Annotated in this window: 53 protein-coding genes (2 of these 53 only partly in view); 23 read left to right on the top strand and 30 right to left on the bottom strand. The window is 60.2% G+C overall.

The genetic code is table 11. The annotated features are described in order from the left end of the window. The 5 genes from BK662_RS32835 to BK662_RS32815 all read left to right on the top strand — a co-directional run. A protein-coding gene (locus BK662_RS32835; RefSeq protein ID WP_123361034.1) for a coniferyl aldehyde dehydrogenase crosses the window boundary here: on the top strand, positions 1-839 show its 3' portion. Its footprint begins 592 nt before the window's first position; the window shows 839 of its 1431 coding nt (coding positions 593-1431); its start codon lies beyond the left edge, outside the window; it ends in the stop codon at positions 837-839. Positions 840-867: 28 nt separating this feature from the next. Beyond that, positions 868-1413: a twin-arginine translocation pathway signal protein gene (locus tag BK662_RS32830; RefSeq protein ID WP_123361033.1), complete on the top strand. Its 546-nt coding sequence runs from the start codon at positions 868-870 to the stop codon at positions 1411-1413. A 129-nt stretch (positions 1414-1542) separates the two neighbouring features. After that, positions 1543-3138: a GMC family oxidoreductase gene (locus BK662_RS32825; RefSeq protein ID WP_123361032.1), complete on the top strand. Its 1596-nt coding sequence runs from the start codon at positions 1543-1545 to the stop codon at positions 3136-3138. Positions 3139-3253: 115 nt separating this feature from the next. Then, positions 3254-3733, top strand: coding sequence for a pantetheine-phosphate adenylyltransferase (gene coaD / locus BK662_RS32820; protein ID WP_007897855.1), 480 nt, complete (start codon positions 3254-3256; stop codon positions 3731-3733). Positions 3734-3881: 148 nt separating this feature from the next. After that, positions 3882-4133, top strand: a complete 252-nt coding sequence (locus tag BK662_RS32815) for a YfhL family 4Fe-4S dicluster ferredoxin (protein ID WP_008150569.1) — start codon at positions 3882-3884, stop codon at positions 4131-4133. Positions 4134-4273: 140 nt separating this feature from the next. Here the strand turns inward: BK662_RS32815 and BK662_RS32810 are convergent, their stop codons facing one another. From BK662_RS32810 to BK662_RS32800, 3 genes are read right to left on the bottom strand one after another with little or no spacing between them, the layout of a single operon-like run. After that, entirely contained in the window at positions 4274-4597 is a 324-nt protein-coding gene (locus tag BK662_RS32810) for a multidrug transporter (protein WP_123361031.1), read from the bottom strand. A 54-nt stretch (positions 4598-4651) separates the two neighbouring features. Then, complete coding sequence (mutM, locus tag BK662_RS32805) at positions 4652-5464, bottom strand: bifunctional DNA-formamidopyrimidine glycosylase/DNA-(apurinic or apyrimidinic site) lyase (RefSeq protein WP_123361030.1); 813 nt, start codon at positions 5462-5464, stop codon at positions 4652-4654. A 31-nt stretch (positions 5465-5495) separates the two neighbouring features. Continuing rightward, a complete protein-coding gene (locus BK662_RS32800) occupies positions 5496-6308 on the bottom strand; it encodes an HDOD domain-containing protein (protein ID WP_185047220.1) in 813 nt (270 codons plus the stop codon). Positions 6309-6653: 345 nt separating this feature from the next. On the opposite strand from BK662_RS32800, the gene BK662_RS32795 reads away from it, so the two are divergent. The 5 genes from BK662_RS32795 to ilvD all read left to right on the top strand — a co-directional run bounded on the left by BK662_RS32795 (position 6654) and on the right by ilvD (position 13654). After that, complete coding sequence (locus BK662_RS32795; RefSeq protein ID WP_123361028.1) at positions 6654-7850, top strand: class I SAM-dependent rRNA methyltransferase; 1197 nt, start codon at positions 6654-6656, stop codon at positions 7848-7850. 438 nt (positions 7851-8288) lie between these two features. Further along, positions 8289-9368: a SagB family peptide dehydrogenase gene (locus BK662_RS32790; protein WP_123361027.1), complete on the top strand. Its 1080-nt coding sequence runs from the start codon at positions 8289-8291 to the stop codon at positions 9366-9368. After that, a complete protein-coding gene (locus BK662_RS32785; RefSeq protein WP_123361026.1) occupies positions 9365-10342 on the top strand; it encodes a diiron oxygenase in 978 nt (325 codons plus the stop codon). Before BK662_RS32790 ends, BK662_RS32785 begins: the two co-directional genes overlap by 4 nt. Then, positions 10335-11555 (top strand): MFS transporter, encoded by a 1221-nt coding sequence (locus tag BK662_RS32780; RefSeq protein WP_123361025.1) that lies wholly within the window; start codon positions 10335-10337, stop codon positions 11553-11555. The genes BK662_RS32785 and BK662_RS32780 overlap by 8 nt, the downstream gene beginning before the upstream one ends. Before the next feature lie 257 nt (positions 11556-11812). Next, positions 11813-13654: a dihydroxy-acid dehydratase gene (gene ilvD / locus BK662_RS32775; protein ID WP_052964965.1), complete on the top strand. Its 1842-nt coding sequence runs from the start codon at positions 11813-11815 to the stop codon at positions 13652-13654. Positions 13655-13894: 240 nt separating this feature from the next. Here the strand turns inward: ilvD and BK662_RS32770 are convergent, their stop codons facing one another. After that, the gene (locus BK662_RS32770; protein WP_123361024.1) at positions 13895-14950 is read right to left on the bottom strand and encodes an HAD family hydrolase; all 1056 of its coding nucleotides are present in this window, start codon (positions 14948-14950) and stop codon (positions 13895-13897) included. Between the two features lie 237 nt (positions 14951-15187). Between BK662_RS32770 and BK662_RS32765 the strand changes: the two genes are divergently transcribed. Further along, positions 15188-16579 (top strand): L-cystine transporter, encoded by a 1392-nt coding sequence (locus tag BK662_RS32765; RefSeq protein WP_123361023.1) that lies wholly within the window; start codon positions 15188-15190, stop codon positions 16577-16579. A gap of 123 nt (positions 16580-16702) precedes the next feature. Here BK662_RS32765 and BK662_RS32760 read toward each other — a convergent pair whose 3' ends face one another. Further along, positions 16703-17215 (bottom strand): dihydrofolate reductase, encoded by a 513-nt coding sequence (locus tag BK662_RS32760; protein WP_123361022.1) that lies wholly within the window; start codon positions 17213-17215, stop codon positions 16703-16705. Between the two features lie 85 nt (positions 17216-17300). Here BK662_RS32760 and BK662_RS32755 point away from each other — a divergent pair, with 85 nt between their 5' ends. Together BK662_RS32755 and BK662_RS32750 are read left to right on the top strand one after the other, a co-directional pair. Next, the gene (locus tag BK662_RS32755; protein ID WP_123361021.1) at positions 17301-18680 is read left to right on the top strand and encodes a DUF2868 domain-containing protein; all 1380 of its coding nucleotides are present in this window, start codon (positions 17301-17303) and stop codon (positions 18678-18680) included. A 4-nt stretch (positions 18681-18684) separates the two neighbouring features. Then, positions 18685-20049, top strand: coding sequence for a GTPase/DUF3482 domain-containing protein (locus BK662_RS32750; RefSeq protein WP_375539019.1), 1365 nt, complete (start codon positions 18685-18687; stop codon positions 20047-20049). Between the two features lie 132 nt (positions 20050-20181). Here BK662_RS32750 and BK662_RS32740 read toward each other — a convergent pair whose 3' ends face one another. The 7 genes from BK662_RS32740 to BK662_RS32705 all read right to left on the bottom strand — a co-directional run bounded on the left by BK662_RS32740 (position 20182) and on the right by BK662_RS32705 (position 29236). Next, positions 20182-20739, bottom strand: a complete 558-nt coding sequence (locus tag BK662_RS32740; protein ID WP_123361018.1) for a phosphonate degradation HD-domain oxygenase — start codon at positions 20737-20739, stop codon at positions 20182-20184. Further along, entirely contained in the window at positions 20739-21872 is a 1134-nt protein-coding gene (locus BK662_RS32735) for a TIGR03364 family FAD-dependent oxidoreductase (protein WP_123361017.1), read from the bottom strand. Before BK662_RS32735 ends, BK662_RS32740 begins: the two co-directional genes overlap by 1 nt. A 116-nt stretch (positions 21873-21988) precedes the next feature. After that, positions 21989-23014, bottom strand: a complete 1026-nt coding sequence (locus tag BK662_RS32730) for a putative 2-aminoethylphosphonate ABC transporter substrate-binding protein (protein WP_038980913.1) — start codon at positions 23012-23014, stop codon at positions 21989-21991. Positions 23015-23054: 40 nt separating this feature from the next. Beyond that, a complete protein-coding gene (locus tag BK662_RS32725; RefSeq protein WP_123361016.1) occupies positions 23055-24779 on the bottom strand; it encodes a putative 2-aminoethylphosphonate ABC transporter permease subunit in 1725 nt (574 codons plus the stop codon). Then, complete coding sequence (locus BK662_RS32720) at positions 24779-25855, bottom strand: putative 2-aminoethylphosphonate ABC transporter ATP-binding protein (protein WP_123361015.1); 1077 nt, start codon at positions 25853-25855, stop codon at positions 24779-24781. Before BK662_RS32720 ends, BK662_RS32725 begins: the two co-directional genes overlap by 1 nt. Positions 25856-26076: 221 nt before the next feature. Then, on the bottom strand, positions 26077-26940 hold the full coding sequence (locus BK662_RS32710) for a LysR family transcriptional regulator (RefSeq protein ID WP_123361013.1): 864 nt from the start codon (positions 26938-26940) through the stop codon (positions 26077-26079). A 16-nt stretch (positions 26941-26956) separates the two neighbouring features. Beyond that, entirely contained in the window at positions 26957-29236 is a 2280-nt protein-coding gene (locus tag BK662_RS32705; protein ID WP_123361012.1) for a heavy metal translocating P-type ATPase, read from the bottom strand. A gap of 84 nt (positions 29237-29320) precedes the next feature. Here BK662_RS32705 and cadR point away from each other — a divergent pair, with 84 nt between their 5' ends. Beyond that, a complete protein-coding gene (cadR, locus tag BK662_RS32700; RefSeq protein WP_123361011.1) occupies positions 29321-29770 on the top strand; it encodes a Cd(II)/Pb(II)-responsive transcriptional regulator in 450 nt (149 codons plus the stop codon). Between the two features lie 123 nt (positions 29771-29893). Here cadR and BK662_RS32695 read toward each other — a convergent pair whose 3' ends face one another. The 3 genes from BK662_RS32695 to BK662_RS32685 form a co-directional block, all read right to left on the bottom strand. After that, entirely contained in the window at positions 29894-30865 is a 972-nt protein-coding gene (locus BK662_RS32695; RefSeq protein ID WP_123361010.1) for a thymidylate synthase, read from the bottom strand. Positions 30866-30930: 65 nt separating this feature from the next. Further along, positions 30931-31737, bottom strand: coding sequence for a prolipoprotein diacylglyceryl transferase (lgt, locus tag BK662_RS32690; RefSeq protein ID WP_008007345.1), 807 nt, complete (start codon positions 31735-31737; stop codon positions 30931-30933). An 82-nt stretch (positions 31738-31819) separates the two neighbouring features. Next, the gene (locus BK662_RS32685; RefSeq protein ID WP_123361009.1) at positions 31820-32602 is read right to left on the bottom strand and encodes a sulfite exporter TauE/SafE family protein; all 783 of its coding nucleotides are present in this window, start codon (positions 32600-32602) and stop codon (positions 31820-31822) included. A 134-nt stretch (positions 32603-32736) separates the two neighbouring features. Here BK662_RS32685 and BK662_RS32680 point away from each other — a divergent pair, with 134 nt between their 5' ends. Further along, complete coding sequence (locus BK662_RS32680) at positions 32737-33483, top strand: NRDE family protein (RefSeq protein ID WP_123361008.1); 747 nt, start codon at positions 32737-32739, stop codon at positions 33481-33483. A gap of 160 nt (positions 33484-33643) precedes the next feature. Here the strand turns inward: BK662_RS32680 and ptsP are convergent, their stop codons facing one another. Further along, complete coding sequence (gene ptsP, locus BK662_RS32675; protein WP_123361007.1) at positions 33644-35923, bottom strand: phosphoenolpyruvate--protein phosphotransferase; 2280 nt, start codon at positions 35921-35923, stop codon at positions 33644-33646. A 22-nt stretch (positions 35924-35945) separates the two neighbouring features. Then, the gene (locus BK662_RS32670; protein WP_007897732.1) at positions 35946-36425 is read right to left on the bottom strand and encodes an RNA pyrophosphohydrolase; all 480 of its coding nucleotides are present in this window, start codon (positions 36423-36425) and stop codon (positions 35946-35948) included. A gap of 143 nt (positions 36426-36568) precedes the next feature. On the opposite strand from BK662_RS32670, the gene BK662_RS32665 reads away from it, so the two are divergent. Beyond that, a complete protein-coding gene (locus tag BK662_RS32665; protein ID WP_123361006.1) occupies positions 36569-37225 on the top strand; it encodes a histidinol-phosphatase in 657 nt (218 codons plus the stop codon). 105 nt (positions 37226-37330) lie between these two features. Here the strand turns inward: BK662_RS32665 and BK662_RS32660 are convergent, their stop codons facing one another. Together BK662_RS32660 and ilvA are read right to left on the bottom strand one after the other, a co-directional pair. Beyond that, the gene (locus BK662_RS32660; protein WP_123361005.1) at positions 37331-37759 is read right to left on the bottom strand and encodes a DUF2269 domain-containing protein; all 429 of its coding nucleotides are present in this window, start codon (positions 37757-37759) and stop codon (positions 37331-37333) included. Between the two features lie 39 nt (positions 37760-37798). Next, on the bottom strand, positions 37799-39313 hold the full coding sequence (ilvA, locus tag BK662_RS32655; RefSeq protein WP_095052484.1) for a threonine ammonia-lyase, biosynthetic: 1515 nt from the start codon (positions 39311-39313) through the stop codon (positions 37799-37801). Between the two features lie 349 nt (positions 39314-39662). Between ilvA and rpiA the strand changes: the two genes are divergently transcribed. Continuing rightward, entirely contained in the window at positions 39663-40337 is a 675-nt protein-coding gene (rpiA, locus tag BK662_RS32650) for a ribose-5-phosphate isomerase RpiA (protein ID WP_123361004.1), read from the top strand. A 114-nt stretch (positions 40338-40451) separates the two neighbouring features. On the opposite strand, the gene BK662_RS32645 is transcribed toward rpiA, so the two are convergent. The 4 genes from BK662_RS32645 to BK662_RS32625 all read right to left on the bottom strand — a co-directional run bounded on the left by BK662_RS32645 (position 40452) and on the right by BK662_RS32625 (position 44799). Then, positions 40452-41369, bottom strand: coding sequence for an SdiA-regulated domain-containing protein (locus BK662_RS32645; RefSeq protein WP_123361003.1), 918 nt, complete (start codon positions 41367-41369; stop codon positions 40452-40454). 154 nt (positions 41370-41523) lie between these two features. After that, the gene (locus BK662_RS32640) at positions 41524-42453 is read right to left on the bottom strand and encodes an SdiA-regulated domain-containing protein (protein ID WP_123361002.1); all 930 of its coding nucleotides are present in this window, start codon (positions 42451-42453) and stop codon (positions 41524-41526) included. Between the two features lie 261 nt (positions 42454-42714). Next, on the bottom strand, positions 42715-43380 hold the full coding sequence (locus tag BK662_RS32630) for a fumarylacetoacetate hydrolase family protein (RefSeq protein ID WP_123361000.1): 666 nt from the start codon (positions 43378-43380) through the stop codon (positions 42715-42717). A 24-nt stretch (positions 43381-43404) separates the two neighbouring features. Then, positions 43405-44799, bottom strand: a complete 1395-nt coding sequence (locus BK662_RS32625; RefSeq protein ID WP_123360999.1) for a D-2-hydroxyglutarate dehydrogenase — start codon at positions 44797-44799, stop codon at positions 43405-43407. 207 nt (positions 44800-45006) lie between these two features. Between BK662_RS32625 and serA the strand changes: the two genes are divergently transcribed. Then, on the top strand, positions 45007-46236 hold the full coding sequence (gene serA, locus BK662_RS32615; RefSeq protein ID WP_007897715.1) for a phosphoglycerate dehydrogenase: 1230 nt from the start codon (positions 45007-45009) through the stop codon (positions 46234-46236). Positions 46237-46299: 63 nt separating this feature from the next. Here serA and BK662_RS32610 read toward each other — a convergent pair whose 3' ends face one another. Further along, a complete protein-coding gene (locus BK662_RS32610; RefSeq protein ID WP_123360997.1) occupies positions 46300-46725 on the bottom strand; it encodes a DUF4399 domain-containing protein in 426 nt (141 codons plus the stop codon). Positions 46726-46860: 135 nt separating this feature from the next. Between BK662_RS32610 and BK662_RS32605 the strand changes: the two genes are divergently transcribed. Next, positions 46861-47448, top strand: coding sequence for a transporter substrate-binding domain-containing protein (locus tag BK662_RS32605; RefSeq protein ID WP_123360996.1), 588 nt, complete (start codon positions 46861-46863; stop codon positions 47446-47448). 125 nt (positions 47449-47573) lie between these two features. On the opposite strand, the gene BK662_RS32600 is transcribed toward BK662_RS32605, so the two are convergent. Both BK662_RS32600 and BK662_RS32595 read right to left on the bottom strand, forming a co-directional pair. Continuing rightward, entirely contained in the window at positions 47574-48059 is a 486-nt protein-coding gene (locus BK662_RS32600; protein ID WP_123360995.1) for a 2-thiouracil desulfurase family protein, read from the bottom strand. 2 nt (positions 48060-48061) lie between these two features. After that, complete coding sequence (locus BK662_RS32595) at positions 48062-48694, bottom strand: 2OG-Fe(II) oxygenase (protein WP_123360994.1); 633 nt, start codon at positions 48692-48694, stop codon at positions 48062-48064. A gap of 133 nt (positions 48695-48827) precedes the next feature. Here BK662_RS32595 and BK662_RS32590 point away from each other — a divergent pair, with 133 nt between their 5' ends. Then, complete coding sequence (locus BK662_RS32590) at positions 48828-49580, top strand: DUF2059 domain-containing protein (protein WP_123360993.1); 753 nt, start codon at positions 48828-48830, stop codon at positions 49578-49580. A 120-nt stretch (positions 49581-49700) separates the two neighbouring features. On the opposite strand, the gene bipL is transcribed toward BK662_RS32590, so the two are convergent. Then, entirely contained in the window at positions 49701-50648 is a 948-nt protein-coding gene (bipL, locus tag BK662_RS32585) for a phospholipase BipL (protein WP_123360992.1), read from the bottom strand. A 97-nt stretch (positions 50649-50745) separates the two neighbouring features. Between bipL and BK662_RS32580 the strand changes: the two genes are divergently transcribed. Beyond that, entirely contained in the window at positions 50746-51324 is a 579-nt protein-coding gene (locus BK662_RS32580; protein WP_123360991.1) for a DUF6436 domain-containing protein, read from the top strand. Between the two features lie 103 nt (positions 51325-51427). After that, positions 51428-53839: a penicillin acylase family protein gene (locus tag BK662_RS32575; RefSeq protein WP_123360990.1), complete on the top strand. Its 2412-nt coding sequence runs from the start codon at positions 51428-51430 to the stop codon at positions 53837-53839. Between the two features lie 146 nt (positions 53840-53985). Here BK662_RS32575 and BK662_RS32570 read toward each other — a convergent pair whose 3' ends face one another. Next, entirely contained in the window at positions 53986-54951 is a 966-nt protein-coding gene (locus tag BK662_RS32570) for a GlxA family transcriptional regulator (protein ID WP_123360989.1), read from the bottom strand. A 269-nt stretch (positions 54952-55220) separates the two neighbouring features. On the opposite strand from BK662_RS32570, the gene BK662_RS32565 reads away from it, so the two are divergent. Next, on the top strand, positions 55221-55862 hold the full coding sequence (locus tag BK662_RS32565) for an HD domain-containing protein (protein ID WP_123360988.1): 642 nt from the start codon (positions 55221-55223) through the stop codon (positions 55860-55862). 139 nt (positions 55863-56001) lie between these two features. Here the strand turns inward: BK662_RS32565 and BK662_RS32560 are convergent, their stop codons facing one another. Together BK662_RS32560 and BK662_RS32555 are read right to left on the bottom strand one after the other, a co-directional pair. Then, entirely contained in the window at positions 56002-56892 is an 891-nt protein-coding gene (locus BK662_RS32560) for an ABC transporter permease subunit (RefSeq protein ID WP_123360987.1), read from the bottom strand. Next, positions 56889-57302, bottom strand: partial view of an ABC transporter permease subunit gene (locus BK662_RS32555; RefSeq protein WP_177319477.1) — the 3' end only. 468 nt of this gene lie beyond the right edge of the window; 414 of the gene's 882 nt are visible here — the last part of the coding sequence; its start codon lies off the right edge, out of view; it ends in the stop codon at positions 56889-56891. The genes BK662_RS32560 and BK662_RS32555 overlap by 4 nt, the downstream gene beginning before the upstream one ends.

Genomic DNA, 57302 nt, shown 5'->3' with positions numbered 1-57302 from the left:
ATTTATTGTTCACCGGTGCCACCAGCATCGGCAAACACGTGATGCGCGCGGCGGCCGAGAACCTGACGCCGGTGACCCTCGAACTGGGTGGCAAGTCCCCGGCCATCGTTTCCCGCGATGTGCCGCTCAAGGACGCCGCCGAACGCATCGCTTTCGGCAAGACCCTCAATGCCGGGCAAACCTGTGTCGCCCCGGACTATGTGCTGGTGCCGGAAGACCGCATCGGCTCTTTCGTCGAAGCCTATCGTCAGGCGGTTCGCGGGTTTTATCCGACCCTGGCCGACAACAAGGACTACACCGCCATCATCAACGACCGGCAGTTGGCGCGGCTCAACGGCTACCTCAGCGACGCCACCAGCAAGGGCGCGTTGCTGATTCCGCTGTTCGATCAAGGCCAGGGTCGGCGCATGAGTCATAGCCTGCTGCTCAACGTCAGCGACGACATGACGGTGATGCAGGACGAAATCTTCGGCCCGTTGCTGCCGATCGTGCCGTACAAGGACCTCGACGAAGCATTTGCCTACATCAACCAACGCCCTCGCCCGCTGGCGCTGTATTACTTCGGCTACGACAAGCGCGAGCAAAACCGCGTCCTCCACGAAACCCATTCCGGCGGTGTTTGCCTCAATGACACCTTGCTGCACGTTGCTCAGGACGATATGCCGTTCGGCGGCATCGGTGCCTCGGGCATGGGCCACTACCACGGCCACGAGGGTTTCCTGACCTTCAGCAAGGCCAAAGGCGTGCTGATCAAACAGCGTTTCAATGCGGCGAAACTGATCTATCCGCCGTACGGTAAATCCATTCAGAAACTGATCCAGAAGCTGTTTATCCGCTAACGATCATCACCACCGGGTAATAACAATAATGAGCCCAAGCCTGTCCGACACACCCGCGCTGTCACGGCGCGGCCTGCTTAAATTCAGCCTCGGCGCCAGCGCCTTGCTGGCCACGGCCGGATTAGGCGCGAGCCTCAGCGGCTGCTCGTCGAGCAACCCGGCCAGCGGTTTCGCGATTCTGCGCAGCGGTGACCTGCTGTTTCTGCGGGCAGTGATTCCGGTGATGCTTAACGGTGCCGTGGCAGTCGAAAAAATGCCGGCCGCTGTCGCCGAGACCCTGCACTGCCTGGATAACGGCCTGAATCACTTGTCGCCGGAAATGCTCAAACTGACCCGGCAATTGTTCGATGTGTTGGGGATGAGCATTACCCGCGGCCCATTGACCGGGATCTGGGGCAGTTGGGAAAGCGCCAGCAGCGAACAGATCCGCCACTTTCTCGACCGTTGGGAAAACAGCTCGTTGAGCCTGCTGCGCATGGGCCATAGCTCGTTGCTGCAAATGGTGATGATGGCGTGGTACAGCCGGGCGGAATCGTGGGCGCATTGCGGGTATCCCGGGCCGCCTACCGTTTGAAATCGTAGCGACCCTATCGCGAGCAGGCTCGCTCCCACAGGGGTTACGCGATCCATGTGGGAGCGAGCCTGCTCGCGATAGGGTCTGCCGCCTCACCACCAAATCCAAAATAATAAGAGACCCCCAAACATGCCCGTACCCGATCCGTTCCGCGAAGGCCTGGCCCGTGGCTGGAAAACCTACAACGGCGCCCGACTGCCCCAGGACCTGACCCTCGAAGCGGACGTGGCGATCATCGGCAGCGGTGCCGGCGGCGGGACCACCGCCGAAATCCTCAGCGCCGCCGGCTACAAGGTGTTGCTGATCGAAGAAGGCCCGCTCAAGACCAGCAGCGACTTCAAGATGCTCGAAGACCAGGCCTACACCAGCCTCTATCAGGAAGGCATCGGGCGCATGAGCAAGGACGGCGCGATCACCATCCTCCAGGGTCGGGCGGTGGGCGGCACCACGCTGATCAACTGGACCTCGAGCTTTCGCACCCCGGACCCGACGCTGGAACACTGGGCCAAAGAGCACGACGTCATAGGTCACGCACCGGCCGAGATGGCGCCCTGGTTCGAGAAAATGGAACAACGCCTGGGTGTCGCCCCGTGGAGGGTGCCGCCCAACGCCAACAACGACGTCATCCGCAAAGGCTGCGAACAACTTGGCTACGCCTGGCATGTGATTCCGCGCAACGTGCGCGGCTGCTGGAACATCGGCTACTGCGGCATGGGTTGCCCGACCAACGCCAAGCAGTCGATGCTGGTCACGACCATTCCGGCGACCCTGGAGAAAGGTGGCGAGCTGCTCTACCTGGCCCGCGCCGAAAAGCTGTCGATCAAAGACGGCAGGGTTACGGGGCTGCAATGTGTGGCGATGGATGAGCGTTGCGTTGCGCCCACAGGACGCACGATTACGGTCAAGGCGCGGCATTACGTGTTGGCCGGTGGCGGGATCAACAGCCCGGCGCTGCTGTTGCGCTCCGAAGCGCCGGATCCTCACGAGCGGCTGGGTAAACGGACCTTCCTACACTTGGTAAACATGTCCGCCGGGCTGTTTGATGAGGTGATCAACCCGTTCTACGGCGCGCCGCAGTCGATCTACTCCGACCATTTCCAGTGGCAGGATGGCACCACTGGCAAGATATCTTACAAACTGGAAGTTCCACCGCTTCACCCGGCGCTGGCCAGCACCTTACTCGGCGGTTTTGGCACGGAAAGCGCCCGGCATATGGAAAACCTGCCGCACACCCACGCCATGCTGGCGTTACTGCGGGACGGTTTTCACCCGGAAAGCCCTGGCGGCAGCGTTGAATTGCGCGGTGACGGTACACCTGTGCTCGACTATCAGGTTTCACCGTATGCCTGGGACGGGGTGCGCCGGGCGTTCCACAGCATGGCCGAGATCCAGTTCGCCGGGGGCGCCAACGCCGTGATGCCGATGCACGCCGACGCGCGCTACGTGAAAACCCTCGCCGAAGCGCGCGCATTGATCGACGATTTGAGCCTTGAGTTGTACCGCACGCGCCTGGGCAGTGCTCATGTGATGGGCGGTTGTGCTATGGGTGAAGACCCGAAAAACGCGGTGACCGATAGCCTCGGCCGACATCACCAACTCACCAATCTGTCGATTCATGACGGCTCGCTTTTCCCCACCAGCATTGGCGCAAACCCTCAATTGTCGGTTTACGGACTGACGGCGCAATTGGCCACTTCGCTGGCCGAACGTTTGAAAAACCCATGAAAACGCGGAATATTCCCATCGTCTATAGTGCTTTCTTACCCAACAGGCGACTTGGCCGACCGGGAAGGCTGCGATACCATCCGACTCCCCAACGGACTCCCGCCAGGACGACGCGATGAACCGAGTGTTGTACCCAGGTACCTTCGACCCTATTACCAAGGGCCATGGCGATCTGGTCGAACGCGCCTCGCGCCTGTTCGATCATGTGATCATCGCCGTCGCCGCCAGCCCGAAGAAAAACCCGCTGTTTCCCCTGGAACAACGTGTGGAGCTGGCCCGCGAGGTCACCAAACATTTGCCGAACGTTGAAGTCGTCGGTTTCTCGACGCTGCTCGCGCACTTCGCCAAAGAGAAGAACGCCAACGTATTCCTGCGTGGTTTGCGCGCGGTATCGGACTTCGAATACGAATTCCAGCTGGCCAACATGAACCGCCAACTGGCGCCGGATGTGGAAAGCCTGTTTCTTACCCCGTCCGAGCGTTATTCGTTCATTTCCTCGACGCTGGTTCGTGAAATCGCAGCCCTGGGCGGCGATATCACCAAGTTCGTCCACCCGGCGGTGGCCGACGCCCTCACCCTACGCTTTAAAAAGTAGGAGCTGCCGAAGGCTGCGATCTTTTACGGCTATCGCAATCTTCGATCGCTGCACTTGATCGCGCCCGCGTGCACTGCGGGCGCCAATGCGGCACAATTGTGCGCATTGATTTATTGCGCCCGGGCCTGCCGCCCCGGCTGGAGTTAGCATGTCCCTGATCATCACCGACGATTGCATCAACTGCGACGTCTGCGAACCTGAGTGCCCGAACGCCGCCATTTCCCAGGGCGAAGAGATCTACGTGATCGACCCGAACCTGTGCACACAATGTGTCGGCCACTACGACGAACCGCAGTGCCAGCAGGTCTGCCCGGTGGATTGCATCCCGCTGGACGAGGCTCATCCGGAAACTGAAGAACAGTTGATGGAGAAGTACCGCAAGCTTACCGGCAAGGCTTGAGCCTGACCGTTTTGTGTTGTCTTTCCGGGCCTCTTGCGAGCAAGCCCGCTCCCACATTGAATCTGCGTCGTTCACAGATCCCATGTGGGAGCGGGCTTGCTCGCGAAGGCATCATCAACAGCACCGAATACTTAACCACCTCACTCCCGCTGCTCAAACCCCTCCCCGATACACCCCAGGCACCGCACAAATGCGGCTTTCGCCGGATCGACCACCAACGCCTGCCCCGCATCGCCAATACCACCACCCAGTGCGGTAAACGGCAACGACACCACAAACGCCCCGGCGCCGATCACCGTCGCCACCACCAATAACGGTCGGGCAATCAGTAAATCGCCAAGCATGGCGTAGGCCGGTGGGTTCTGGATGGTGTAACGCGGATCGCCGCTGCCGTTCTCAGCCGCCAGCGCGGACGCACCGACGCTTAGCAGCAGCGCAACGACAAGGGTTCGAAACAGATTCATGGCACGGTCCTTCGGCTAGGCAGTGAGAATACTGACTATAGACCGTAGCCGATATCAGCTCTGGCAGCGCGGACAAAAGACGCTGGCGCGCTGCCCAAGCTTGACTTCCCGCAGCCCTGTGCCACAGACCTTGCAGTGCTCACCGCCACGGCCGTACACGTACAGTTCCTGCTGGAAGTAGCCTGGTTGGCCGTCGCCGCCGATAAAGTCCCGCAACGTGGTGCCGCCGCGCTCGATGGCGAGGGCCAGGATGCGCTTGATTTCGATCGCCAGCTTCAAATAGCGCGCCCGGGAAATGCTCTTGGCTTCGCGGCGCGGGTCGATGCCGGCCGCAAACAACGCTTCGGTTGCGTAGATATTGCCGACGCCGACCACCACTGCGTTATCCATGATGAACGGCTTGACTGCCATGGAACGCCCGCGGGATTGCTGGAACAGCCGCTCGCCGTCAAACAGATCGGTCAACGGCTCCGGCCCGAGGCGAATCAGCAGTTCATGATTGAGCGGGTCCAGGCTCCAGAGCATCGCCCCAAACCGCCGCGGATCGGTGTAGCGCAGGGCCAGGCCCGATTCCAGTTCAATGTCCACATGCTCATGCTTGGCCGCCGGCATGCCGACTTCCACCAGCCGCAGATTTCCCGACATCCCCAAATGACTGATCAGCGTGCCGACTTCGGCGTTGATCAGCAGGTACTTGGCGCGCCGCTCCACCAGCACGATGCGCTGGCCGGACAGCCGCACATCCAGGTCTTCGGGGATCGGCCAGCGCAGACGGCGCTCACGCACGATCACCCGGCTGACGCGCTGGCCTTCCAGGTGCGGTGCAATCCCGCGGCGGGTGGTTTCGACTTCCGGCAGTTCAGGCATGGGGCTCTCGAATCAGGCGAGGGTTCGACACTCAACGAGTGGCGAGGTCGCGAATCTCTTGTTTCTGGGTTTCAAAATCGTATTCCGACAGACCGATGTAATCGAGCACAAGAGGCCCGACACTGTTCCATTCATGGTCTTCGGACTGGTTGCCCAGTACCCGGAAGGACGCGCAAATGTGCTCGGCCATCTTCAGGATCGCCAACAAGTTTTTCAGCGGCGTGTTGCGCGACGATTCATCGCTGAAAATGGCCAGGGCATTGTGATGGTTGGCAATGGCCTGGGTGACGTGTTCCGGCAGGCGCCAGGACTTGGCGGTGTAATACCCGACCACGGCGTGGTTGGTGTTGTATTGCTTGTTCTCGGTATCCACCACGCGGCATTCGGCGCTGGCGTTGCCATAGGCCTGCTCCAGCACTTTCATGTAATCGGGGAATTTCTTGAGCATCAACGGGATGCCGCAATCGTGGAACAGGCCCAGCGCATAGGCTTCATCACCGGCCTGGACACCGACACGTTTGGCCAGGGTCAGGCACGTCATCGCCACGTCCTGCGCCGTGTCCCAGAAACGGTTGAGGGTGACGATGGCGTCGTCGTGCAGTTCACCCTTGATCGACTGCGCATTGATCAGGTTGATGATCGAACGGCTGCCCAACAGGTTCACTGCCCGCTGGATCGCGGTGATTTTGTTACTCAAGCCGTAGTACGGCGAGTTGACGATTTTCAGCAAGGCGCCGGAAAGACCTGGGTCCTGGGAGATCAGCTTCGCGATCACTTCCAGGTCCGGGTCGGGCATGTACTGCTCCATCTGCAGATCCACCATGATCTGCGGCTGGGGCGGCACACTGATACCTTGCAGGGACTGTTGAATCTGTTCGGCCGTCAGCTCTTGGGACATAAGTACACACTCCGGGTCAGGCGGGGATTCTAACCCTTAAGAAGATGGATCTGACATATCCGCGGCTATGTCGCCGGAATTTCATTTATTGCCCAGAATAAATGCACTCCCTGTGGGAGCGAGCCTGCTCGCGATAGCGTCGGATTAGCCAACATTGATGCTGAATGTACCGCCGTCATCGCGAGCAGGCTCGCTCCCACAAGTTGCAGGCCCCCTCACCGCATGTCCATCCGCCAAGCCGAGCCCTTGCGCAACACGCTATACTCCCGCTCTTTTTTCCGGAGCGACGTCATGTCCCTGCCTAGCCTGCGCCTCAAAGCCAACGCCGACCGTCGCCTGCGAAACGGCCACTTGTGGGTCTACAGCAACGAAATCGATGTAGCCGCTACGCCTTTGCACGGTTTCAAGGCCGGCGACCAGGCGATCCTCGAAGCCGCCAGCGGCAAGCCGCTGGGCATCGTTGCCATGAGCCCGAATAACCTGATCTGCGCCCGTTTGCTGTCGCGCGACATCAAGTTGCCGCTGGACAAATCGCTGCTGGTGCATCGCCTGAACGTTGCCCTGTCCCTGCGCGATCGCTTGTTCGACAAGCCGTTCTATCGCCTGGTCTACGGCGACTCCGACCTGCTGCCAGGCCTGGTGGTCGACCGTTTCGGCGACATTCTGGTGGTACAGATCGCCTCGGCGACCATGGAAGCTCACAAAGACGACGTGATCGCGGCATTGACCCAAGTGCTCAAGCCAAGCGGCATTCTGTTCAAGAACGACTCCGCCGCCCGTGATGCCGAAGGCCTCAACCGCTACGTCGAAACCGTGTTCGGCCTGGTGCCGGAATGGGTCGCGCTGGAAGAGAACGGCGTGAAATTCGAAGCACCAGTCATCCAGGGACAGAAAACCGGCTGGTTCTACGACCACCGTATGAACCGCGCGCGTCTGGCCCCTTACGCCAAAGGCAAACGCGTACTGGACTTGTACAGCTACATCGGCGGCTGGGGCGTTCAAGCGGCTGCCTTCGGTGCCAGTGAAGTGTTCTGCGTCGACGCTTCGGCCTTCGCCCTCGACGGCGTCGAGCGCAATGCCGCACTGAACGGCGTCGCCGAAAAAATGACCTGCATCGAAGGCGACGTGTTCGAAGCCCTGAAGGAACTGAAAGCCAGCGAAGAGCGTTTCGACGTCATCGTGGCCGACCCTCCTGCCTTCATCAAACGCAAGAAAGACATGAAAAACGGTGAAGGCGCCTATCGTCGCCTGAACGAGCAAGCGATGCGCCTGCTCAGCAAGGACGGCATTCTGGTCAGCGCTTCGTGCTCGATGCACCTGCCGGAAGACGATCTGCAGAACATTCTGCTGATCAGCGCCCGTCACCTGGATCGCAACATCCAGATGCTGGAGCGCGGCGGTCAGGGCCCGGATCACCCGGTACACCCGGCCATTGCCGAGACTCGCTACATCAAGAGCATCACCTGCCGTCTGCTGCCAAACAGCTGAGTACGCTGGTTTGACGGGGAGCCGCCAGGCTCTCCGTCAGCCGTTCTAACGTCACAACACCCACTCTTCAGCCTCAGCTTCCTACGCTTGCGGTCCTACTGACTTGCAGGACGTTTCCCTGCATCTTTTATTTAAAAGAATATAACTTACAAACTTACTCCAACCTCCAGATCGCTCCGACAAAACTACTAGAACATTCCTACTCAACATCCCCTTGATAAGAACTCATTACAGCCTATGATTGAGTTGTCACCGCGAAGTGACACTCACTATCAATGACAAGGAGTCAAAAAACATGAAAGCAATTACTCTGGAAACAAACAAAATCGCTAACCTGGCTTTTCTGGTTGCGCCAAAAACCCGCTAAGTAAATGAAACGCTGGGGAGTGCCGGCTACCCAGCGTTCTCTATGGCACTGCCCAGAGCGAACCGTCCGTCATGCAAATAAATCCATACTTGTTCATACTTCCTCGTACGCCCGGCCAAATAGTCTGGGATTACAAAAGCCACAAACAATTTGAACTTGATCTTGAATATTCAACCCGGCTTGCACAACTTATCAACAACCCAGAACTGTATAACGACAGCAATATAGTAGACACGCTACTTCTAAATTCCGGAATACTGACCACCTCAGCTCAAGACACTATTGAATGGGGCTGGGATGAACTGTCGAAAATATTCCATATCGGCACCAAGAACATTCCCTGCGAACATGTTCCTCAAAATATTCACGAATGGTCGAGACACTATCTGGACCATTGCACCGAAGTACTGGACGCACCCGCGCCGGACACCAGGTTCACAGAATGCCAGGGACGCGAGCTGATTGCCCTGCCAAAACCTTCCTGCCTGCCGGAGGGTTCTCTTGCCAACGTCCTGATTGCCCGAAAAACCTGCCGCACCTTCACGGCTGAAGTGGTTTCACTGGAAGATGTCGGCACGCTGCTTTACCTGTCCCTGGGCTACTTGCATGAGCGCGAAAATGACGTCGACGAAACCATTGTCGAAGGTCTCGGCGCCCGACGCAGCAGCCCGTCCGGCGGTGGATTGAATGCCTGCGAAGGCTTTCTTCATGTACAAAACGTCAGCGGCCTGAAACCCGGACTCTACGCCTACCATCCCACCAACCATGCATTGAGCTTCGTCAACCCGGTACCTGACTCGCTCCTGGGGCAGTTGCTGTGTGGGCAACATTTCATCAATCACCTGCCCGTGGGCCTGTTCATTACCGCTCGGTTCGACAAGTTGTGGTGGAAATATGAACACTCACGAGCCTACCGAATGGCCTTCGTGGAGGCAGGGCATATTTCCCAGACCTTTCAACTGGTGGCCACTTCACTGGGTCTGAACACGTGGCTGACCGGAGCACTGACAGACGATCAGGTCGAAACATTGCTGGGGCTCGAGAACAACGCAGAACAACCCCTGTTTTTTGTAGGCTGTGGCCACAGCGACGGACAGGTGATGTGCAAGGAGTTGAAGGACCTGCTGAGCAGTCGGGAGCAGCAACAATGACCGCCCCCATCATTGCCCCGTCAGACCACCCCGTTTCCTGGGCCCTGCGTTTCACCCTCGGCGACTGGAATACTCGTGCGTCGGTGCGAACCAGCGAGCATGACTATCTATTACCGCCAGACCTGGAACAGCAACTGGAAACACGCCACTGGTTTCCCCCAGGCTTCCTGGCTTACCTGAATCACCCCGCTATCAAAGCGCTAGGGCCAACCGTTTTCCATCGGCTGTCGGCCAATCATCTGGTGTACTTCCTCGACTACACCACCGTGCTCGAACACCGCATCGTCAACCGTTCCGTGGAGACCATCATCCACGGTGAATTGAAGGTCAACATTCCCCCACGGATGAAGACCGCCGCGCTTCAGCTTTATACCGATGAGGGTTATCACGCCCTGTTCTCCAATAGCCTTGCCGAGCAGATTGCCGGGTTCTACGGGTTCAGCCTGCGCCCGGTCGTGCCGCACCGCATCACGCGATTGAGCACCCTGCTCGAGCGCACAGCTGACAAGCACCGGGCGCTGGCCTGGTTTCTCGTCGGGTTTGTGTCGGAGACGATCATTGCCAGGGAACTGCTCGACGCCTGCCGTGACGACTTGGTGTCCAGTGTCCAGGCAATGCTCAGGGATCATCTTGCGGACGAGGCGCGCCACAGTCGCTATTTCTCTGAAGTGTTCCATTACCTGTGGCTGACGCTGAACAACCGTCAACGCCTATTCGCCACCAGGCTACTGCTGGACAGCATCCGGATTTTCTTCGAGATCGATGAGCGATGGCTGCGGGAAAGTCTGCACAGCGCGGGTATCGGCGAGACCACCGTCACGCAAGTTCTTGGCGAACTGACCAGCCCCCAAGCCACCCTTCTGCGTGCGCGATCCGGCGCCGGGGCGACGCTTCAGGCTTTGAAAAAAGCCGGTTTCTTCGACCTGCCTTACAACCAGCAACTGTTCATGAAGGCAGGACTTATCGATGGATGAAGGACACCCCGCGGCAACCTCCAGACACCGTCGAGGGAAGGTCAGCCTGTTGTTGGCAATGGTGCTGCTTGGCGTGTTCCCACTGGATGTCCTGCTTCCCTCGTTCCCTGCGCTCGCTGAACACTTTCGCAACACGCGCACCGATATCGCGCTGTCGGTCAGTCTCTTTGCCATCGGTATTGCAGCCTCTCAACTGCTGATCGGGCCGCTGTCGGATGTGATCGGGCGCAAAGGACTGTTGCTCGCCGGAATAACCGTTTCGATGCTGGGTGCAGTGGGCTGCATATTGACCACGGACTACGCCTACTTCCTGCTGTTTCGTGTCATTCAAGCCTTGGGCTGCGGGTGTTTCGTGCTGTCACAAGCGCTGGTTCAGGATCTGTTCGAGGGTGAGGAACGTACCCGGTTGCGGGTCCTGATGGTCACCGCCAGCGGCATTTTCATCTCGGTCTCGCCGTTGGCCGGGACATTCCTGCAAGCCACGCTGGGCTGGCAGGGCAGCTTTTGGATGTTTATCGCAGTGGCTGGCGTGGTACTGCTCAAAGCCTGTCTGTTTCTCGAAAACACCCGTCCGGTGGCAACCGGAGCCCGGCCGAGTATCCTCCAGTCCTATGGTCGGGTCCTGCGTGATGCCGACTTCCTGCCCTACTGGTTGATTTCAGCCTTTGCTTTCGCCTGCCATTTTTCGTTCATCGTCATTTCACCGCTGATTTTCATGGATCAACTCCAGCTATCGGCCTATGACTTCTCGCTGATTCTGTTGATATACGGTGGCGCCTACATTGTCGGTGGCATGGTGGCGACTCTCTTGGGTAAACGCATCAGTCCCGGTCATCAAATCATCAGCGGGCTGAGCCTGATCCTGCTGTCCGGTCTCATCATGCTTTACTTCGCGAGCCACTTTGCGCTGTCCCCGATCACAGTCCTGGTACCGATGCTTATCTGTACCGCGGGCACCACCATCACTCGACCGGCCGCCAGTTCCAAAGCCATGAGTCTATTCCCTGAAAATGCGGGAACCTCGGCGTCGGCCGGCAGCACGGTGACTTTCATCTGCGGCGGATTGATCAGTGCGCTCATCAGTCTGAGCCCGGCCAATCTGCAATCCACCCTTGGATACAGCTTCATCATTTTGAGCAGCGCGGCGCTGGCACTGAACAGTTGTATCAATCGTCGAGCCAAAAGCCCAAGAGCCAGCCCAAGCGTCGAATAACCCCGCCGATCGTCACTCCACATGCGCCATCAGCGCCGGTTCGACACTTTCCGGCATTCCCTCCTGACGCCAGCGGTGTAGAATCGCGAGATTCATCGCCATTCATCCCCCGGCGGGTTTATGAGCTCAAGCTGAAGCGCGCGGCGATCCCGCAAAGTTATCGGCAACTTCCGGACACACGGCCATTTCTGAGTGTTCCAGACGTCAATAGAAGCTCACTTCCCTTTTGATACCTGATTAGCCGCCCGGAGTGCTTCATGCCTGATTACCGCTCGAAAACATCCACCCACGGCCGCAACATGGCCGGTGCCCGCGCACTGTGGCGCGCCACGGGGATGAAAGATGACGACTTCAAGAAGCCGATCATCGCCATTGCCAACTCCTTTACCCAGTTCGTACCGGGCCATGTGCATCTCAAGGATCTGGGGCAACTGGTCGCTCGCGAGATCGAACGGGCCGGCGGCGTCGCCAAAGAATTCAACACTATCGCCGTGGATGACGGCATCGCCATGGGCCACGACGGCATGCTCTATTCGCTGCCGAGCCGCGAGATCATCGCCGACTCCGTCGAATACATGGTCAACGCCCACTGCGCCGACGCCATCGTCTGCATCTCCAACTGCGACAAGATCACCCCTGGCATGCTGATGGCCGCCCTGCGCCTGAACATCCCGGTGATCTTCGTGTCCGGCGGCCCGATGGAAGCCGGCAAGACCAAACTGGCCAGCCACGGTCTCGATCTGGTCGATGCCATGGTGATCGCCGCCGACTCCAGCGCATCCGACGAGAAAGTCGCCGAGTACGAGCGTAGCGCCTGCCCGACGTGCGGCTCCTGCTCCGGCATGTTCACCGCCAACTCGATGAACTGCCTGGTTGAAGCCCTGGGCCTGGCATTGCCGGGCAACGGTTCGACCCTGGCCACCCACAGCGACCGCGAACAACTGTTCCTGCAAGCTGGCCGCACCATCGTCGAGCTGTGCAAGCGTTACTACGGCGAGAACGATGAGTCGGTGTTGCCGCGCAACATCGCCAACTTCAAGGCGTTCGAAAACGCCATGACCCTGGACATCGCCATGGGCGGTTCCACCAACACCATCCTGCACTTGCTGGCCGCGGCCCAGGAAGCCGAGATCGATTTCGACCTGCGCGACATCGACCGCCTCTCCCGTCACGTACCGCAACTGTGCAAGGTCGCGCCGAATATCCAGAAGTACCACATGGAAGACGTGCACCGTGCCGGCGGGATCTTCAGCATCCTCGGTTCCCTGGCTCGTGGCGGTCTGTTGCACACCGACCTGCCGACCGTGCACAGCAAGTCCCTGGCTGAAGGCATCGCCAAGTGGGACATCACCCAGACCACCGACGAAGCCGTGCATCACTTCTTCAAGGCCGGCCCGGCGGGCATCCCGACGCAAACCGCGTTCAGCCAGTCGACCCGTTGGGAAACCCTGGATGACGACCGTGAAAACGGCTGCATCCGCAGTGTCGAACACGCTTACTCGAAAGAAGGCGGCCTGGCCGTTCTGTACGGCAACATCGCCCTGGACGGCTGCGTGGTGAAAACCGCCGGCGTCGATGAGTCGATCCACGTCTTCGAAGGCAACGCGAAGATCTTCGAAAGCCAGGACAGCGCCGTACGCGGCATCCTCGCCGACGAAGTGAAGGCCGGCGACATCGTGATCATTCGTTACGAAGGCCCGAAAGGCGGCCCGGGCATGCAGGAAATGCTGTACCCGACGTCTTACCTGAAATCCAAAGGCCTGGGCAAAGCCTGCGCCCTGCTCACCGACGGCCGCTTCTCTGGCGGTACTTCGGGCCTGTCCATCGGCCACGCTTCGCCAGAAGCTGCTGCTGGCGGCGCGATCGGTCTGGTGCAGGATGGCGACAAGGTTCTGATCGACATTCCGAACCGCTCGATCAATCTGTTGATCAGCGATGAAGAAATGGCCGCGCGCCGTGTCGAGCAGGACAAGAAAGGCTGGAAACCGGTGGAAGTGCGTCCACGTAAAGTGACCACTGCGCTGAAAGCCTATGCCCTGTTGGCCACCAGCGCCGACAAGGGTGCGGTACGTAACAAGGCGATGCTCGACGGGCTGTAAGCGTCAGTCGCAGACACAAAAATGCCCCGCCAAATGCGGGGCATTTTTTTGAGAACAACTCGGGCATGTGCCGATCACAAACATTTCAGGCAACCCGAAACAACTGTGGGAGCGGGCTTGCTCGCGAAGAGGCCATAACATTCAACATCGATGTTGACTGTCAGACCGCCTTCGCGAGCAAGCCCGCTCCCACATTTGTTCTATGTTGCCTTTGAGAGTGAGCTTGGCCGGGACGCGGTCTTACTGAATCTCTTCCGGTTTAACGATCACCCAGTTCTTGTCCGCCGTCACCGCCAACCCTTCTTTCGCCTGGGCTGCTGCGTTCTTGGCCATCATGCCGTTAATCTGGGTCATGTATTTGTCTTTGCGGTTGACCCACAAATGGATGCCGCCCTTGGACACGTCGACGCTGTGGAACAGCATGTAGCCATCGCTGGTCGGGGTATCGCCGCCCACCAGAACCGGTTTTTTCCATTCATCGATGTAGGTCAGGATCGCCGCCTGCTTGCCGGCCATCCAGGTTGCCGGAGTCCACAGATACGGGGTCAACTCGAGGCCAAGGTTGGCCTTCTCGTCATACTTGCCGGCAGTGATCTGCTTACGCGCCGTGGTCAGTTCGCCAGTCTTGCGATCCTTGAGCATCGTGGTCACGCCGATCACATTCTGCGGTTTGACGTTGTAGCCATATTTCGGATCGGAAGCGACCATGCGCACCAGCTCTTCGGAGGCGGCGGTCATCACATAGACCTCGATACCGTTCTCCATCAGCTTGTTGTAGAGCTCTTTCTGACCGGTGAAGATTTTCGGCGGGTTGACGTCGATGGTCTTGACCACGTCGCCTTCGTAATAAGTGCTCGGCACCGGTTTGCCAGACGCCATCAGCTCATCGACGTTGCCCTTGAGTTCCTGAAGCGTGAAGCCGGAAAACACTTGGGCGACCCATGGATAGCAAACCATGTCGTCGATTTCACAGAGACGATAGTAATAGCTGAACAGGCTTTCCTTATGGTCAGCGGTGTCCTTGAACGGGATCAGTTTCAGGGAGGGATCGAGGCTCTCGCGGGTGATCAGGCCCTTGTTTTCCATGAATGGCAACAAGGACTCTTCGAGATCGTAGCGGTAACTGGTGTTGTCCATGTCGAACACCGCGAAGTTACCTTTGTTGGCATTGGCCGCGATCATCGCGTCCAGCGCCTTGGCCTGATCGGCTGGCCAGTGTTTCAGGTCAGTAGCGAACGCTTGGCCGGCAAGGCCCAAGCAGAATACGGCAGCCAGAAATTTCGGTGCGAGCTTCATCGGCGTTTCTCCCTGATTCAAAGATATCGACGCTAACAAATCTGTATGACAGTCCCCGCCTGCCCGCGACCGCTTGCATCCTGATTCCGTCAGCGGCATTCCCCACAGCGTCAGCGGCTTATTCCAAAAACGACAGTTAACCGCTGTTTTTGATATTAAATCATTACATATCAAGCTGTTAGGCTTGCCGGTTCGCAGCTGCGCCGGAATGCAGCTGGCAAAGTTATTGGAGCTTCTATGAATCTGCCGCTGATCCTCAATCTGCTGGTATTCCTCGCCTTGCTCTTTGGCCTGGCGCAAACCCGTCACACCACCTGGAGCCTGGCCAAAAAGGTTCTGCTGGCTCTGGTATTGGGCGTGGTATTTGGCGTCGCTCTGCACACGATTTACGGTGCGGGCAACCCGGTACTCAAAGCCTCGATCGGTTGGTTCGATCTGGTGGGCAACGGTTACGTGCAGTTGCTGCAAATGATCGTGATCCCGCTGGTGTTCGCCTCGATCCTCAGCGCCGTGGCGCGCCTGCACAACGCTTCGTCGCTGGGCACGATCAGCTTCCTGACCATCGGCACGCTGCTGTTCACCACCGCTATCGCGGCGCTGATCGGCATCGGCCTGACCAACCTGTTCGGCCTCACCGCCGAAGGCCTGGTCGCTGGTACCCAGGAAATGGCTCGCCTGCAAACCATTCAGAGCGACTACGCGGGCAAGGTTGCGGACCTGAATGTGCCGCAGCTGCTGCTGTCGTTCATCCCGCAGAATCCGTTCGCCGACCTGGCTCGCGCCAAGCCGACATCGATTATCAGCGTGGTTATCTTTGCTGCATTTCTTGGGGTCGCCGCACTGCAACTGCTCAAGGACGATGTCGAGAAAGGTCAGAAAGTGATCAACGCCATCGACACCCTGCAAGCCTGGGTGATGCGCCTGGTGCGCTTGGTGATGAAGCTGACCCCGTACGGCGTATTGGCGCTGATGACCAAAGTGGTTGCCGGCTCCAACCTGCAAGACATCATCAAGCTCGGCAGTTTCGTGGTGGTGTCCTACATCGGCCTGGGCTTGATGTTTGTGGTGCATGGCCTGCTGGTGTCGGCTGCCGGGATCAACCCACTACGGTTCTTCCGCAAGATCTGGCCGGTGCTGACGTTTGCCTTCACCAGCCGCTCCAGCGCCGCCACCATTCCACTGAGCATCGAAGCCCAGACCAGCCGTTTGGGTATTCCACAGTCCATCGCCAGTTTCGCCGCCTCGTTTGGCGCGACCATTGGCCAGAACGGCTGTGCCGGTCTATACCCGGCAATGTTGGCGGTGATGGTCGCGCCAACTGTGGGCATCAACCCGCTGGACCCGTTGTGGATCGCGACGTTGGTGGCGATTGTGACGCTGAGTTCGGCCGGTGTGGCCGGGGTCGGTGGCGGCGCGACCTTCGCCGCGCTGATCGTGCTCCCGGCCATGGGTTTGCCGGTGTCACTGGTGGCGTTGCTGATTTCGGTTGAGCCGCTGATTGATATGGGTCGTACGGCGTTGAACGTGAGTGGTTCGATCACGGCGGGTGCGATTACCAGCCAGATGATGCAGCAGACGGATAAAGAGTTGCTGGATGCGGATGAGCATTCGGAGTTGGCTCACGCTTAAGTCTTTCAGCGACTGGGCGGGCCTCTTCGCGAGCAGGCTCGCTCCCACAAGGGATCTATGGTGTTCACACGGTGTGTGTTTCACCACAGAACCAATGTGGGAGCGAGCCTGCTCGCGATGCTATTAAACCTTTTCCCAAACTTCGAAGTTGTAGGCGGGTTTATCTCCTTCGGCAGGATTCGGAACATTCGACACCAGTTTCCACTGGTTCAAATCAAACTCCGGAAACCACGCATCCCCTTCCGGGCTCAGCGCCACGCGGGTCAGGTACAACCGATCGGCCTGCTCCAGACCTTGCGCATATAACTGCGCACCGCCAATCAACATCACCTCATCGACGCCCTGCTCGTTCGCCCATTGCTGAGCGCGAACCACCGCTGCCTCCAGCGACGGATAAACCTCCGCGCCTTCCAGCTGCAGATCCACCTGACGGCTGACCACGATGTTCAACCGGCCCGGCAGCGGACGACCGAGGGAATCCCAGGTCTTGCGCCCCATGATGATCGGCTTGCCGAGGGTGGTGGCCTTGAAGTATTTGAAGTCCCCCGGCAAGTGCCAGGGCATGCTGTTGTCGACGCCGATCACACGGTTTTCACCGAGGGCTGCGATCAGGCTGAGGGGGAGTGATTTAGTCATGTCGGCGAGGATACCAGAGCCTCCCTTACCCCGATAAGCGTCACAGCGGTTATGCTCACCGCTCAATTAAGCGACGGGAAGCCGCGTGACTGAACTGACTCCACTGCAAAACCTCTGGCTGAGCGAAACCGTGCGCCTGCGTGAAGAACACGCAGGCCCCTTGGACGATCTGGAAGCCAATCGAATCGCCCGTAGCGCCGGCGGCGACCTGCCGACGCGTATTCAACGCCGCGCCCTGTGGCTGGCCGAGCGCGACGGACAGACCCACGCCCTCAAACATTGGCTGCAAGGTGCGCGACTGGCGTTGATCGTGCTGGCCGTTCTGGCCGTGATCAGCGGCGCCGGCCTGGCGTTTGCCGCGCTGGGCGACGGCCAAACCCCGGTCAATGTGTTCTGGGCGCTGGGCAGCCTGCTCGGGCTGAATCTTATTCTGTTGCTGAGCTGGGCTCTGGGCCTGATATTCGCCGGCGAACAAGGTGCCGCCCTTGGACGAATATGGCTGTGGCTCAGTGAAAAACTCGCCCGCGATGCCAACGCCGCGCAACTGGCGCCGGCCCTGCTGCTGTTGCTGCAACGGCAGAAACTCAATCGTTGGGCGCTGGGCGTGCTGGTCAACGGATTGTGGTTGCTGGCGATGCTCAGCGCCTTGGTGATGGTGCTGACGCTGATGGCGACCCGGCGCTACGGCTTCGTCTGGGAAACCACCATTCTCGGCGGCGACACCTTCGTCACCATGACCCAAGCCCTCGGCGCTCTGCCGTCCCTGCTTGGTTTCAGTGTGCCCAGTGTGGAGATGATCCGCGCCAGCGGCGATGCTGCGCTGAACATCGAAAGCGCCCGCCAGGCCTGGGCGGCGTGGCTGGTTGGGGTGCTGCTGGTGTACGGTGTTTTGCCGCGATTGCTGCTCGCATTGTTCTGCCTGTGGCGCTGGAAAACCGGTCAAGCAGCCCTGCGTCTGGATTTGAATCTGCCCGGCTACGCCCAGTTGCGCGAACGGCTGATGCCCACCAGCGAACGTTTGGGCATCAGCGATGCCGCGCCAGAACAACTTCATCGGGTTGAAAATACTGCCAGCGACCTGCAAAGCGATGGCTCGCTGTTGGTAGCCATTGAGCTGGATGACCAACGCCCCTGGCCGCCGCAGTTGCCGAAAACCGTCAACAACGCCGGCATCCTCGACAGCCGTGAATCCCGGCACAAGCTGCTCGAACAGCTGAGTCGTTTTCCCCCGGCCCGTCTGGCCATCGCCTGCGACCCCCGGCGTTCGCCGGACCGTGGCAGCCTGGCGCTGATTGCCGAACTGGCTCGCAGCGCCAGCGCCACCCGCGTGTGGTTGTTGCAAGCGCCGCCCGGCGAAGCGCTGGATGCCGAACGCCTGGGCGACTGGCATGTTGCGCTACAACAACTGGACCTGCCGTTCGCCGATTGCGCGCCGTTGAACTGGCTGGAGACAGGTCATGACTGATGCCTTGAATAAGCCATTGAAGCTCGCCGTGGTCGGCCACACCAATGTCGGCAAAACCTCGTTGCTGCGAACGCTGACGCGAGACGTCGGCTTCGGCGAAGTGTCCCATCGTCCCAGCACCACTCGCCACGTCGAAGGCGCGCGATTGTCGGTAGACGGCGAGCCATTGCTTGATCTCTTCGACACTCCGGGCCTGGAAGATGCCATCGCCCTGCTCGACTACCTTGAGCGTCTGGAACGTCCCGGCGAACGCCTCGACGGCCCGGCACGATTGGCGCGTTTTCTGGAGGGCAGCGAAGCCCGGCAGCGCTTCGAACAGGAAGCCAAGGTGCTGCGGCAACTGCTCGCCTCGGACGCCGGTCTCTATGTGATCGACGCCCGGGAGCCGGTGCTGGCCAAGTACCGCGACGAACTGGAAGTGCTGGCCAGTTGCGGTAAACCGCTGCTGCCGGTGCTGAACTTTGTCAGCAGCGCCCAGCATCGCGAACCTGACTGGCGTGAAGCCCTGGCGCGGTTGGGCTTGCATGCATTTGTGCGTTTCGACAGCGTCGCGCCGCCCGAAGATGGCGAACGTCGACTCTACGAAAGCCTCGCGCTGCTGCTGGAAAACTCCCGCGAACAACTGGAGCGCTTGATCGCCGATCAGCAGGCCCAACGCCTGGCCCGTCAGCAGAGTGCAGCGCGGCTGATTGCCGATTTATTGATCGATTGCGCCGCCTGCCGCCGCAGTGTGATCAGCGAGGCGGCGCAGGAACAGCAAGCGATCAGCGAACTGCGCAAAGCCGTGCGTCAGCGCGAACAACGCTGCGTCGAGGCCTTGCTCAAGCTCTACGCCTTCCGTCCGCAAGACGCGGCGGCCAGTGACTTGCCGTTGCTCGATGGCCGCTGGGGCGATGACTTGTTCAACCCGGAAACGTTGAAGCAGCTCGGTGTGCGGGTCGGCGGCGGTATCGCAGCCGGCGCGGCGGCCGGGGCCGGGGTTGATTTGCTGGTGGGCGGCCTGACCCTCGGCGCCGCGGCACTGGCCGGAGCGATTGCCGGCGGCGCCCTGCAAACCGCCCGCAGTTACGGCAGCCGCCTGCTGGGCAAAATCAAGGGCCAGCGAGAACTGACCGTCGACGACGGCGTGCTGCGGCTGTTGGCCTTGCGCCAGCGGCAATTGCTGCAAGCCCTGAACCAACGCGGGCACGCGGCGATGGACAGCATTCAGGTCGCCACGCCGCAGGACAAAACCTGGCGCGAAGGCAAACTGCCCGAAGCGCTGAACAAGGCACGGGCGCATCCACAGTGGTCGTCGCTTAATCCGGATTCGAAGTTGAGCCAGGGGGAGCGGCAGGAGCAGGTTGAGGTGTTGGCGCAGCAGTTGTAGAAACCGGGGTAATTGTGGCGTTTGGATTGGCCCCATCGCGAGCAGGCTCGCTCCCACAGGGGATTTGCGTCGTTCACAGAACCAATGTGGGAGCGAGCCTGCTCGCGATGGCAGCCACTCGGTTCCGAGGCCCTACGCGGCCAGCAGCCACAACGCCTTCTCCTTCAACAGCCCAAGATCAATCACCGGCACCCACATCTCCTTGGCCAACTCATCCCACTGACGCATCCGCAAACTGACCGCACACAACGGATCCAGCTCGAACGCCTCAGCCTCGATAGCCGTCATCACCCCGCCCTGATACTCAAGCGTCCGCCGACTGGCTTCGCTCAAGCGCTCGAAGTACCCGGGCTCTTTGAGCGTGAGATAACGCTTGGCCTGAACGTGGTATTCCACCAGCCGCGCCAGGCGTTCGCTGAAGCCGGCGCGACGCAAGTAATCCGCCCCCAGTCGCTCGTGGCTGACTATTCCAAAACCACCCATGTTCTCGGCACCCTCGGCGCAGATATGCCCGATGTCATGAAAGAACGCCGCCAGCACCACTTCATCATCGAACCCCTCGGCCATCGCCAGTTCCGCCGCCTGAGACATGTGCTCGATCTGCGACACCGGTTCGCCAATGTAATCCTTGTCGCCAAAACGCTCGTACAGACCGAACACCTCGGCGATCACTTGCTCATGGCGGTCCATCAACGGTCTCCCAATAAAGTCGTGACGTTACGTTCAGCAATCGCCGGCCCGACGCTCATGCCGACACCGGTGTGCATCAGCGCCACGCTCACGCCTGGCATCGGACGCAAAAAGGAGAACGGCCCCGGTCCGCGTGAACCATAGACACCCTGCCAGCGTTCGACCACTTGCACCTTGCAGCCCAACGTCTGCTCGGCCAGTTCAATCATCCAGTCATCCACCTGCTCGGCATTGAACGGTGATGGATCGCTGCCGTAATGGTGGGAATCGCCGATGATCAACTCACCGTAAGGCGTCGGGCTGATCAGCAGGTGAATGCCGTTTTCATGCAGATGGGGTGCGTCGCGCAGAACCTGCGCCTGTACCGCTGCGGCTTCCGGCAGATCGGCGAAGGCGCCGTAATGCACGCAACTCAGACCGGTAAGCAGCGCGTGTTGCAGGTTGAGGCTGATCTGCGGGCGAGCGCGGAGCATTTGCAGACGGCAGATTTGCGGATTCAATTCGGCAATCGGCTCGGCCAGCAGCGTTTGATAATCGTGGCCGGAGCAGACGATGATCTGCTCCGCGCTGAAGGTGCCGGCGGTGCTGTGCAAGCGGCCCGGCTCGATGTCGCGCACCAGCGTGGAAAAGTGAAACTCGACGCCCAACTCGCGGCGCAGGTAATCGATCAACGCCGGAATCGCTTCGCGGGAATACAGCTGCTGGTCGTCCATGCCGTGTAACGCAGCGTGGTGATGGCTGAACTGGCCGCCGTATATATCGCGCAATGCCGCACCGCGCAGCAGGTCGACGCGGTAACCATGCGCCATGGCGCGACCGGCGCAGAACGCTTCCAGCAGGTGTTCTTCCGCTTCGGTGCGGGCGAACAGGTATGAGCCGTTGCGCTTGAGTTGCAGACCCGCCAGTTGTGCCCACTGGCCCCAGATGTCGCGGCTGGCCTTGGCCAGTTCAAGCATCTGGCCCGGTGGCTGGCCGGTGACCAGTGCCTGGCCGAAGTTGCGCACTGAAGCGCCGAGTGGCGTTTCGCTGCGCTCGAAGACTTTGACCTTGAGGCCGCGCCTGGCGGCGGCATAGGCATGGGACAGGCCGAGAATGCCGGCGCCTATGATCAGCATGTCATTGTGTTGAGTCATGGGGTTTTGCCTTGAATTTGAGACCGCTATCGCGAGCAGGCTCGCTCCCACAGGGGAACGCATTCCAATGTGGGAGCGAGCCTGCTCGCGATGGGGCCCAGTCAGCCTACGAAGATTTACTTGGCAGCCACTTTCTCGGACTTGCCGTCATAACGCTTGCGCCATTCGGTGAGTATCTGGTCGCGATTCTTCGAGGCCCAGGCAAAGTCGTTCTTGATCAGGCGCTGCTCATAATCCGCCGGCAGTTCGGTCTGTGGCTTGGCGATACCCGGCTGCGCGAGCACCGCGAAGTTCTCTTTATAAAGCTCCATCGCCGCCGGGCTTGCAGAGAAGTCAGCCAGCTTCTTCGCCGCGTCTTCGTGCGGTGTGCCTTTGATCACGGCGGTGGCTTCGATCTCCCAGCCCAGGCCTTCTTTCGGCAGGATGATGTCCAGCGGCGCGCCCTGGCGTTTCAGCTGAACAGCCGGGTATTCGAAGGAAATACCGATCGGGAATTCGCCGGCGGCGGCGAGTTTGCACGGCTTGGAACCGGAGTGAACGTACTGGCCGATGTTCTGGTGCAGGTCGTCCATGTACTGCCAGCCCTGCTTCTCGCCGAAGGTTTGCAGCCAGGCGCTGACGTCGAGGAAACCGGTACCGGACGATGCCGGGTTGGGCATGACGATCTTGCCTTTGTACTCAGGCTTGGTCAGGTCCTGCCAGCTCACGGGTTTGCTCAAACCCTGCTTTTCGGCCTCGACCGTGTTGAAGCAAATGGTCGCCGCCCAGACGTCCATGCCGACCCAGGCTGGCGGGTTGGCCGCGTCGCGATAGTTGCCGCCGATCTTGCCGAGGTCCTTCGGTGCGTAGCTTTGCAGCATGCCTTGCTGATCGAGGATCGCCAGGCTCGAGGCTGCCAGGCCCCACACCGCGTCAGCCTGCGGGCGGGCTTTTTCGGCCAGGAGTTTGGCGGTGATGATGCCGGTGGAATCGCGCACCCACTTGATCTCGACGTCCGGGTTAGCCTTTTCAAAGGCTTCTTTGTAGGTCTTCAGTTGTTCGGCTTCGAGGGCGGTGTACACCGTCAACTCGGTTTTCGCCGCAAAGGCGTTCAGGCTGAAAGCGGTGAGAACAGCAGCGGCCAGGGCCAGGGGCTTGAACATGATCGTTTCCTGTTTGAGTTGAGATGTGGGGGGGGGCAAATCAGTGGCCGGGCGCGGTCTGCCGCCAGGCTTGGGAGCGGCGCAACAAACCGCGTGAGGCCCAGGCCAGCAGCAGGGACACGCCCGCCGAGGTGAACAGAATCAGGGTCGACATCGCCGTCGCGCCGCCGACATTGCCAGCGTCGTCCATGTTCAGCACCGCCACCGCCGCGAGGATGGTGTCGGGGCTGTAGAGGAAGATCGCCGCCGAGACGGTGGTCATGGCCGAGACGAACAGATAGCGCACGATGTCCAGCAATGCCGGCAGGCAGATCGGCACGGTCACCCGCAGGTAATGCCGATACAGCGGCGCCTTGAGCGACAGCGCGGCGGCTTCGAACTCGGCATCGAGTTGGCGCAGCGCGGTGGTGGCGGTCATTTGTGCGGTGGTCAAATAATGAGCAATGGTGCAGACCACCAGCAGGGTCATGGTCCCGTAGAGCACATGCAGCGGGTTGCCGCTGAGGTTGAAGAAGAAGACGTAACCCAGGCCCAGCACCAGACCCGGTACCGCCATCGGTACGAAACTGAGCATGCGCAGGGTCAGATTCAGTCCGCGCTGGCCCTTGGTTTTTTCCATCAGGTAAGCACCAGTGAAGATCAGCACACTGCCGATCAACGCCGTACACAACGCCATCTTCACGCTGTTGCCGTAAGCCAGCCAGCCGCCGCCCGCCGTGTCGTTGAACTGGTAATGGTTGAGCGAGAGCGACAGGTTGTACGGCCAGAATTTCACCAGCGACGAGTACACCGCCATGCCGAACACCAGCAGCAATACCGCGCAGATCAACAGCACGATGGCCAGATAACAACCGTCGCGCAGCTTCGATGGCGCCGGTTGAAACACTTGCGCCCGACCGCTCATGGAATCGCCATGGCGCCGACGCAGCCAGGCGTCGACGCCGAAGCTGAACAGCGCCGGCAACAGCAAGACCATGCCGATCAGCGCGCCGCGACCGAATTGTTGCTGGCCGACCACCGCTTTGTAGGCTTCCAGTGCCAGCACTTGATAGTCGCCACCGACCACCACGGGCACGCCGAAGTCGGTGATGGTCAGGGTGAAGACGAGGCAAAACGCCGCGAACACCGCCTGACGGGTCGCCGGCCAGGTGATGCTGCGAAAAGCTTTCGCCGGGCTGGCACCCATGCTTGAAGCAGCATCGAACAGTCGCGCATCCGCCAGGGACAGCGCCGACAGCAAAATCATCAAAGCGTGTGGGAAGGTGTAGATGACCTCGCCCAGAACAATGCCCCAGAAGCCGTAGATGTTGTCCGAGAGCAAACCGCGCAGCATGCCCTGATTGCCGAACAGATATACCAGCGCAATCCCCGGCAGCATCGACGGCGACATCAGCGGCAACAGCGACATGCCGCGCCAGATGCCTTTACCGGGAATCAATGTGCGTTGCAGAGCGTAGGCAAACAGATAGGCCAGCGGTACGACGATGGCCGCGACGCTGAAAGAAACTTTCAGGCTGTTGCCCAGCAACCAGTGGAAATTCGTACTGGTCAGCAGTTCACGGGCAGCCACCAGACCACCGCCCTGCCCGGCGTCAGAGCTGAAACCACGCCAGAAGATCGCCAGCAACGGCATCAACACCGCAACGCCGAGCAACACCAGCAACAGAACCTTGCCGCCGACCACGAATAGCCGGTCGCCGATCTCGGCAGGGGAGGTCTGCCGAACCTGCTTGTGCGGTATCGGCAGCGCGACGTTCGCGCTCATCAGGCAAACACCTGCAGGCTGCGCGGCGGCAAGGCGACCATGATCTGCTGCGCGCCAAGACGCGGCATGGCTTCCGGCGCCAGTTCCGCCAGTAACGCATGGCCCGGCAGTTGATCGAGTTCGAAGCTCATGCGGCAGCGGTTGCCGAGAAAAGTAATCTCGCGAACCTTGGCCGGGAACAGGTTTTCTTCATGCACCGGCGGGTTGACGTTGATCGCCTCGGGGCGGCAGAACAAACGGCCCGAGGCAGTTTTAGCGCTGCCTTCAGCCAGGCGCATGTTCATCCCGCCGACCTGGGCATGACTGTCGCTGCTCCGGTGGAATGGCAGCCAGTTGCCCTGACCGACGAACTCGGCCACAAACGGTGTGGCCGGGCGGTCATAGATTTCCTGTGGCGTGGCGTACTGCTCGACCTTGCCGTTGTTCATCACGGCGATGCGGTCGGCCATCAGCATGGCTTCGTCCTGATTGTGGGTGACCATCAGGGTGGTGACACCGAGGTTGCGCTGCAATTGGCGCAGTTCGGTGCACAGATGCTCGCGGACCCGGGCGTCGAGCGCCGACATCGGTTCGTCCAACAGCAACAAGGATGGTGCCGGCGCCAAGGCCCGAGCCAGTGCGACCCGCTGCTGCTGACCGCCGGACAACTGACCAGGGTATTTTTTCTCACTGCCGATCAGGCCGACCAGTTCCAGCATCTGACCGACGCGCCGACGCGCTTCATCGCGACCGCTGCCGGCGAGGCCGTAGGCGATGTTCGCTTCGACGCTGAGATTGGGGAACAGTGCGTAGGACTGGAAGAGAATGCCGTAGTCCCGTGCCTGAGGCGCCAGATGGGAAACGTCGCGATCGCCGAGGTACAACTCGCCGCTGTCTTGTTTCTCAAGGCCGGCGATGCAGCGCAGCAAGGTGGTTTTGCCACAGCCCGACGGCCCCAAGAGGCACACCAGCTCACCGGCCGCCACGTCGAGGGAGACGTTATCCAGCGCGGTGAATGCGCCGAAGCGTTTCTGCACGCCGCGCACTTTCATCGGCGCACCGGGGTTGGTCAGGGCAGTTGCAGTCGAGTGGTTCATGGACAGACCTCATCAAACAGATGAGGGCCATCCTAGGTTTGCAATGCGTCCGTCATGTGGCAGTAAGGCAAAAACGGCCGATAGTGGTATTCGGGGATTTGGGTTGGATGTGGCGGCGATTAGGCGGACGCCATCGCGAGCAGGCTCGCTCCCACAGTTGAACGCATTCCCCTGTGGGAGCGAGCCTGCTCGCGATGGGGCCAGCCCGGTCACCGCAGGACTTAAGCCGGAGCCATTTCTTGCGCCAACCCCAGAAACGCCGCCGGCAGCCGCGCACCTTTTCGCTCCTTGAGGCAGTACAAATACTCAGGAATCTGCGGCGCATTTTCGATGGTCAGCACCCGCAATTGCGGATCGTGCGGCACTTCCTGCCGGGCGATGATGCTGATACCGATGTTGCGCAATACCGCCTCACGGATCGACTCCCGGCTGCCAATCTCCAGCAGCGGCCCGAAACTCACCCCGGCGCTGGCCAGCAATTCTTCGGTCAAGCGCCGAGTGGTCGAGCCCGACTCGCGCATCAACAAGGTATGCCCCGCCAACGCACTGAGTGGCACATGATCATGCACCGCCAGCGGATGATTACGATGCACCGCCAGCACCAGCGGATCGCTGCCGAGCACCCGGCGAATCAGTCGCGCATCGTCCAGCAACTGCGAGGACGCAGCGACATCGACCCGGTAATCCTCCAGAGCTTCGAGCACCTGTTGGGAGTTGCCGATTTCCACCGACACCTCCACCTGCGGCAAGCGCTCGCGAAAGGTCTTCACCAGATCGAGGATGTAATACGGCGCCGTGGCAGCGATGCGCAACGTGCCCTGTACCTGACCGCTGTTGCGCAGGAAGAACTCGATGTCGGCTTCCTGCTGCAACAGCGCCTTGACCATCGGCAACAACCGCGCGCCTTCGTCGCTGACGCTGAGGCGGCGGCCGCCACGGTAGAACAATTCAACCGAGTACTGGCTTTCCAGATGCCGAATCTGGGTCGTCACCGTCGGTTGGCTCAAGCCGAGCTTTTTCGCCGCCAGGGTAATGCTGCCCAACCGGGCAACCATATAAAACGCCTTCAGCTCGGCACTCAGCACACCCTTCCCTCATCGTCTATTTGCGCAACAGGCGCAAACCATTGAACACCACCAACAGGCTCACGCCCATGTCGGCGAACACCGCCATCCACATGGTGGCGATCCCGGCGAAGGTTACCCCAAGAAAGATCGCTTTGATGACCAATGCCAGGGCGATGTTCTGCTTGAGGATATTCGAGGTCTGCCGCGACAGGCGGATGAAAGCCGGAATTTTGCGCAGATCGTCGTCCATCAGGGCGACATCAGCAGTTTCAATGGCGGTGTCAGTACCAGCGGCTGCCATGGCGAAACCGATCTCGGCCCGCGCCAGTGCCGGGGCGTCGTTGATGCCGTCGCCGACCATCCCGACACGATGGCCTTGGGCATACAGTTTTTCGATGGCTTGCAGCTTCTCGGTCGGCAACAGATCGCCCTGCGCCTGATCGATGCCCACGTGAGCGGCGATGGCCTGAGCGGTGTGAACGTTGTCGCCGGTCAGCATCAGGGTTTTGACGCCCAGTTCATGCAATTGCTGGATCGCTTCGCGACTGGATGCTTTCACTGTGTCCGCGACGGCAAACAGTGCCAAGGGACCCGATTTGTCCAGCAACAGCACCACGGACTTGCCCTGTTTCTCCAGAGCGAACAGCTTCTCTTCCAGCGCTGGAGAACACAGGCCCAAATCTTCCACCAGGCGGTGGTTACCCAAGTGGTAGACCTCACCGTTGATTTCGCCGCGCACACCACGACCCGCCAGGGCTTCGAAGTTATCCACAATCAGCGGCGCGCGTTGGCTATCCACAACGGCATCCACAGCCGCATTGGCGATGGCCAGCGATACCGGGTGATCCGAACGGCCGGCCAGTGCCGCCGCAATGGCCGGGGCTGTTTCATCCGCGGTCGGGTCGAGGGACAAGTAGTCGGTCTGCACCGGTTTGCCATGGGTGAGCGTGCCAGTCTTGTCGAGGGCCAGGTAATCGAGTTTGTGGCCGTGCTCCAGGTAGACGCCGCCCTTGACCAGAATCCCTTTGCGCGCCGCTGCCGCAAGGCCGCTGACAATGGTCACTGGAGTGGAAATCACCAATGCGCACGGGCAGGCGACCACCAGCAACACCAGCGCCCGGTAGATCCAGTCGAACCACAACGCGTCCATGAACAGCGGCGGGATCACCGCCACGGCCAGGGCCAGGATGAACACCGCCGGGGTGTAGATTTTCGAGAAGGCGTCGACGAAACGCTGGGTCGGCGCCCGCGCCCCTTGGGCCTGCTCCACGGCGTGGATAATCCGCGCCAGGGTCGAATTGTTCGCCGCGGCAGTCACGGTATATTCCAGCGAACCGGACTGGTTGATGGTGCCGGCGAACACCTTGTCGCCGATGGTTTTCTCTACCGGCAGGCTTTCACCGGTGATCGGCGCCTGATCGATGGTCGAGTTGCCGGACAGCACTTCGCCGTCCAGACCGATCCGTTCGCCGGGACGCACCCGCACTCGCGCACCCAGTTCGATGTTTTTAACCGGTTGGGCGACCCAACTGCCGTCGACCTGCTGCACCGTGGCTTGTTCGGGGGCCATCTGCATCAGCCCACCGATGGCGTTGCGTGCCCGGTCCAGAGACCTGGCTTCGATCAACTCGGCCACGGTGAACAGGAACATCACCATCGCCGCTTCCGGCCACTGACCGATCAGAATCGCGCCGGTCACTGCGATGCTCATCAGCGCGTTGATGTTCAGGTTGAGATTTTTCAGGGCGATCCAACCCTTTTTGTAAGTGCTGAGGCCACCGCTGAGGATCGAGATCAGCGCAATAACCGCCACCACCCAGTTCGGCGCCGCATTGGTGAAGTGAATGAGTTCAGCGGCCAGTGCCCCGACGCCGGACAGCGCCAGCGGCCACCAAGGCTTTTTCGCAGGTTCAGGGCTCGACGCCGGCGCTTCAGCACCCTGCTCCATCGGCTCGGCGTGCATGCCGAGGGACTTGATCGCATCGATGATCGGCATGGTGCTTGGCAGGTCATGGGTCACGCCCAACACCCGGTTGATCAGGTTGAATTCCAGTTGCTGCACACCCGAAAGCTTGCCGAGTTTGTTCTGGATCAGCGTCTGCTCGGTCGGGCAGTCCATCGCCTCAATGCGGAAACTGCTCAGCCGCGCACCGGCGGTCGGCGTCTCGCTCAACACAATCCGCGAAGGTGCCGCTGCTTTGGAGGAACAGCAGGAATCCCCGTGGCTTCCATGGCCATGCTGGCGCACAGGCTGCAGCTTGTGGCTGTGATCGTGCCCGGCCTCGGGTTTGTGGGTGTGAAGAGAATCGCTCATTGGTCGCGTCCATGAAGGTGCCTGTTGCCAAGTAAAGACCCTGTAGCCACTATAGGGTCAAGCATCCTTTTGGAGATTGTCGCGATGAAAATCGGAGAACTGGCGAAACTCACCGACTGCGCTGTGGAAACCATCCGCTACTACGAGCGCGAAAACCTGCTGCCGGAGCCGGCCCGCAGCGATGGCAATTACCGCGTCTACACCCAGGCCCACGCCGAGCGCCTGACTTTCATCCGTAATTGCCGAACCCTGGACATGACCCTTGAGGAAATCCGCAGCCTGCTGGCCCTGCGCGACAGCCCGCAGGATCAATGCGAAAACGTCAATGCGTTGATCGACGAGCACATCCACCATGTGAAGGCACGGATCGACGGTTTGCTGGCCTTGCAGACACAACTGCTCGACCTGCGCCAACGCTGCAGCGAAGGGCAGGATATCGATCAGTGCGGGATTTTGCAGCGGCTGGAAGTGAGCGGCGGGGTTGTGGCGACGGAGGTTGAGCATTCCCATGTCGGGCGCAGTCACGGCCACTAAGAACACCACAAATCAAATGTGGGAGCGAGCCTGCTCGCGATGGCGGCCTGACAGTCAACAATAATGCTGAATGTGACGGCCTCATCGCGAGCAGGCTCGCTCCCACAAGGATTGCGCTAAATCTTAAACCGCCATCGGCGCAGTCATCGGCGCGTGGTGCTCATAGCCTTCCAGCGAGAAATCGCTCGGCTCGATCTGCTCCAGCCACTCCGGCTGATAAACACCGGTCTCGGCAAACTCCGGCACGCGGTCGGAAATCACCAGTTTCGGCATCGGGAACGGCTCGCGCTTGAGCTGTTCGTTGAGCATGTCCAGGTGATTTTCGTAGACGTGGGCGTCGCCGATGAAATAGGTGAACCAGCGCGGTGTGTAACCGGTCAGGCGACCGATCAGGCTCAGCAGCGCGGCACCTTCGGTAAGGTTGAACGGCGTGCCCAGGCCCAGATCGTTGGAGCGGATGTAGAGGGTCAGGGAGATCTCTTTGGTCTCGACGTTTGGGTGGAACTGGTACAGCAAGTGGCACGGTGGCAGCGCCATTTCGTCGAGCTGCGCAACGTTCCAACCGTGGAACAGGATGCGACGGCTGCCTGGGTCCTTGATGATAGTGTCGACGCACTGGCGGATCTGGTCGATCGCCTTGTACAGCACCACGTAGGCCTGACCGGCCTCGGAGCCTTCGGCAATCTGACGATAACCCTGGCTCAACGTCTGCTCGATGGCGGCCTGGTTGCTGACCGGGATCTGCTTGTACGCTGGCCATTTACGCCATTGCACGCCGTAGATCTCACCGAGGTCGTCTTCACCCTGACGGAACGGGTTGGCCAGCCACTGCGCATTTTCGTTGGCGTTCTGGTCCCAGACCTTGCAGCCCAGCGCACGGAACTCGGCGGCGTTGTTCACCCCGCGCAGAAAACCGCACATCTCGCCGATGGCGGATTTGAAGGCCATTTTGCGAGTGGTGATCGCCGGGAAACCTTCCTGCAGATCGAAGCGCAGCATCGCGCCCGGAAAGCTGATGGTGTTCACGCCGGTGCGGTTGGCCTGTTTGGTGCCGTTCTTGATGACGTGGGCGACCAGTTCGAGATATTGCTTCATGAATTACCTGTGTCCTTGAACCCGGGGCCAAAGCCCCCGGGGTTCGAATTTATAGCGCCTGCTTCTTATACAGCAGCTGCGGGGGCCGCCGGGGCGCGTCGATAAGCCAGCCAGATCAGGAACAGCCCGCCGACGATCATCGGTACGCACAGCACCTGGCCCATGGTCAGCCAGTTCCAGGCCAGATAACCCAGTTGCGCATCCGGCACGCGAACGAATTCGACGATGAAACGGAAGATGCCATAGAACAGCGCGAACATCCCGGACACTGCCATGGTCGGCCGCGGCTTGCGCGAGAACAGCCAGAGGATCGCGAACAGCGCCACGCCTTCCAGCGCGAACTGGTACAGCTGCGACGGATGACGTGCCAGTTGCGCCGGATCGGTCGGGAAGACCATCGCCCACGGCACGTCGGTCGCCTTGCCCCACAACTCGGCGTTGATGAAGTTACCGATACGCCCGGCACCCAGGCCGATCGGCACCATCGGCGCGACGAAGTCCATCAGCTGGAAGAACGACTTGTCGTTCTTTTTACCGAACCACAGCGCCGCCAGCATCACACCGATAAAGCCGCCGTGGAACGACATGCCGCCCTTCCACACTTCGAAGATCAGGGTCGGGTTGGCCAGATAGGCGTTCAGATCGTAAAACAGCACATAACCCAAGCGGCCACCGACGATGACACCCATCGACATCCAGAACACCATGTCGGAGAGTTTCTCCTTGGTCCAGGTCGGGTCGAAGCGGTTCAGCCGGCGTGACGCCAGCCACCACGCACCGCCGATGCCGATCAGGTACATCAGGCCGTACCAGTGGATTTTCAGCGGACCGATGGCCAGGGCCACCGGGTCGATCTGCGGGTAAGGCAGCATTGCGACTCCTCGTTAGAGTTGAAACCTTCAAATTCCCGGGCGACGCTGTCACGCCAGGATTAAGCCAGGATTGCGCTACGCGTCAGAGCAAGAAGCTCAAGCCGACGCAAAACAGCAAAGCGGCAAACAGTCTTTTCAGCAAGCGCGGCGACAGCGTGTGGGCCAGTCGCGCACCGAGGCGGGCGAAAACCATGCTGGTCAGGGCGATCCCCAGCAGCGCCGGCAAATAAACAAAACCGAGACTATGGGCCGGCAGCAGTGGATCGTGCCACCCCAGAATCATGAAACTTAATGCACTGGCCAGGGCGATTGGCAGGCCACAGGCCGACGAAGTGGCCACCGCCTGCTGCATCGGCACGCTGCGCCAAGTCAGGAACGGCACGGTCAACGAGCCGCCGCCGATCCCGAAAATCGCCGAAGCCCAGCCAATGACGCTGCCGGCCACGGTCAGACCGACTTTACCCGGCACCGTTCGGCTGGCCTTGGGTTTGAAGTCCAAAGCGAGTTGAACGGCGATGATCAGCGCAAATACACCAATGATCTTCTGCAAATGCGGCCCGGAAATCGCTTCGGCAGTCAACGCGCCGAAACCGGCACCGATCAGAATGCCGAGGGTCATCCAGGCAAAAATCGGCCAACGCACGGCGCCGCGGCGATGGTGCTCGCGAACCGCATTGACCGACGTAAAGATGATTGTCGCCAGCGAGGTGCCGACTGCCAGATGCGTCAGGATCGAGGCATCAAACCCCTGCAAGGTGAAACTGAACACCAGCACCGGAACAATGATGATCCCGCCGCCTACCCCGAACAGCCCGGCCAGCACGCCCGCACAGGCGCCCAGCGCCAGATAGAGCAGAAATTCCATGGCCGCATCCCCAAGCATCCCGAATCAGGAGCGGCATGGTAACGGAAGCATGGCCTCGGGCTCCACTGTGGATGGCGATGGATCGATGAGCGATGTCTGCGTAGAGTGAGCAAAAAACACACAAGGACCACCTTATGTGCCTGATTGTTTTTGCCTGGCGGCCGGGTCATGCCCAGCCACTGATCGTGGCGGCCAACCGCGACGAATTCTATGCCCGGCCCAGCCTGCCCCTGGCGCAATGGCCGCAAGCCCCGCACGTGTACGCCGGTCGCGACCTTGAGGCTGGCGGTACGTGGCTCGGTGTCGGCGCCAACGGGCGCTTCGCCGCGCTGACCAACATCCGTGATCCCCTTCAACCGCCAGCGCGCAAATCGCGAGGCGAACTGGTGGCGCAGTTTCTCAGCGGGGACATGTCGATTGACGACTACTTGAGCGACGTTGTTGCACGTTCGCTGGAATATGCCGGGTTTAACCTGCTAATCGGCAATACCAACGAGCTGTGGCACTTCAATGCCCGGGAGACAGAGGCGGTCATGCTCCAACCAGGCATTTATGGGTTATCGAACGCGGGGCTGGATACGCCGTGGCCGAAAGTGCTCAAGGCCAAGGCAGCATTGAGCGAGGTGTTGGGCGATCCGCAGCCGCAGGCGCTATTGGCCTTGCTCAGCGACCCGCAAACGGCACCGCTTGCCGAACTGCCGGACACCGGCGTGGGGCAGGCTACCGAGACGTTGTTGTCGAGCGTGTTTATCAAGAGCCCGACTTACGGGACACGGGCGAGCACGGCGTTGATTGTTCAGGCAGATGGGGCGCGGCATATGGTCGAAAGGAGTTTCGGGCCGTATGGGGGGCATTTGGGGGAGGTAGAGATCAGGATTTGAAGCTCGGGCGATTAATTGTGGCGAGGGAGCTTGCTCCCGCTGGAGTGCGAAGCGCTCCCGATCCGGCCAATGCGCTCTTTCAGAAAGATCGCATTAGCCGGGTTACGACTGCTTCGCAGCCGAACGGGAGCAAGCTCCCTCGCCACAGGCCTTCAGCCTTTTAAAGGGTTTTAACCGAAGCCGGATTAATCATCCGCGCCAACCCAAGGTTCTTCAGCGCCAACTGCAGCGAGCTGTGGATAACTTGCGGGTTGTCGATGGTCATCAGCTCAGCCAGCAATTCCTTGGCCTTGCTCAGGTTGATCTGACGCAACATCCACTTCACTTTTGGCAAGTTGGTGGCGTTCATCGACAGGCTGTCGAAGCCCATCGCCATCAACAACACCGCCGCCGCCGGATCACCGGCCATTTCGCCGCAGATACTCACGGGCTTGCCTTCGGCATGGGCGTCGCGCACCACGTTCTGCAAGGCTTGCAATACTGCCGGGTGCAGGTAGTCGTAGAGATCGGCCACCCGTGGATTGTTACGGTCCACGGCCAGCAGGTACTGGGTCAGGTCGTTGGAGCCGACTGACAGGAAGTCCACTTGCCGCGCCAGTTCCTTGGTCTGATACACCGCCGCCGGAATCTCGATCATTACGCCAATCGGCGGCATCGGCACATCGGTGCCTTCGTCGCGGACTTCGCCCCAGGCCCGGTGAATCAGGTGCAGGGCTTCTTCCAGTTCATGGGTGCCGGAAATCATTGGCAGCAGAATGCGCAGGTTGTTCAGGCCTTCGCTGGCCTTGAGCATGGCGCGGGTCTGCACCAGGAAGATTTCCGGGTGATCGAGGGTCACGCGAATGCCGCGCCAGCCGAGGAACGGGTTGTCTTCCTTGATCGGGAAGTACGACAGCGCCTTGTCGCCGCCGATGTCCAGGCTGCGCATGGTCACCGGTTGCGGATGGAACGCGGCGAGTTGCTCGCGATAAATCGCCAGCTGCTCCTTTTCGCTCGGGAAGCGCTGATTGATCATGAACGGCACTTCGGTGCGGTACAGACCCACGCCCTCGGCACCGCGCTTCTGTGCCCGTGCCACGTCCGCCAGCAGGCCGGTGTTGACCCACAGCGGCATGCGGTGACCGTCGACCGTTATGCATGGCAGATCCCGCAGGGCATCCAGACCGAGCGCCAGTTGCTTCTCTTCCTCGACCACCTCGGCAAACTGCTTGCGCAGCACGTCACTCGGGTTGGTATAGACCTCACCGTGGTAGCCGTCGACGATCATCTGGATGCCGTCGACCTTGGAATACGGCAAGTCGACCAGGCCCATCACCGTCGGGATGCCCATGGCGCGCGCCAGGATCGCCACGTGAGAGTTACCGGAACCGAGTACCGACACCAGACCGACCAGTTTGCCTTCCGGCACCTCGCCGAGCATCGCCGGCGTCAGTTCTTCGCTGACCAGAATGGTGTTGTCGGGGTAGACCAGGGTCTGCTGCCGCTCTTCCTGCAAATAAGCCAGCAAGCGCCGCCCCAGGTCCTTGACGTCCGAGGCGCGCTCACGCAGGTAGGCGTCGTCCATCAATTCGAATCGGTTGACGTGTTCGGTGACCACCTGACGCAACGCGCCCTGAGCCCACTGACCGGTCTTGATCACCGTGGTGATTTCGCTGCCGAGCGAGGCATCGTCGAGCATCATCAGGTAAACGTCGAACAGCGCCCGTTCTTCAGGCCGCAGCTGGGTCGCCAGCTTGGCGGACAAGGCACGCATGTCGGCGCGCACGCCCTCGATGGCGGTCTTGAACAGGCCAAGTTCCGCGTTGATGTCGGTGATGGTCTTGTCCGGCACCACGTCCAGGTCGGCCGGCGGCAGCATGACGACCGCGGTTCCGACCGCCGCACCCGGCGAACCCGGTACACCGATGAACTTTGCTTCCTGGATACCTTTGCCCTGACGGCCCAGGCCACGGATCGAACCGGTGGCCTCGGCGTGGGCGATAACGCCGGCAAGTTGCGCGCTCATGGTCACGAGGAAGGCTTCTTCACCCTCATCGAACTGGCGGCGTTCTTTTTGCTGAATGACCAACACGCCGACAACGCGACGGTGGTGAATGATCGGCGCCCCGAGGAATGAGGCGTAGCGTTCTTCACCGGTCTCGGCGAAGTAACGGTAGCGCGGGTGATCCGCGGCGTTTTCGAGGTTCAGGGGTTCTTCACGCGTGCCGACCAGGCCGACCAGACCTTCGTTGGGTGCCATGCTGACTTTGCCGATCGAGCGCTTGTTCAAGCCCTCGGTGGCCATCAGCACGAAGCGGTTGGTCTCTGGGTCAAGCAGGTAGACCGAGCAGACCTGGCTGCCCATGGCCTCTTTGACGCGCAACACAATAATCCCCAACGCCGCCTTGAGATCCTTGGCGGAGTTAACTTCCTGGACGATCTTGCGCAGCGTATTGAGCATGGCTCGGGGTCGAACTCCGTCGTCAGTCGCGCGCTAAAAGGCGCGGGGCAAGTTCTTTGAGAGCGCGGCGATAAACCTCGCGCTTGAATGTCACCACCTGGCCCAACGGATACCAATAACTGACCCAGCGCCAGCCATCGAATTCCGGTTTACCGGTCAAATCCATCCGCACCCGCTGCTCGTTGGAGATCAGGCGCAGGAGAAACCATTTCTGCTTCTGGCCGATGCACAGCGGTTGGCTGTGCGTCCTGACCAGACGTTGCGGCAAACGATAGCGCAACCAGCCCCGGGTGCAGGCGAGTATTTCAACATCTTCGCGCTCCAGGCCCACTTCTTCGTTCAACTCGCGGTACAAGGCGTCTTCCGGCGTCTCCTGGGGGTTGATCCCTCCCTGTGGAAACTGCCAGGCATCTTGATTGATACGGCGAGCCCATAGCACCTGGCCGGCATCATTCGTCAGAATGATCCCGACATTGGGGCGGAAACCATCGGGGTCGATCACGGCAACAACCTCGCAAACGCATGTCGCCGCATTGTTCCACAAAGGTTGTGAAAGCAGCAACGAGCCGACCTACCTTATGTGCACTCTTGTGAAAAGTCCGTATTCTGGACACCTTTCTACAGACTTTTCAGCGAGTAACTGCAATGCGGCTGGCTTTATTCGACTTGGACAACACGCTTCTGGGCGGTGACAGTGACCACGCCTGGGGCGATTATCTGTGCGAACGCGGTTTCCTCGACGCCGTCGCCTACAAGGCACGCAACGACGAGTTCTATCAGGATTACCTGGCCGGCAAGCTGGATAACGACGCGTACCTGAACTTCTGCCTGGAAGTTCTCGGCCGCACCGAGATGGCCACGCTGGATCAATGGCACCTGGACTACATGCGCGACTGCATCGAACCGATCGTGCTGCCCAAGGGCATCGAACTGCTGGCCAAGCACCGTGAGGCCGGCGACAAGCTGGTGATCATCACCGCCACCAACCGATTCGTTACCGGGCCGATTGCCACACGTTTAGGCGTCGAAACCCTGATCGCCACCGAATGCGAAATGATCGACGGCCGTTACAGCGGGCGCAGCACCGATGTTCCGTGCTTCCGTGAAGGCAAGGTGACCCGGTTGATTCGCTGGCTGGAAGAGACTGGCCACACTCTGGAAGACAGCTATTTCTACAGCGATTCGATGAATGACTTGCCGTTGCTGGAACAGGTGGCGAATCCGATTGCTGTCGATCCGGACGTGAATCTGCGGGCCGAGGCTGAAAAGCGTGGTTGGCCGGTGATTTCGTTGCGCGACTAATATCGCCATCGCGAGCAGGCTCGCTCCCACATTGGATTTGTGATCGACGCAAATCCCCTGTGGGAGCGAGCCTGCTCGCGATTGGAGCGACTCGGTCTTTAAACCTTAAACCGGCTTGGCCCCCATCAACGCCGCAATGGCGACAAAGCAGACAAAACTGAACAACGCCAATGCAAACGTAAACTTCCCACTCCCCCCAGCGGGCGCCTTGCGCAGCCGATTGAGCCGCACCACCAGCCAGAACCAGCCCAGCGCCGCCACGGTATAGAGCACACTGGACGCCAGCAGCCAGGTCTGACCCAACGGCCAGCCCACCAGATGCACCATCCACCAACCGGTGAATGGCATGCTCAGCAGTGCCAGGCCCATCAATAGCCAGATGAACACCAGCGGTCGTTGCAAGGTGCGGCCATGAGCCGTCGCATCACCGCCACGGCGTGCGCGCCAGACCCAGATCGCCAGCCCCAGTGCGCTGATCAACAGCACTACCGTCGCCACCATATGAGCGATTTTAAGGGTGGTTAACGTTTCCATTGTTCGATTTCCTTATGGCCTGCCGATCAGCGTAGCCGCTCAGCCGAGAAACAGCTTATAGGCCGGGTTGTCGCTTTCGTCCCAGTATGGGTAACCGATTTCTTCCAACGCGGCCGGTACCAGATGACGCTCGTCGTGCGGTACTTGCAGGCCTGCGACCACACGGCCATCCGCCGCGCCGTGGTTGCGGTAGTGGAACATCGAAATGTTCCAGCGCCCGCCGAGCTTGTTGAGGAAGTTGAACAGCGCACCCGGACGCTCCGGGAACTCGAAGCGCAGCACCACTTCATCGACAACCTGAGCAGCACGCCCACCAACCATATGGCGAATGTGCAATTTGGCCAGTTCGTTGTCGGTCAGGTCGAGCACCGGAAAACCCTGCTCGGTGAGACTGGCGAGCAGCGCACTGCGCGGGTCGTTTTCCGGGTGCGTCTGCACGCCGACAAAGATGTGCGCTTCGCTGCCGGTGTTGTAGCGGTAGTTGAATTCGGTGATCTGGCGCTTGCCGATGGCTTCGCAGAACGCCTTGAAGCTGCCCGGTTTCTCGGGAATGGTCACGGCGATGATGGCTTCGCGGCCCTCGCCCAGTTCAGCGCGCTCGGCCACGTGGCGCAAGCGGTCGAAGTTGACGTTGGCGCCGGAGTCGATGGCCACGAAGGTATGCCCCGTGACACCGCGTTGCTCGACATATTTCTTGATCCCGGCCACGCCCAAGGCACCGGCAGGTTCAGTGATCGAGCGGGTATCGTCGTAGATATCCTTGATTGCCGCGCAGATCTCGTCGGTGCTGACAGTGATGACTTCGTCTACGTAGTCTTTGCAGATATCAAAGGTGTGCTGACCGATCTGGGCCACCGCGACGCCATCGGCGAAGAGCCCCACGGTGGGCAGCACCACCCGCTCGCCGGCCGCCATGGCGGCTTGCAGGCAGTTGGAGTCATCCGGTTCGACGCCGATGATTTTGATGTCCGGACGCAGGTATTTCACGTACGCCGCGATCCCGGCGATCAGCCCGCCGCCGCCCACCGGAACGAAGATCGCATCCAGACGCCCCGGGTGCTGGCGCAGAATCTCCATGGCCACCGTGCCCTGCCCGGCAATGGTGTGGGGATCGTCGTAAGGGTGAATGTAGACGTAGCCTTTCTCATCGACCAGTTTCAGCGAGTAGGCCAGGGCTTCCGGGAACGAATCCCCGTGCAGCACCACTTTGCCGCCGCGCGAGCGCACGCCTTCGACCTTGATCTCCGGGGTGGTCTTGGGCATCACGATGGTCGCTTTCACGCCCAGTACCTTGGCCGCCAGGGCCAGGCCTTGCGCATGGTTGCCCGCCGACGCGGTGACCACGCCGCGAGCGCGCTCTTCATCGCTCAGCTGCGTCAACTTGTTGTAGGCGCCGCGAATCTTGAACGAGAACACCGGCTGCAAGTCTTCACGCTTGAGCCAGATATCGTTGCCCAGCCGCTCGGAGAGCTGGCGGGCAGTCTGCAATGGGGTTTCTACGGCAACGTCATAAACGCGCGAGGTGAGGATCTTTTTGACGTACTGTTCGAGCATCGGAAAGCATCACTGAGCGGGTTGGGCAGGGCCAAGGAGTCTAACCCGGCTTTTGGGCGGACGACCACACTAAACAGGTGGTTTTAGCCGCTCGCGAGCGCAAGAGACTCATTGTGGCGAGGGAGCTTGCTCCCGTTGGAGCGCGAAGCACTCCCCAAAACAGACACCCCGTTCTTTCAGACACACCGCATCAGCAGGTTTGACGACTGCTGCGCAGCCGAGCGGGAGCAAGCTCCTTCACCACAGGCAAGCCCCCCCCGTCACCATTCGACATACCGGCAATGACCTTCCCCATCGCCAGGCCTATAATGCCGGCCTTTCGTTCCCCTTTCGGCACTTCGGAGCCCGCATGACCCAGGATCAACTCAAACAGGCCGTAGCCCAGGCCGCCGTCGACTTCATCCTCCCGAAACTCGATGACAAGAGCATCGTCGGGGTCGGCACTGGCTCCACCGCCAACTGCTTCATCGATGCCCTGGCCAAGCACAAAGGCGCGTTCGATGGCGCGGTCGCCAGTTCCGAAGCCACCGCCGCCCGCCTCAAGGGCCACGGCATTCCAGTGTATGAGCTCAATACCGTCAGCGACCTGGAGTTCTACGTCGACGGCGCCGACGAAAGCGACGAGCACCTGCACCTGATCAAGGGCGGTGGCGCGGCCCTGACCCGTGAGAAGATTGTTGCGGCTGTGGCCAAGACCTTCATCTGCATCGCCGACGCCAGCAAACTGGTGCCAGTCCTCGGTGCGTTCCCGCTGCCGGTGGAAGTGATCCCGATGGCCCGCAGCCACGTGGCCCGCCAACTGGTGAAGCTCGGCGGCGACCCGGTTTACCGCGAAGGCGTGCTGACCGACAACGGCAACATCATCCTCGATGTGTTCAACATGCAGATCACCAACCCGGTGGAGCTGGAAATACAGATCAATGCGATCGTTGGCGTGGTCACCAACGGCTTGTTCGCAGCCCGACCGGCTGACTTGCTGCTGCTGGGGACGAGCGAAGGCGTGAAAACCCTGCGCGCCGAGTAAGGCAAACACAAAGCAAAACCTGCTCGCGATGAGGCCATATCATTCAACATCAATGCTGAATGACAGACCGCTATCGCGAGCAGGCTCGCTCCCACATTGGTTGTTCGGTGCCCATCAGGGTTGTGCTGGTTTTTTGAAGACGTAGAAAAGATTCGGCTCGCTGACGAGGTACAGGGTGCCGTCGTCGTCCATGGCAATGCCTTCCGCTTGCGGCACAGTCTTCTGCAATCCCTGACGCCCCTTGCTCAGTGACAGGGTGGTCAGCGGTCGCCCGTCGACATCCAGCTCCAGAATCAGTCGCGACTCATCGGACAGCGCCAGCAAATGGCCGCTGCGCTCGTCGTACTGCAGGCTCGACAGGTCTCGCACGAACATCCCGGCATCGCGCTTGGGGTTGTTCACCACATGCACCGCGTAGGACTTCTCCGGGTTGTAATGCGGAAAGCCCTGCACTTCGTAAATCAGCATCGGATCGCGCTCCTTGGCGACGAACAAGCGCTTGCCCGCCGAGTCATAGGCCAACCCTTCGAAACCCTTGTTGCCGCTCATGTGTACGCCGAGGGTCATCTGCTCGGCGTCCGCGGCATCGAGGAACGTCGTGTCCTTCTCCAGATGAATCTTGATCAGCCGCTGCTGGCGTTCGTCGGTGATCACGTAAGTGTCAGCGCTGATGAACTCCACCGCCTCCGGATCGCCAAACCCGACCAGCGCCACACGCCGCAGGATTTTGCCCTCCAGGGACAATTCGATCAGTTCGGCGTTTTTGTTGGTGACGGTGAACAGGCTTTTGCGTACGGGATCAAAGGTCAGTGCCGAAACATCATCGTCCAGTCCCTCAATGACTTGCGCCTCGATCGCTACCTGATACTGATCCAGGCCAACGGACTGAGCATTCATCGGCTGCCATAACGCCTGCACATTGAACCAGGTGCGCTCGAACAGCCGCAGGTACTGGCCGACGGCAATCAGCACGATCAGCGCAATTACCGACAGGATCAGCATCAGGGGTTTGGGACGGGCAAGTCGGCGCATTCAGGCGAGCTCGGAAACAAGACAGGCGGATGAAATACCACGGCAGTATGAATTCAAGCTTAATGGCGCAGGAGCTGCCGAAGGCTGCGATCTTTTGATTTTCAACAATTTTATCGGCACCAAAAGATCAAAAGATCGCAGCCTTCGCCAGCTCCTACGGTTGTTTTTCGAACCGGTAGAACAGGTTCGGTTCGCTCACCATGTACAGCGTGCCCGCTTCGTCCATGGTCACGCCTTCAGCACGAGGAATGGTTTTTTTCAGACCATTGAAACCACCGAGCAAGGTCATGAAACTGACCTGCTCGCCTTTCTCGTCCAATTCCAGCAACAAGTGAGAATCGGCGGACAGCACCAGGGTATGGCCGGTGCGTGGATCAATGGCCAAGGCCGACAGGTTACGGATGTCCAGTTCGTCGCTGGGCAGCTTTTGTTTGTCGCCCTTGAGGGTCTGGCTGCCGTCGCTTTTCCAGCTGAACAGCGCCGGTGGACGCTCTTCACCCAGCAGCAGTTGCTGGTTGCGCGCATCCCAGACGATCGCCTCGAAGGCTTTATTCTGGTTCTTCGACGGACCCAGGTCATATTTCGGGAAACTGGCGATATTCAATTCGCGAGTATCGGCATCGACCTTGACGATGGAAAGCAGGTGCTTGCGTTCATCGGTAATCGCCAGCAAACCGTTGCCCATGGCCGTCACGCCTTCCGGGTTACCCCAACCCACCAGCGGCATCTTGCGTAACACGTCGCCTTGCAACGTCAATTCGACCAGAAACGGGTTCTTGCCCATCACCGCAAACAGGGTTTTGGTCTGCGGGTCATAAGACACGTCCGACGCTTCATCCTTCTCCATGCCCGGCAGTAACTTGGCGTCGATCACCGCCCGGTAATCCGGCAGCCAGACACTCTCCTGACGTTCGGCCGGGCTTTCGAAACGCTCCATTACCCAGAGCACGCCGCGATCGTCCCAATGCATCGCAAACATGAGGCCATACACGGCGGCCGCCACCAGCAAAAGCCAGGAATACCAACGCATGACAAAGCGCGAGCGGCGGGCAGTTTTCAGCTTGGACAGCGGTTGGGTGGCCATGCAGGAATGCGTTCCAGAAATTCAGGCTATGGGTAATAGCACATTGGGACTGGCTCAGACGCCAGAAGCCCCGGAATTATCCGGACAAAATGTGAAAAAAACGGGAAATGGCGGGATTGCCTTGTGTGGGCGATCACGAAACAAATGTGGGAGCGAGCCTGCTCGCGATGAAGCCAGCACATTCAACAATGATGTCGAATGACAGACCGCTATCGCGAGCAGGCTCGCTCCCACAGGGTTCAGCAGTGCTTCAGCGTCGGGTCAGCGCACGTTGCTGGTGAAGCGGCTGGCGCCCGGCAATTCGAGCACCAGTTCGTCGCCGACATTCAGCGGACCAACGCCCACCGGCGTACCCGTGAGAATCACGTCACCGGCCTGCAGCGAGAAGCAGCCGGCCATGTACTGGATCATCGGCACGATCGGATTCAGCATGTCCTTGCTGTTGCCATCCTGGCGGACTTCGCCATTGATGGTCAGGCGGATGCCGATGTCGGTCAGGTCGGCGAAGGTACTGCCCGCCACGAACGGCGCAATCACCGCCGCGCCGTCGAAGGACTTGGCGATTTCCCATGGCAGGCCCTTGGCTTTCAACTCGGCCTGTTTGTCGCGCAGGGTCAGGTCAAGGGCCGGGGCGATACCGGAGATGGCATCCAGTACTTCTTCACGGCTCGGCCTGGTCGACAACGGCTTGCCGATCAACACAGCGATTTCCGCTTCGTAATGCACCGAGCCACGCTCGGTCGGAATGCTGAAACCGCCTTCCAGCGGCACCACGCAACTGCCCGGCTTGATGAACAGCAGTGGCTCAGTAGGCACCGGATTATCCAGTTCCTTGGCGTGTTCGGCATAGTTACGGCCGATGCACACCACTTTCCCCAACGGGAAGTGAATACGCGTACCGTCGACATACTGGTGCTGATAGCTCATTGACCGACTCCCTGTTTCGTTGATTCAAGCAGCGAAAATCTTGCCCGGGTTCATGATGCCGTTCGGGTCGAATACCGCCTTGACGGCTTTCATGTACTCGATCTCAACCGGCGAGCGGCTATAGGTCAAGTAATCACGCTTGGTCATGCCCACGCCATGCTCGGCGGAAATCGAACCGTTGTACTTCTCGACGGTTTCGAACACCCACTTGTTGACGGTGGCGCACTTGGCGAAAAACTCGTCCTTGCTCAAGTTATCCGGCTTGAGGATGTTCAAGTGCAGGTTGCCGTCGCCGATGTGACCGAACCAGACGATTTCGAAATCCGGATAATGTTCGCCGACGATCGCGTCGATTTCCTTCAGGAACCCCGGGACTTTCGACACAGTGACCGAAATGTCGTTTTTGTATGGCGTCCAGTGGGAAATGGTTTCGGAGATGTACTCGCGCAATTTCCACAAGTTCTGCAACTGGGTTTCGCTCTGGCTCATCACGCCGTCCAGCACCCAGCCCTGCTCGACGCAGTGCTCGAAGGTTTCCAGGGCGTGGTTGGCCACTTCTTCAGTGGTCGCTTCGAATTCCAGCAGCGCATAGAACGGACAGTCGGATTCGAACGGTGCCGGCACATCGCCGCGCGCCATGACCTTGGCCAAGGCTTTATCAGAGAAGAATTCGAAGGCGGTCAGGTCAAGTTTGCTCTGGAACGCGTGCAACACCGGCATGATCGAGTCGAAATCGGCGGTACCAAGGACCATCGCGGTGAGGTTTTTCGGCGCACGGTCCAGGCGCATGGTGGCCTCGACCACAAAGCCCAGCGTGCCTTCGGCGCCGATGAACAGCTGACGCAGGTCGTAGCCGGTGGCGTTCTTGATCAGATCCTTATTCAGTTCCAGCAGATCGCCCTTGCCGGTGACGACTTTCATGCCGGCCACCCAGTTGCGGGTCATGCCGTAGCGAATGACCTTGATCCCGCCGGCATTGGTGCCGATATTGCCGCCAATCTGGCTGGAACCTGCCGAAGCGAAGTCCACCGGGTAGTACAGACCGTGCTCTTCGGCCTTGTTCTGCAATTGCTCGGTAACCACGCCTGGCTGACAAACGGCCGTGCGATCAGTCAGGTTCACGTCGAGGATCTGGTTCATGTAGTCGAAGGACACGACCACTTCGCCATTGGCTGCTACCGCCGCAGCGGAAAGCCCGGTACGACCGCCGGACGGCACCAGCGCCACCTTGTGTTCATTGGCCCAACGGACAATGGCCTGGACCTGCTCGGTGGTCTTGGGGAACACAATGGCCGTCGGGGCCGGGGAGAAATGCTTGGTCCAATCCTTACCGTAAGCATTCAGGGAGTCGGCGTCGGTCAGCACCTTGCCGGGCTCAACCAGGGTCTTCAGCTCATCAATCAGGGCAGGATTGGTCATCGACAGAACTCTCGAACAATTCATGGTCATCCTGAGAACGCTTCACGTCGCAGGAATGAGTGTTTAGCGGGGTGCATATGCTAGCATACCGACCCCGCAGGATAGTGCCCAAAGGCTGCTCTGCGGTGACGGCTTTCTTGCCGTCCGGGTCAGCTCTGGCTGCTCCCTTCCCTGCCATTTTTTTCTCCGGGACACAGGTTTACGCAGATGAGCAAGACTTCTCTCGATAAGAGCAAGATCAAGTTCCTTCTTCTCGAAGGCGTCCACCAATCGGCTGTCGACGTCCTCAAGGCGGCGGGCTACACCAGCATCGAGTACCTCACAGGTTCTCTGCCGGAAGCCCAGCTGAAGGAAAAGATTGCTGATGCTCACTTCATCGGCATTCGCTCCCGCACTCAACTGACCGAAGAGATCTTCGATCACGCGAAGAAACTGGTGGCTGTCGGCTGTTTCTGCATCGGCACCAACCAGGTCGACCTCAACGCGGCGCGCGAACGCGGCATCGCGGTATTCAACGCGCCGTACTCCAACACTCGCTCCGTAGCCGAGCTGGTATTGGCCGAGGCGATCCTGTTGTTGCGCGGCATTCCTGAGAAGAACGCTTCCTGCCACCGTGGCGGCTGGATCAAGAGCGCAGCCAACTCCTTCGAAATCCGCGGCAAGAAACTGGGTATCGTCGGTTACGGCTCGATCGGTACTCAACTGTCTGTTCTGGCTGAAGGCCTTGGCATGCAGGTGTACTTCTACGACACCGTGACCAAGCTGCCACTGGGTAACGCCACCCAGGTCGGCAACCTGCACGAGCTGCTGGGCATGTCCGACATCGTCACCCTGCACGTTCCGGAAACCGCAGCCACCCAGTGGATGATCGGCGAGAAAGAAATCCGCGCCATCAAGAAGGGCGGCATTCTGATCAACGCTGCTCGCGGCACTGTTGTTGAACTGGACGCCCTGGCAGACGCGATCAAGGACAAGCACCTGATCGGCGCGGCCATTGACGTCTTCCCGGTGGAGCCGCGCTCCAACGAAGAAGAGTTCGAAAGCCCGCTGCGTGGCCTGGACAACGTGATCCTGACCCCGCACATCGGTGGTTCCACCGCTGAGGCGCAAGCCAACATCGGTCTGGAAGTGGCGGAGAAACTGGTCAAGTACAGCGACAACGGTACTTCGGTATCGTCCGTGAACTTCCCGGAAGTGGCCCTCCCGGCTCACCCTGGCAAGCACCGCCTGCTGCACATCCACGAGAACATTCCGGGTGTGATGAGCGAGATCAACAAGGTGTTCGCCGAAAACGGCATCAACATTTCCGGTCAGTTCCTGCAGACCAACGAGAAAGTCGGCTACGTCGTGATCGACGTCGATGCCGAATACTCGGAAATGGCCCAAGAGAAGCTGCAGCACATCAACGGCACTATTCGTTGCCGCGTGTTGTTCTGATCGCTACTTGAGTGACAAAAAAAGGAGACCTTCGGGTCTCCTTTTTCATGGGCGTGACTAATGTTACTTAACGTTGACGGTGATTTTCTCCGACACGATAGGCGGATCGAAGGGCATGTGGCCGCTATCACCCAGCTCCAGCTGCAAGGTGTGTTTGCCCGGCGTCAGCTTTACTTCAGCCTGGGTCTGCGCCTTGCCGAAGTGCAGATGGTTGGCATCGTTGGGGATCGGTGCACCGGCGGCTGGCAGTTTATCGACATCGATCAGCAAGTGGTGATGGCCGGTGTTTTTGGTGACATCGCCCGCAGGCGCGAGCGCAATGTTCTCGACAGCGAACTTGACGATGACGGTTTGCGGAACCGTGGCTCCATCCGCAGGAGAAACGATGGACACTCCTGCACCTTTGGGAGCCGGTGTAGTAGCCGTTGCCAGCATCGATGCACTCAGCAACAGGCCAGCCAACGCTGCACGTGACATAAAGCTTTTCATTCTCTTCTCCAGTTTTTCCGTAAAATTCGCTCGACCGTGACAACTTCACGGCCATTCGTTGTCGAAGGCACACGACAACCATAGCAAAGCGAGCCTGAACAGCGCGTCGCGATAAATGAATTCAAAGGAGTGACCATGCGCTTTTTGCCTGGCCTGATCTGCCTGCTGCCCCTTTTGAGCCCTTTGGCTCATGCCGAACTGATGGACGATGTAAACGACCGTGGCGAATTGCGCATTGCCCTTGAGGCTAATACACCGCCCTTCAATTTCAAGGATGACGACAAACTGACCGGCTTCGAAGTCGAGTTGGGTCAACTGCTGGCCGGTGAGCTGGATGTACGGGCCGACTTCGTCGTCACCGATTCCGGCGATCTGTTGGCCGGCGTCGAAAGCGGCAAGTACGACGTGGCCATCAATCACGTAGCACAGACCCCGGACCTTAAGGATCGTTTCGACTTCACCGAACCTTACAGCTACGCGGATGCGCAATTGCTCGCGCAGAAAGAAGAGCAGCCGCGACCGCTGGTGTTGGTACAAACGCTGAAGGAAGAAGAACCGAAGGCCGGTCCGCCGGTGAGCCTGGCGATTCCGTTTCAGAAAGGTAACCCGGCATTTCACGCCAGCCTCGAAAACGCCTTGCAGCGGATCAAGGGAGATGGGCGATTGGAAGCGTTGTCGCAGAAGTGGTTCGGGGCGGATACGAGTGTGGCGCCGAAACCCTAAGGCACTGAAGATTTAATGTGGGAGCGGGCTTGCTCGCGAATGCGGTGTGTCAGGCAACATTGATGTCGACTGACACTCCCTCATTCGCGAGCAAGCCCGCTCCCACATGGGTTTTGGGCAGGTCGTTAGTTCAGGGTTGCCAGAACTGTCGCCGCTTCGGCCAACTCCAGTTCGCTGAAAACCTGAACGCCATTGCGCCTGAGCAATGCCGCGGTGACACCCTCGCCACTGATCTTCACGCCACTGAACGTCCCGTCATAGGTCAACAGATTCCCGCAAGACGGGCTATTGGCCTTGAGCACGGCAATGCGGATGCCGTGCTGCTGCACCAGTTCCAGCGCCTGATAAGCCCCCGAAAGAAACTCGGCACTGACGTCCTCGCCCTCGGTGGTGATGACCGATGCACGGCCATCAAGCACTTCACCGCCCTGCCCGCCCGGAATCTCCGCCGCGGCCCTTGGCGTCGGCAAACCTCCGGCGACTTCCGGGCACAACGGCACCACCCGGCCTTCGGCAATCCATTGTTCCAACAGATTGAATGGCCCACTGGCGCCGCCGTCGTAACGGACGCGATGACCGAGCAAACAGCGGCTTACCAGAATTTTTTGCATGATCAGAACGGCTCGTTGCCACGACGCCGGAACCAGCCCGTCAACGACAGGCGATCCCGGGTCGCGGGGAGGACTTCGTGGGGGACTTCGCCCGACAGGAACACCACCAGGCATCCGCCGGTGGGCACCACATCGTGTTCGACCCCCTTGTCCAGGTACATGCGCAATTGACCGCCATGCGCGGGCAGCCAGCCGTCATTGAGGTAGATCACCGCCGAGACCATGCGCCGGTCGTCGTCGCGGAAACGGTCGACATGCTTGAGGTAGAAAGCGCCGGGCGGGTACAGGGCAAAATGGCTTTCGAAATCCTCCAGGCCCAGAAACAAACCACGATTCAACGCCTCACGCAGGCTGTCCATCAACCCCAGATAGCGGTCGCAAGCCTCGGCCTGACCGGGCTCGATCCACTGGATATGGTCGCCACGAATGCCCTCGCGGATCTCCGAAAACGGTCCGCGCCCCACGGCGGCAGGGGCGAGCTCGCCCTCCACGGCACGTTTGCGGCACTCGGCCGCCAGGGCCTGGGTCAGATCCAGAGGCAGGAAAATATTCTGCTGCGACCAGCCGCGTGCAGCCAGGTCGTCGACGATACGTAACAGCAGTGGATGATCAGAGGATATTTGCATGGCACGCATAGTATTCCTGTGCCCGCAAATCCGACAGAGCCACGCAGCGGAGGATTGGTCGGATAAGGCACTCAACCTGATACGAATTCTCGACAAGTACGAATGCCACACGGAGAATAGTCGACTGCTGACAGGAGTCCCTATGCGCCGTTTGCTTTTTTCACTGCTGATGTTCTGCATTTTGCCCGCTTGGGCGGACGGCCACGACCAGTTGTACAAGGTCGCCGGTTGGCCAGAACAACGCGCGCATTTCAACGATGCTCTCTCCACTGCTCAACAGCGTTACCAAAACAGCCTGCCGCCGGCGGTGTTTCAGGCCCTGGTCAACAACAGCAATCAGCGCTTTGCTCCCAAAGCCATGGATCAGCGTGCCGAAGCACAGCTGCGCAAGAAGCTCATAGATCCGAAACCTGCGCTGACCTTCTTTCAATCGCCCCTGGGCAAGAAAATCGTTGCCGCCGAACTGCTGGCGACCCGTCGCGACCAATTGGCGAAAAACGCCAAGGGCTTGCCGAAAATTCAGGCCAGCGATACCCGTCAACTCATCATCGGCCACCTCGCCCAGGCCCTGCCCGCTCGCGAGGCTGGCGCTGAAGTCAGCCTGGCGATCGCGGGTGTGGCGGCCGACAGCCTGAGCTCGATGATCCCCGGCCTGCTCGGCGGCGGCCAGGCTCAAGACATGTTGAACGGCCAGCGCCAGCGCCTGATGGAGCAGATCGGCGCCGACCTGAACAACACGCTGCTGTATGTCTATCGCGACCTGTCGGATGACGAACTGGAAGAGTTCGCGACTTTTGCCGAGTCCATTGAAGGCAAGGCTTACTACCAAGCGGCATTGGCGGCGATTCGGGCGGGGTTGGCGGTGGGGCAGAGTACGTCGAGCCTTACCCAATAATCTGCAGCGACTGGTAGATCGCTATCGCGAGCAGGCTCGCTCCCACAGTTGACCGGGTTACCCAGACAGACACGGTCTAATGTGGGAGCGAGCCTGCTCGCGATGGGGTCGCAATGGCCGCTAAAGATTCCGCCCCTTCATCCGCTTGCTCAAAAACCCGAAATACTCCTGCCGCAACCCCGGCGTCTCATTCGCCAGATGATGCCGTGCCTCAGGCAGCATCAGCACCTGAGGCCGATCGAACTTACCCCGCAATACGTCAAGGTTGTGCTTCCAATCCACGGTCATGTCCGCCTGCCCCTGCACGATCAGCGGCCGCCGTGGGCTGCGCGGTGCCGCTTCGATGCGCTTGATCCACCGCCCCAGCGCACCGACCCAGGCCGTTGGCAAACGCAGCGGCTGCAGCGGATCGGCTTGCAGGAACGCCAGGAAGTCAGGGTCGTTGGAGTTCTCGCTGAAACGCCGGGCGATGCCTTTGACGAACGGCTTGAGCAAGTAATAACTGAGCTGCGACCAGCCCCAGGCTCTCGGCCGCACCAGTGGCGACAGCAGAATCACCTGCCCTTGAGCGGGACTGTTCGCGCCCTGATTGAGCACATGATCGATCACGATCGCCCCGCCGGTGCTTTGCCCGCATAAGTGCCAGGGCTGCGGAAGGCCCAGCGATTGCGCCTCGGCCAACAGCCCTTGCAGGGTGCTCTGATACTCGGCGAAGTCCTTGATGCTCGCCCGTTCGCCACTGGACAGGCCATGCCCCGGCAGGTCACAGGCGATCACCGCAAACCCCTGGTCCAGCGCCCACTCGATCACATGCCGATAGAGCCCGGTGTGATCGTAGAAACCGTGAAACAGGAACAGCGTCGCCTTCGCCCGCTCGGGCCACCAGAGCTGGCTGACCACTTCATAGCCATCGATCTCGAAACGCCCCAGGCCACTGCGCAAGGTTCGCCGGGGAAAATCCAGCCCATAAAAATGCTGATAGGCCATGGCTTCCGTCGACAGCGGCAGCCACTCGGCCAATGGCCGCAGGCTGGCACGCAAATGATCGGGGTCGAAAGTGACAGACATGGGCTATTCCAGAACGCGAAACGGACTTTATGGGCCTGCGATATTCATCTGTCGCAGCAAGCATGGCAAGCTAGCCGACCTTCGAGGATTGAAACCCATGCGCCCGGCCTACCGCACCACACTGCTTGCCAGCCTGCTCGCCCTTGTGTGTGCCGGCTTGCTGTGGGCCGCCTATGACTGGTTTCAAGGGCGTTACTTGCGCGCCTTCAGTTCGCACACTGCGGTGTTCTCCGGCGACCCATTGCGCCTGCCGGACGAACTTGCCGGCCCCGGCGCCATTCGCCTGGTGCACTTCTGGGACCCGGCCTGCCCGTGCAATGTCGGCAACCAACAACACCTGACCGAACTGGTTGAGCAGTATGTACCGCAGGGCGTCGAGTTCTACGCGGTACAAAAATCCGGCAGCCACGGTCAGTTGCCCGGCACCTTGAGCCGCCTTAAAACCATTACTGTCCTGCCAGGTTCCGAACAGATCCCTGCCAGCCCGGCGGTAGCGATCTGGGACCGCAGTGGCAGGCTGGCGTATTTCGGTCCGTACAGCGAAGGCCTGACCTGCAATTCGAGCAACAGTTTTATCGAGCCCATTCTGCAAGCACTGAATGAAGGTCGGGCGGTGAACGCCACCCATACGCTGGCGGTGGGTTGCTACTGCCCGTGGCCTGCGGAGATCAAATAAGGCATTCCCGACTTTTCCAGGACCGCGATGCCCGGCACAGGAGGTCTGTGCTACACGTTTGCAGCCTACACAGGCAGCAATCCCGACAGAACAAGGAGTCACCATGAAACGCGTCCTGACCGTACTTGCCTTGCTGATCGTCGTACTCGTCGCCGGGGGCGGCTGGTATGTGTACAGCAAGCAACCGACGCGCCAGGGCCAGGTGGAGTTGCAGCACCTGCAAGGTTCGGTGACCGTGCGCTACGACGTGCGCGGCGTGCCGCATATCCGTGCCGAAAACGAAACCGACCTCTACCGCGCCCTCGGCTATGTACATGCCCAGGACCGACTGTTCCAGATGGAAGCCATGCGGCGCCTGGCCCGTGGCGAATTGGCCGAAGTCCTCGGCCCGAAACTGATCGACACCGACAAACTGTTTCGCAGCCTGCGCATCCGCGAACGGGCTGAAAGCTACGTGGCCGCGCTGGATCGTCAGTCGCCGGCGTGGAAGGCTCTGCAAGCCTATCTGGACGGCATCAATCAATATCAGGACAGCCACGCTGCGCCGGTCGAGTTCGATGTGCTGGGGATCCCCAAGCGCCCTTTCACCGCCGAAGACAGCATCAGCATCGCCGGCTACATGGCCTACAGCTTTGCCGCGGCGTTTCGCACCGAACCGTTGCTGACTTACGTGCGCGACCAACTGGGCGCCGAGTACCTGAACATCTTCGATCTCGACTGGCAGCCCAAGGGCGTGCTGGCCAAAGGGCGCGCCAACCCTGCGCCGGCCCTCACCACCAATGACTGGAAGGGTCTGAACGCCCTCGCCCGTTTGAGTGAGCAGGCGCTGGCCGACAATGGCCTGCCACAATTCGAAGGCAGCAATGCCTGGGTGATTTCCGGCAACCGCAGCAAAAGCGGCAAGCCGCTGCTGGCCGGTGACCCGCACATTCGCTTCTCGGTGCCGTCGGTGTGGTACGAAGCGCACCTGTCGGCGCCGGGCTTCGAACTTTATGGCTACCATCAGGCGCTGGTGCCGTTTGCGTTTCTCGGCCACAACCTGGACTTCGGCTGGAGCCTGACCATGTTCCAGAACGACGATCTGGACTTGATCGCCGAGAAGGTCAACCCGGACAACCCGAATCAGGTCTGGTATCGCGGCCAGTGGGTCGAGATGGTCAACACCGAACAACAGATCGCGGTCAAAGGCCAGTCACCGGTCACGCTGAACCTGCGCCAGTCGCCCCACGGCCCGATCATCAACGATGCGCTCGGCACTGCCGCCGGCAAGACACCAGTCGCCATGTGGTGGGCCTTCCTCGAGACGCCGAATCCGATCCTCGACGGCTTCTACCAGCTCAACCGCGCCGACACCCTGGCCAAGGCTCGCGCCGCGTCGGCCAAGGTTCAGGCTCCGGGGTTGAACATCGTCTACGCCAACGCCAAGGGCGACATCGGTTGGTGGGCCTCGGCGCTGCTGCCCAAGCGCCCGGCCGGGGTGAAGCCCGGTTTCATCCTCGACGGCAGCACCCCTCAGGCAGACAAGGAAGGGTTTTACCCGTTCAGCGCCAACCCACAGGAAGAGAACCCGGCGCGGGGCTATATCGTCTCGGCCAACTTCCAACCGGTGTCGCCGACCGGCATGGAAATTCCCGGTTACTACAACCTCGCCGATCGCGGTCAGCAGCTCAATCGTCAACTCAGCGACAAGAACGTGAAGTGGGACAACGACTCCAACCAGAAGCTGCAACTGGGCACCACCACCGACTACGGTCCGCGTTTGCTGGCGCCGTTGCTGCCGGTACTGCGTGAAGTGGTGAGCGATCCCGCCGAGCTCAAACGGGTGGAGCAACTGGCGCAGTGGAGCGGCGATTACCCGCTGGACTCCATCAGCGCCACGCTGTTCAACCAGTTCTTGTTCAACCTTGCCGACGCGGCGATGCGCGATGAACTGGGCAATGACTTCTTCGAAACGCTGCTCCCGACTCGGGTGATCGATGCCGCACTGCCGCGTCTGGCTGCCTCCGCCGACTCACCGTGGTGGGACAACCGCAACACCCCCGGCAAGGAAACCCGCGCCGATACGGTCAAGGTTGCCTGGCAAGCGAGCATGGCTCACCTCAAGACAACCCTGGCCGCCGATTCCACACAATGGCAGTGGGGCAAGGCGCACACCCTGACTCACGGCCATCCGCTAGGGATGCAGAAACCGCTGGACCGCATCTTCAACGTCGGGCCATTCGCGGCGCCCGGCACCCACGAAGTGCCGAACAACCTCTCGGCCAAGATCGGCCCGGCGCCGTGGCCTGTGACTTACGGCCCGTCGACGCGGCGGCTGATCGACTTCGCCGACCCCGCCCACAGCCTGACCATCAACCCGGTCGGCCAGAGCGGCGTGCCGTTCGACAACCACTATGCCGATCAGGCCGAGGCGTATATCGAAGGGGTTTATTACCAGGCGCATTTCAATGATGAAGAAGTGACGGCCAATACCCGTAGTACTTTGAAGCTGTTGCCAGCGCGGGCTGCGCAGTAGATTTTTTGTTGGCCCGGCGGGCCTCATCGCGAGCAGGCTCGCTCCCACAGGATTCTGTGGCATACACAAAATTTGTGTTCGCTGGAGATCCCTTGTGGGAGCGAGCCTGCTCGCGATGAGGCCCTCACAAGCAACACAAATTGCCGCTAAACCATCACCGCAAAATTCAACCTGAACTGCTGCGGTGTCACCCCCAGCCTGCGGTTGAACACACTGCGCATGTGCTGGGCATCGCGAAACCCACACTGATACGCCACGGTTTTCAGCGGCGCTTGGGTGCTTTCGAGCATCACCCGCGCCGCATCCACCCTCGCCCGCTCGACGAATTCAGCCGGGGTGATTTTCGCCTCCTTGGCAAACACCCGGGAAAAGTTGCGCGAGCTCATGTTGGCGGCGTTGGCCAGATCAGCAATGGTCAAGTCGCCATTGAGGTTGGCCAACACGTAGAGCTGGACCAGCGCCACCGCCGAAGTCGGTTCGGCATGGGGCGTGAGGAACGGACTGAACTGCGATTGCCCGCCCGAGCGCTGAGTGAACACCACCAGCCGCTTGGCCACGCTGAGTGCCACGTCCGGCCCGTGATCCCGGGCCAGCAGATACAGCGACAAATCAATCCCCGCCGTAACCCCGGCCGAGGTGTAAAGCTCGCCGTCCTGCACATACAAGCGATCAGCTTCGACCTGAGTCGACGGGCACAGCTGCGCCAGCGCCGCGGCATCGCCCCAATGGGTGGTGACTGTTCGCCCGTCGAGCAATCCGGCCCGGGCGAGCATGAAGGCGCCATTGCAGATCGACCCAAAACGTTGCGCCCGCGCGCAGGCGTCGCGCAGCCAGGCATCGAACACCGCGCCAAAATTCATGAACGGCAACTGCGGCCCGCCCGCCACCAACAGCAAGTCATAAGTTTCCAGCGCTTCACTGAAATGCCGGTGGGCATTGAGTGACAAACCGTTGGAGCACGCCATCACCCCATGCTCGACACCGATCACCTCCAGCCGATAGTGATCCTGCGGGGCCAGGAAACGATTGGCTTCGGAAAACACATCCATGGGGCCGGTGACGTCCAGTGACTGGACGCCTGGGAAAATGACGATGGCGACGGTTTTGTGCATGGTTCAAGTTCACCTTCAAATTGAAAAGATCGCAGCCTTCGGCAGCTCCTACATGGGATTTGCGTACACCTGTAGGAGCTGCCGAAGGCTGCGATCTTTTCTGGCTGGTCACCATCAACCCTAGCCAATCCAAACCCAACAAGCGAGGTTGGCGCGATATGCAGGCTCATTGGCCGGGATCGCAGCCATGCATCGATTGTCCGGTTTCGGCAGCCCGAACAGACTGACCCCATCAGCGCCGCCACGGCGTTCCCCATGAGGAAAGCACCATGAGCAGCATCATCGCCGGCGTCAAAATCCCCGACAGCGCATTGGCCAGGGCCACCACTGAATACATTCGCGACGTCGAGCCCGACCTGCTGTTCCACCACTCACGCCGGGTGTTTCTGTTCGGCGCCTTGAGCGGTGAGCGCAAGCAGTTGGCCTACGACCCGGAGCTGCTTTACGTCGGTGCGATGTTTCATGACTTGGGTCTGGTGGAAGGTCACCGCAGCGATGACGAGCGCTTCGAAGTCGACAGTGCCAACGCGGCGAAAGCGTTCCTCAAACCCTACGGTTTGTCTGACGACGATATCGAACAGGTATGGCTGTCGATCGCCCTGCACACCACACCGGGCGTGCCGCAACACTTGCGTCCCAACGTGGCGCTGGTGACGGCCGGCGTCGAGATGGATGTGCTGGGCATCGACTACGCGGCGTTTTCCACCGTACAGCGTGACGCAGTGGTGCATGCGCATCCACGGGGTGAAGGGTTCAAGGAGTGCATTCTGTGTGCGTTCGCCAACGGCTTCAAACATAAGCCGGACAGCACTTTTGGCACCGTGAACGCGGATGTACTGATGGACAGCGAGCCGGGCTTCAAGCCGATGAACTTCGTCGAGATCATCCGCAAATCACCTTGGGTCGCTTGACCCTTTGTGGGAGCGAGCCTGCTCGCGATGCAGGCAACTCGGTGCAACTAAGATACCGAGGTGATGCTATCGCGAGCAGGCTCGCTCCCACATTGGATCTGTGGTTGGCCACACAGACGTGGTCAACCCGGCATCAGGCTCAAGCCGCTTCCGGCGCCTGCGCCCGGCGCACGTCCGGTTGTTTCCAGGAATCGGCGGCGCCTTCTTCGATGGCTTGCTGGATCGCACGCTTGCGAATTTCTTCGGCACGACGGCTGAAGTACCAGACCAGGAACGTCACCAGCGACACCGCCAGCAGAATCAGGCTGGCCACGGCGTTGATCTCGGGCTTCACGCCCAGGCGCACCGCCGAGAACACTTCCATCGGCAAGGTCGTGGAACCTGGACCGGACACGAAGCTCGCCAGCACCAGGTCATCCAGTGACAAGGCAAACGACATCATGCCCCCCGCCGCCAGCGATGGCGCGATCATCGGAATGGTGATCAGGAAGAACACCTTCCACGGTCGCGCACCAAGGTCCATGGCTGCCTCTTCGATGGACAGGTCCAGCTCACGCAAGCGCGCCGACACCACCACCGCCACATACGCGGCACAGAAGGTGGTGTGAGCGATCCAGATGGTGACGATGCCGCGCTCCTGTGGCCAACCGATCATCTGCGCCATGGCCACGAACAGCAGCAACAGCGACAGACCGGTGATCACTTCCGGCATCACCAGCGGCGCGGTGACCAGACCACCGAACAGCGTGCGGCCCTTGAAATGGGTGATACGGGTCAGCACGAAGGCCGCCAGCGTCCCCAGTGCCACTGCTGCAATCGCCGTGTAGCAGGCGATTTCCAGCGAGCGCACCACCGAGCCCATCAGTTGGGTGTTGTCCATCAACCCCACGTACCACTTGATCGACCAGCCGCCCCACACCGTCACCAGCTTCGAGGCGTTGAACGAGTAGATCACCAGGATCAGCATCGGCGCGTAGATGAACAGCAAACCCGCTACCAGCATGAAAATTGAGAAACGGAAGCGCTTCATTCCTTGCCCTCCATCTCTTTGGCTTGGCTACGGTTGAACAGGATGATCGGTACAATCAGGATCGCCAGCATCACCACCGCAAGCGCTGATGCCACCGGCCAGTCACGGTTGTTGAAGAACTCTTGCCAGAGCACTTTACCGATCATCAGGGTTTCCGGACCGCCGAGCAGTTCCGGGATCACGAACTCACCCACCACCGGGATGAACACCAGCATGCAGCCGGCGATGATGCCGTTTTTCGACAGCGGCACGGTGATCTTCCAGAAACTGTTGAAGGTGCTCGAACCGAGGTCCGAAGCGGCTTCCAGCAGGCTGGTGTCGTGTTTGACCAGGTTGGCGTAGAGCGGCAGGATCATGAACGGCAGATAGGAATAAACGACCCCGATATAGACCGCGAGGTTGGTGTTGAG

The organism is Pseudomonas frederiksbergensis (genome assembly GCF_003732275.1).
Taxonomy (GTDB): Bacteria; Pseudomonadota; Gammaproteobacteria; order Pseudomonadales; family Pseudomonadaceae; genus Aquipseudomonas; species Aquipseudomonas frederiksbergensis_H.
Note: the sequence above shows the minus strand (reverse complement) of the source record. Positions and strands in the feature narration are given on the sequence as shown.

Excerpts from the sequence above, each read along its gene's own strand:
- BK662_RS32825 (WP_123361032.1), top strand. The coding sequence starts at position 1,543 with ATGCCCGTACCCGATCCGTTCCGCGAAGGCCTGGCCCGTGGCTGGAAA.
- BK662_RS32780 (WP_123361025.1), top strand. The coding sequence starts at position 10,335 with ATGGATGAAGGACACCCCGCGGCAACCTCCAGACACCGTCGAGGGAAG.
- BK662_RS32590 (WP_123360993.1), top strand. The coding sequence starts at position 48,828 with ATGCGCCGTTTGCTTTTTTCACTGCTGATGTTCTGCATTTTGCCCGCT.
- BK662_RS32795 (WP_123361028.1), top strand. The coding sequence starts at position 6,654 with ATGTCCCTGCCTAGCCTGCGCCTCAAAGCCAACGCCGACCGTCGCCTG.
- BK662_RS32600 (WP_123360995.1), bottom strand. The coding sequence starts at position 48,059 with ATGCAAAAAATTCTGGTAAGCCGCTGTTTGCTCGGTCATCGCGTCCGT.
- BK662_RS32705 (WP_123361012.1), bottom strand. The coding sequence starts at position 29,236 with ATGAGCGATTCTCTTCACACCCACAAACCCGAGGCCGGGCACGATCAC.
- BK662_RS32830 (WP_123361033.1), top strand. The coding sequence starts at position 868 with ATGAGCCCAAGCCTGTCCGACACACCCGCGCTGTCACGGCGCGGCCTG.
- BK662_RS32790 (WP_123361027.1), top strand. The coding sequence starts at position 8,289 with ATGCAAATAAATCCATACTTGTTCATACTTCCTCGTACGCCCGGCCAA.
- BK662_RS32740 (WP_123361018.1), bottom strand. The coding sequence starts at position 20,739 with ATGGACCGCCATGAGCAAGTGATCGCCGAGGTGTTCGGTCTGTACGAG.
- BK662_RS32625 (WP_123360999.1), bottom strand. The coding sequence starts at position 44,799 with ATGACCAATCCTGCCCTGATTGATGAGCTGAAGACCCTGGTTGAGCCC.
- BK662_RS32735 (WP_123361017.1), bottom strand. The coding sequence starts at position 21,872 with ATGACTCAACACAATGACATGCTGATCATAGGCGCCGGCATTCTCGGC.
- ilvA (WP_095052484.1), bottom strand. The coding sequence starts at position 39,313 with ATGCTCGAACAGTACGTCAAAAAGATCCTCACCTCGCGCGTTTATGAC.
- BK662_RS32685 (WP_123361009.1), bottom strand. The coding sequence starts at position 32,602 with ATGGAATTTCTGCTCTATCTGGCGCTGGGCGCCTGTGCGGGCGTGCTG.
- BK662_RS32680 (WP_123361008.1), top strand. The coding sequence starts at position 32,737 with ATGTGCCTGATTGTTTTTGCCTGGCGGCCGGGTCATGCCCAGCCACTG.
- BK662_RS32695 (WP_123361010.1), bottom strand. The coding sequence starts at position 30,865 with ATGAAGCAATATCTCGAACTGGTCGCCCACGTCATCAAGAACGGCACC.
- BK662_RS32605 (WP_123360996.1), top strand. The coding sequence starts at position 46,861 with ATGCGCTTTTTGCCTGGCCTGATCTGCCTGCTGCCCCTTTTGAGCCCT.
- ptsP (WP_123361007.1), bottom strand. The coding sequence starts at position 35,923 with ATGCTCAATACGCTGCGCAAGATCGTCCAGGAAGTTAACTCCGCCAAG.
- BK662_RS32725 (WP_123361016.1), bottom strand. The coding sequence starts at position 24,779 with ATGAGCGCGAACGTCGCGCTGCCGATACCGCACAAGCAGGTTCGGCAG.
- serA (WP_007897715.1), top strand. The coding sequence starts at position 45,007 with ATGAGCAAGACTTCTCTCGATAAGAGCAAGATCAAGTTCCTTCTTCTC.
- BK662_RS32665 (WP_123361006.1), top strand. The coding sequence starts at position 36,569 with ATGCGGCTGGCTTTATTCGACTTGGACAACACGCTTCTGGGCGGTGAC.
- ilvD (WP_052964965.1), top strand. The coding sequence starts at position 11,813 with ATGCCTGATTACCGCTCGAAAACATCCACCCACGGCCGCAACATGGCC.
- BK662_RS32810 (WP_123361031.1), bottom strand. The coding sequence starts at position 4,597 with ATGAATCTGTTTCGAACCCTTGTCGTTGCGCTGCTGCTAAGCGTCGGT.
- BK662_RS32815 (WP_008150569.1), top strand. The coding sequence starts at position 3,882 with ATGTCCCTGATCATCACCGACGATTGCATCAACTGCGACGTCTGCGAA.
- BK662_RS32660 (WP_123361005.1), bottom strand. The coding sequence starts at position 37,759 with ATGGAAACGTTAACCACCCTTAAAATCGCTCATATGGTGGCGACGGTA.
- BK662_RS32645 (WP_123361003.1), bottom strand. The coding sequence starts at position 41,369 with ATGCGCCGACTTGCCCGTCCCAAACCCCTGATGCTGATCCTGTCGGTA.
- BK662_RS32580 (WP_123360991.1), top strand. The coding sequence starts at position 50,746 with ATGCGCCCGGCCTACCGCACCACACTGCTTGCCAGCCTGCTCGCCCTT.
- bipL (WP_123360992.1), bottom strand. The coding sequence starts at position 50,648 with ATGTCTGTCACTTTCGACCCCGATCATTTGCGTGCCAGCCTGCGGCCA.
- lgt (WP_008007345.1), bottom strand. The coding sequence starts at position 31,737 with ATGCTGCCTTACCCGCAGATCGACCCGGTGGCCCTGGCCATCGGTCCG.
- BK662_RS32720 (WP_123361015.1), bottom strand. The coding sequence starts at position 25,855 with ATGAACCACTCGACTGCAACTGCCCTGACCAACCCCGGTGCGCCGATG.
- BK662_RS32595 (WP_123360994.1), bottom strand. The coding sequence starts at position 48,694 with ATGCGTGCCATGCAAATATCCTCTGATCATCCACTGCTGTTACGTATC.
- cadR (WP_123361011.1), top strand. The coding sequence starts at position 29,321 with ATGAAAATCGGAGAACTGGCGAAACTCACCGACTGCGCTGTGGAAACC.
- BK662_RS32560 (WP_123360987.1), bottom strand. The coding sequence starts at position 56,892 with ATGAAGCGCTTCCGTTTCTCAATTTTCATGCTGGTAGCGGGTTTGCTG.
- BK662_RS32570 (WP_123360989.1), bottom strand. The coding sequence starts at position 54,951 with ATGCACAAAACCGTCGCCATCGTCATTTTCCCAGGCGTCCAGTCACTG.
- coaD (WP_007897855.1), top strand. The coding sequence starts at position 3,254 with ATGAACCGAGTGTTGTACCCAGGTACCTTCGACCCTATTACCAAGGGC.
- BK662_RS32765 (WP_123361023.1), top strand. The coding sequence starts at position 15,188 with ATGAATCTGCCGCTGATCCTCAATCTGCTGGTATTCCTCGCCTTGCTC.
- mutM (WP_123361030.1), bottom strand. The coding sequence starts at position 5,464 with ATGCCTGAACTGCCGGAAGTCGAAACCACCCGCCGCGGGATTGCACCG.
- BK662_RS32785 (WP_123361026.1), top strand. The coding sequence starts at position 9,365 with ATGACCGCCCCCATCATTGCCCCGTCAGACCACCCCGTTTCCTGGGCC.
- BK662_RS32565 (WP_123360988.1), top strand. The coding sequence starts at position 55,221 with ATGAGCAGCATCATCGCCGGCGTCAAAATCCCCGACAGCGCATTGGCC.
- BK662_RS32640 (WP_123361002.1), bottom strand. The coding sequence starts at position 42,453 with ATGGCCACCCAACCGCTGTCCAAGCTGAAAACTGCCCGCCGCTCGCGC.
- BK662_RS32610 (WP_123360997.1), bottom strand. The coding sequence starts at position 46,725 with ATGAAAAGCTTTATGTCACGTGCAGCGTTGGCTGGCCTGTTGCTGAGT.
- BK662_RS32630 (WP_123361000.1), bottom strand. The coding sequence starts at position 43,380 with ATGAGCTATCAGCACCAGTATGTCGACGGTACGCGTATTCACTTCCCG.
- BK662_RS32760 (WP_123361022.1), bottom strand. The coding sequence starts at position 17,215 with ATGACTAAATCACTCCCCCTCAGCCTGATCGCAGCCCTCGGTGAAAAC.
- BK662_RS32575 (WP_123360990.1), top strand. The coding sequence starts at position 51,428 with ATGAAACGCGTCCTGACCGTACTTGCCTTGCTGATCGTCGTACTCGTC.
- rpiA (WP_123361004.1), top strand. The coding sequence starts at position 39,663 with ATGACCCAGGATCAACTCAAACAGGCCGTAGCCCAGGCCGCCGTCGAC.
- BK662_RS32730 (WP_038980913.1), bottom strand. The coding sequence starts at position 23,014 with ATGTTCAAGCCCCTGGCCCTGGCCGCTGCTGTTCTCACCGCTTTCAGC.
- BK662_RS32770 (WP_123361024.1), bottom strand. The coding sequence starts at position 14,950 with ATGAAGCTCGCACCGAAATTTCTGGCTGCCGTATTCTGCTTGGGCCTT.